Raw genomic sequence first — 57,671 nt, 5'->3', positions numbered from 1 at the left:
TCATGACATCCGGAGACTCGGGCACCAGATCCGTGCAGATTTGAGTGATCGCGAGTCGACAGTATTCAGGGCGCGACGTGATGGTGATGCCGTGATATCGCTGAAGTGCTCCGGCGTCCGCAAGGCTTTGTATTGCCGATTTCAGGGATGGAGATTCCGCCGGCTGACACGACGCCAGCACATCCAGTGCTTCATTTGCAAAACGAGTGCCCTGAGAGTCACACACAAACGCAGGTGTTCGCCCGGTGATTGCCAGGGACGACCGGCCGGCCGATCCACTGTGAGTTCGTGCGACGCACAGCGATGCTGTGACGGACACTGCCAGCTCGACTTCATCATCGGAAAAATCATCATGACTGCAAAGATCCAGCAGAATGAAGAGATCAGATTCACGATTCTGATGGAACTCCTGAATCATAAGCCGATTACGACGGGCAGTTGAACGCCAGTGAATGGATCTCGGATTATCGCCCGAACGAAATTCACGAATTCGGTGGAATTCATCATCAAAGGCGCCGCTGCGCAGCGACTGAATTTGACTTGCTTCGTTCTGATCGTCTTTAAAACTTGTCCACGCTGTCCTGAGTCGTCGTATTCGAGGCCGAATCAGAATCGTTTCGGTTTCGGGAATGATCTGACCGCGTTCACCGATACCAAGTGGAAATCGCGAGCTAACCCGGATGGGACCCAGCTGATAAAGACCGCGTTTCTGAAATGTAACGTGATACTGTCCGGTTCTCTGTTCTCCCGGTGGCAGTCGCAAAATCGTCACAAGACCCGCGCCCAATACCTGTGTGCCTGTCGGCGTAGGGACGGAAATTTCGTCACGAACATCAATCAAATGTGATGTCAGCCATGGCTTCCGGTTAGTGACCGAGATGTCGACTGTTACGGGCGTCCCTGCCATGATCCGATCATGGGAACGACGTTCGACTTGAATTCGACGCAGGCTCATATAAACAAACCAGCCGTTGAGAACCCACGGCCCGGCCATCAGGCCGAAGATGAACAGTAACATGTTTGAGTGGCCGATCAGCCCTCCCAGGGCCAGAAGAAGCATTATGCCCAGATGGCCGAGTCCCTCCCTGGGAATCACGACTCGCGAACGCAGTCCCATCCGGGTCATCATTTGCGAGATCACGCGACCGAATACCGCATTGACAACTGCTGTCACCGCAGAAACTGCACCGCAGACATAGAGCAGCAACTGTGTCACACCCTGGAAATCCGACAGGTAGTCCGGGAGAATAAATCCGCCCAGCAGACATCCCACAGCGATCAGTACCTGCGCGACAAGACCGGCACTCAGTGGAGTGCGGTGACTGGGATCCTGAGGTGTCAAAGGTTCATCCACGAATAAAATGCCAGGTTGCTGTTTTTATGATTCCCGCAGAATTGCCTGGCTGATAACACATTGCCGTCTGTTGCTTTGTCACGGTTTCAATGTGCTCCGGTCGGTTCTGTGGGCCAGTGGCGGATTGTGTTTCGAAATGAGTAGCAGTCTTTGATCATATCACCAGTTCATTTTCAGATGCGTTGTCTCTTTCAACTTCTCACAAAACACCTCTTTTCAGATGTAAAGTTAACCCCGTCGGCAGTGTCCGGGAGTCGGAACAATTCAGACGGATGCATTGAAATAAACGATCATTTTCAGGTTTCTTGTAGGTTGGTACTGTCAGGGTGGGTCCCCGGGTGACTTCTGTGATCAAAAGTCGAAATCACAACTGCGTTCATGTACCGATACGCCGCTTGGCTGAAACATGAAAATCACTGAGTACAGGAAAAACCATTACTGCCGGTATTACGTTGCATCGTGTACCCGTGTGTCGTTCCTGCGGAGTGTGAAACGTGAGTGTGCAAAGCATCGGCAATATCGGATGGCCACAAAGAATGCGATTTGTGCAATGTTCACGAAACCGGTGACCGAGTGAATTGTTGCAGCGGCATCCGGTTCCGCAGGTCATTGCTGATTGAGGCTGTTCAGTTGTCCGGGGCGAAACGGTAGACCAAATCCGTCCCGGCGCAAACAGGGGACGAGATGGCCCGGAGTGAAAGGCATGACGTCCGTCGATGAATCGTATTCATTCGGGACAGCCCCGATTCCGTCATGTGGCGACCGCATTGCTTAACGTCTGTAAATGCCGGGGAATTGCTTTAAATGGATCTTCGTTCTCTTCGTACTCCAGTGCAGCATAGCCGCGATAACCGGCGTTTCGAAGAATTCGGATAACTCTGTCAATGTCTGTCGGGACTTTTTGTCCGTTTGATGAAATCATGACCTTGATCTGTGCATTCACGGCATAAGGTGCAATCGCTTCAAGATCGGACCAGGGATCTTTCGTATGAAAATTGCCGCTGTCAAGATTCACTCCGAACCATGCAGAATTGTCAATACGCTCGATGATTTTCAGCATCTGCTGAGACGTTGCGGTAATCCCTCCGTGGTTCTCCAGGGCCAGAAACACACCACGATTTGCAGCATGGCGGAGCGACGCATTGATGCCGGACGCACAGCGGGCAATGGCTGCTTCTTCTGAGTCACCGGCAGGCACTTTTCCGGCAAAAATACGAATCACGGGGGCACCCATAATTGCCGCGTAGTCAATCCATTCACGGCACGCTTTGAGCTGAGCCTCTCTGGCGGACCCGTCCGGCAGACAAAAATCATTGCCGATTGCGGTTCCTGAAATTGAAAGCCCCAGTCGATGTGTCCGTTGTTTGAGACTGATCAGATATTCTTCGGTGACAATCTGCGGGAAGTAGTAACCGGTCAATTCCACCGCTCCCAATCCCTGAGACGCGGCGAAATCAATGAATGTTTCCAGAGTCATCTGCGCCTTTGCCAGCTGTTCGGGAGTTCCTCGCCGAACCATCAGCCGATCAAAACTATATGCGGCGAGACTCAGCTTTATTTGTGAATCGGTTATTCGCTTTGGTGGATCGGTTGCAAAAACGGCACTCGTAGCTGCTGCCAGACCCGCGGTTCCGCCTGTGCATGTTGTCAGGAATGTTCGTCGTGAGCAGTTCACTGGTCGATTCTCAATTCTGTCTCAGGCCAGTCGTAGCCAATGTCCAGTGCCGGTGCAGAATGCGTAAGGCACCCAATACTGATTCGGTCGACACCTGTTCCGGCGATACAGCCAATGTTCTGAAGAGTAACCCCGCCGGATGCCTCAAGCAGTGTCGGTGGTGACACTGCATCGCGAATTGAGACCGCCTGCTGCAATTCAGATGTTTTCATATTGTCGAGTAAAACGATGTCCGGACTGACCGTCAGCACATCGCGAAGCTGATCAAGTGAATCGACTTCTACCTCCACCGGGAGGTTCAGGTTTCCACAGGAAAGAAATTTGCGTGCTGCCGTGACAGTTTCACCGGGGCTGTGGTCACCTCGGGCGGCCAGATGGTTATCTTTAATAAGGATACCGTCGTAAAGCCCCATGCGGTGGTTTAATCCTCCGCCACAGCGCACAGCGTATTTTTGCAGGGATCGGTAACCGGGCAGTGTCTTTCGTGTGTCCAGGACGTCTGCAGAACTGCCTCGAACCAGTTCGACGAATTTCGCTGTCAAACTCGCGATGCCACTCAGGTGAGTCAGGAAATTTAGTACCGTTCTTTCACCGGCCAGCAACGCGTGAATCGGTCCGGTCACGCTTCCAATCACTGAATTCGGTTCGAGTTGATCTCCCTCTTCCATGAAAAGCTGAATATGACAGGAGGGTAACGTTATTCGTTCGGCCAGTGCCGTGTAGATTGGTCCGATGAGCACAGAGCCGCTGAGTGTGCCGAATTCGCGAGACACAACATTGACCGTTGCTGTGGACGATGCAGGAATAGTGGCCTCGCTGGTGAGGTCACCTGATTCCTGAAGATCTTCTGTCAGTGCCTGCGCAATCAACACTTCAGGGACTTGAAGTTTGTCGATATCAACAGCCATGTCATCCTCAGGTTGTCGTTGCGGTTTTGATTGGAAGGGTATCTTAAAAAGAGAAACCCGATACTCGGCCGGACGTCAGAATACAAACAAACATTTGAGTCAGCATCAGCGACCACCAGATGACTGGCCGGCCGCCGGTTCCGTCATTTTTTAATTCTGCCTGAAACAAATGAGCTGCGGGAATCAGCAGCCATGGAGTGAGAAAGCACCACAGGCGAGCCGCTTCACCACTGTTGCGTGCTGACAGCCAGAGTGCGCCGATCGTGATCACAACGGCTACAGATAGATCGATGGGCAGTGTGCGGGACTGCTGACGGACGTCCGTGTGGATACAGCCCATTCCAAATCCGGTCAGAGCAGCCAGTGTAAGTGGCAGTCCTGCAGCCATCCCCAGTTCAAACGGGTTGACGATCATCCATTTCCAGGCGGTGCGAGTATACTGGTCGTAGAAGCCGCTGTGATTTAGCAGATTTGTCTTCCATACCGTCAGCAGATTACAGTCCATGGCAACAGTGAATGCAGCTGTAGCCGCGACCGCGGTTCCGGCGAGGACTGTTATGGCCAGTGTGTTAACAGACAATTCCGTTTGGGGCTCTGGTTGTTTGTCGGCAAGTTGCCGGAGTGACCGGATAACGAACAACACACCAAGCAGGGCGGCAACCGGTAAATGAGCCAGACTGAGCATGAGTCCGAACCAGAGAATCAGTCCGCCGAGAACCGCAGACATAAGACGGTACGGTAACTTTGCATGCGATGACAGTGAAGTGACTCCCAGGCTCATGGCCGACAGGGCTGTCATCGCATACAGGACATCCGATTTTGGCAGGAACACCACCAGACACGGGAGCGTGGCCCAAAGACAGGCGGTACGCCAGGCGACCAGTGCGTCGAAACAGTGTCGAATGAGAAAATACAGGGGGATCACTGTCAACGCTGTCGCAAGCGTTGTCAGCTCGGAAGTTAAGAACAATGCCACAAATTCCGCGTTGTCGAGTATCCGGTTTTCCCGCGCCAGGTAGGTCGAGGTCTCAGTGCTGCGAAATACTTCGGCATCATCACGGCTGATCCATGGCCGGATTCGTTCTGCAATACCAGGTGAAACGCGGCAGAACTGGATGATCCATCGGTTCAGCAGGAAGAGTCCCGGGGGATGAGTTCCCATGTGCAGAACTTCGCCCTGAATGCGTTCGGTGTAGGACGCCAGGAATTCCGGTGTTGAACGGATCCTGAAATTCGCTTCGTAAAAATAACCGGATGAGGCCGGGTCATACAGCACCCACAGGGATTTCAGGTTGCGGTGGGGGGCCGGGGCACAACGTTCCACGGTTTTGAGCCAGACCCATGTACCGAACACCAGCGCGAACAACAGGAGTCCTGTGACTGAACAGGACGGACCGTGTTGCTGAAAATTTCTGTCACTGCGGGACTGCGTCTGGTACCCAAACAGGTGACGATTACCGAGGAAAGCCACGAACAGCAGAACCGAGATCCCCAATACTGCCGGGGAAAACTGCGAGACTGCAGAAACCAGCTGTTCCGGAAGTTCATGCCGACGCCAGACCCATTCGCCGGGGATTCCGAGTGGAATTGCCGGACTGACGACGATAATTGTCTGAATCGTGGCAGCGATGATCAGCCCGGAAATGACGAGTGGTTGTGTTCGCAAAGTTTTTCGAAAATTCTGTGTGTGTGTACGCGGAAAAAGGCGGGACAGATATTCACCTTAACAATCATGCTGCAGTTGATGCCGGAAATGCAAACCTCATTGCTCAATACTTGATAGTAAGTGCAGTGTACCGATGTCGGCAACTTCCGGAGACGGAGAGGACTCAATGATGCCGGGTTTTACCGGGTTGGTTTCTGAACAGCAGAACGCTTACACGACCGACATCTTTCCGGCAATCGTCCAGTGTCGATCAGATGATTGACGTACCCAGTTCGGGTCAAGTCCGGTTTGCAGCAGGATTGTGCGGACTTCCGGAACGGTCAGTGCAGCATGCAGCGAGTCCCTGAACATCTGCTGCTGGTGTTGTGTGGCTGCTCCGGCGTAATCGTTCACCAGTCGATCAGCCTCTGCTGCTGTGCCCGGTCGCAGCAGGTCCCGAAAGAAAACAACGGCACCCGGAGCAGCAACCCGACGGAGTTCTGAAAAAACATCAGCGGGTTGCGGAATGTGGTGGATAATGCTGTTGGAAATTAACTGTTGACAGGAGTCATCAGGAACGGGCAATCGTCTGGCATTACACAACATCGGAATCACTGCGTGAAAACACCCCGCTTTATCTATGTTTCGTCGGGCGATTTCCAGCATTCGCGGTGACAGGTCGCAGGCCATCACCGTGTGACGAATTGTAAGCCGATTGCTGAGATGGATCGGGATCTGCGCCGTGCCTGTTCCCAGATCCAGAATCATGAGCCCGGCATTTTTTCCGGATTGATCAACGTCGGGGCAGGCATAGGCCAGGTAGTCATTTACGAACCGCTGATTCACATCAGTGTGGTCCATGCTGTCATATTCCTGGGCTTCCTGCCTGGAGTCCATCACTTCCGGTTCTTGCGTCCGGGGAAGAACCATATATCCGTACCTGACTATGCCTGGTGATATTCGCGGTACCATTCAACAAACCGCCGTACGCCCGTTTCAATCGCGGTTGAAGGACGGAACCCAACGGCTTCCTGCAGGCTATCCACATCAGCGAATGTCGCTGTCACATCCCCGGGCTGCATGGGTAGCATGATTTTTTCGGCCTCAATCCCCAGGCAGTCTTCTACACAGCTGATCAGCCGCATCAATTCGACGGGCTGATTGTTTCCGATGTTGTAAACACGATAGGGGGCTGACGAGTCGCTGTCTGAATCCGGTTCCGGAACCTGATCACTGATTCGCACCACTCCTTCAACAATGTCATCCACAAAGGTGAAATCACGCTTCATTTTACCATGATTGAACACGTTGATCGGACGGCCGTTAGTGATCGCCTCAGTAAACAGCCAAAGTGCCATGTCCGGACGGCCCCATGGGCCATAGACCGTGAAGAACCGCAGACCGGTCGCCGGCAGGCCAAACAGGTGACTGTAGCAGTGGGCCATGAGTTCGTTGGATTTTTTTGTGGCAGCGTACAAACTCAGCGGATGATCTACTCGATCGCTTACCCGAAATGGAATACCGGGGTTGGCTCCGTAGACGGAACTGGAAGATGCATAGACCAGATGACCGGTGTTGTGCCGACGGCATTCTTCAAGGATATTCACAAAACCAACCAGATTAGAATCCACATAAGCATGCGGATTCTCCAGCGAGTAACGCACACCCGCCTGGGCAGCCAGATGGATCACCGTGTCGAACTGATGTTCTGCAAAGATGCGACTCATCGCATCCCGGTCTTCCACAGCAGCTTCAGTGAATATGAAATTCGGGTTCGGTGACAACAGTTCCAGCCGATCCTTCTTGAGCTGTACTGAGTAATAATCGTTAAGGTTGTCGAGTCCAACAACGGTATCGCCCCGTTCGAGCAATACACGGGACGTGTGCATTCCAATGAATCCTGCGGCTCCGGTGACCAGAATCTTCGACATTTTTTGAGGGGCTCCAATGAAACGATTCAACAGCGATCAACTGGTGTTCCATGGGTATACGCACAGATTAGGGCGAACTGTATACGGAAATACGGAAACTGGTCGGTTCAGGGAGATTTGATCAGGTTTTTGTGCCAGCCAATTGTCCGCTCAAGACCGTCGCTGAGTGACACACCAGGTTGCCAGTCCAGCCATCTTTGAGCTCGACCAATGTCTGGACAACGTTGTTGTGGGTCGTCTTCGGGAAGTGGATGGTGCGTGATCTTTGACGAACTGCCGGTAGCAGCAATGACGGCCTGTGCCAGTTCGAGCATTGTGTTTTCGATCGGGTTACCAATGTTAACCGGGCCGATATGCTGATCCTGATCCATCATACGCAGCATGCCTTCAATCAGATCATCACAATAACAGAATGAACGGGTCTGCTTCCCATCTCCGTAAATGGTGACATCATCCCCGACTAACGCCTGCCGGATGAAATTGGAAATGACGCGTCCGTCATTCGGATCCATGCGGGGGCCGTAAGTATTGAAGATCCGAACGATGCGGATTTCTGTGCCGTGTGACTGGTGATAATTCATCAGCAGAGACTCCGCAATTCGTTTCCCTTCGTCATAACAGCTGCGGGGTCCGATCGGATTCACGTGTCCCCAGTACTCTTCCGTTTGAGGGTGGATCTGAGGATCACCATAAACCTCCGATGTCGAAGCATGCAGCACACGGGCCTGACATCGTTTGGCCAGTCCCATGATATTGACCATTCCGACCGTGGACGTTTTGATCGTCTTAATTGGGTTGAATTGATAGGCCTCCGGAGACGCGGGACATGCCAGATTGAAAATACGGTCCACTTCCAGGAAAACCGGGTGCACAATATCGTGTCGGATGACCTCAAAATCGGGGTGACCGATGAGGTGCCGAATGTTTCGCCGTTTGCCCGTAAAGAAATTGTCCAGGCAGATGACTTCATCGCCACGTTCGATGAGGCGATCGCAGAGGTGACTTCCCAGAAAACCGGCACCACCAGTGACCAGCACTGTCGACATGTTTTTGACCCCGGTCGTTAAAAAAAATCACAGTGCGAATGATAGCACGTTGCTGTCGGAGAGAAATTCGGGTTGATGATCCTGACGAACCATCACTCAGAACGCATTGCTTCTGCGATTCCAATCGCCCGGTCAATTCGATGCAGACAGGCTGCCTGACCCAGTAGTTCCAGTGTTCCAAACAGATCTGCGCCCTGCCCTTTTCCGGTAACACACAGACGCAGCGGCGCTGCGATGGCACCAAAACCGATTTCCTGTGTCTTTACGAATTCCTGGACCAGATCGTGGAGGGATGCCCTGAGGAAAGGTGTACCGGCAGAGAACTCGTTACGCAGCTTTCTGAGCAGGTCAGTCGTCTGTTCCCGGGCCACAACGCGTTTTTGGAAGTTCCTCTCGTCGAATTTCAGTTGGTCGTCTTCAACAAAGAATTCATCGAGTGAAAGGATATCTCCAAAAACGCGTATGCGATCGCCTGCCAACTCCATCACACGTCTGACGCGTTCCCGCGTATTTTCGTCAGCATCCGGCTGAATCAATTCCGCCTTTTCCAGAAATCTCAGACACCCCCGCAGACGTTCCTCCTCTGACAGTGCTGACATCCAGTGTGTCTGGTAACTCATCAGCTTGTCCGGGTCCAGGCCGGCCGAACCTCTGACGACTCTGTGCAGGCTGAAGTGATTCTGCATCTCAGCGGTCGAGAAGATTTCAGTTTCGTCGTCGAGAGACCAGCCCAGCCGCACTAAAGCATTCAGCAGGCCGGATGCCAGAAAACCAACTTCTCGGTAAAAGGCGACCATCACCGGGGACAATCCGTCTTCACCTGCGTCGCGGTCAATGCGTGTCAGGACCTGATCTCCGAGTTCGAAAAGCCTGCGAAATTCCTTTTGCTGACGGTACTTTCCGACATCACGCTTACTCAGTTTCTTTTTCGATGCCGGTGCTGCAACAAATGGAATGTGAGCAAAAACCGGTGTGGTGTTGCCGAACGCCTCGTGGATCAGAACCTGGAATGGGGTATTGGACAGATGTTCTTCAGCACGAATGACATGGCTGATGTTCATGGCTGCGTCGTCGACAACGGTGGCAAAATTGTATAGCGGACTGCCGTCATTTCTGGCAATCACAGGATCAACCATTAGTGAGCAGTCCCATTCCACTTCACCACGAACAAGATCCTTGATACTTACCGTTCTGTTTCTGGGCACCAGAAATCGCACAACATGTGGATCTCCGGCAGTTTGGCGTGCCTGGATTTCTTCGGCTGAGAGATTCAGTGAAGCCCGACTGCTGACATACTGCCTTTTCTCGCGTTCAGCAGTCTCACGCTGCTGTCGGGTTGCGTCCGGTGATTCAAAATCCAGATATGCATTTTGAGTTGCCAGCAGCTTGTTTTTAGCCGCGTCATACTGTTCACGTCGTTGAGACTGAAAGTACGGCCCACAGTCACCGCCCGTTTCCGGACCCTCATCCCAGTCCAGCCCCAGCCAGCGAAAAGCTTCCAGAATCGGTCCCAGTGCTTCTTCAACGTTTCGTTGCTGATCTGTGTCGTCGATCCGCAGGATGAACTGACCATTATTGCGGCGTGCCCAGAGCCAGTTGAACAGAGCGGTTCTCATGCCGCCGATGTGCATGTAACCTGTAGGACTTGGGGCGAAACGAGTTCTTACGGTCATTGGTTGGTGTCCCCGAACACACGTTGTGCTGATATTTTCAGTCTGCTTTCCTTCGATCCTGGATGTCGAATCGTAGTGGTCTCAAATCAGGCTGCAATCTGTGGCAGGCAGGAATTGTGAAGGGATTTCGGCGATGCTGTTCGGAAACAACAGCCAGGTGGGTTTCGGCAGGGATCCCCGTACCGGGAAAAGGTCGGTATTAGCCGGCATATCGATCGGGTTCAGTGATTCACAGGTGATTTTTCAACCGTGTGACGGGTCTGCACGGGTCTCGACATCCGTCATCCGGCTCGGCGGTATGGGGCGATAGATCGACACCGTGGGGTTTGTTCTTCAAAAGGCGGTTTGTTGAGAGTCTGCTGCTGGAGTTATGAATAATGAGCTATGTCGTTCCCTTGTTGCTGTGTAGTTTTATGACTGTGCCTGTTTCGGGATCGGTCAGTGCAACGCCACCAAATATCGTGTTGATCATCAGCGATGACCAGGCATGGACGGACTATGGATTTATGGGGCACCCCACGATCCGTACTCCGCATCTGGATCGGTTGGCATCACGCAGTGCGTTGTTTCGACGAGGCTATGTTCCCACTGCATTGTGCAGGCCTTCTCTGGCAACACTGGCGACGGGACTGTATGCCCATCGCCACGGGATTACCGGTAACGACCCGGTCCGCCTGCAGTCCGCGACTCCGAAGGAGTTCAATCAGTTACGAGCGGACCTGATTTCCAAAATCGATCGCGTTCCAACATTACCCCGATTGCTCAGAGAATCCGGATATCGCAGTCATCAAAGCGGGAAATGGTGGGAAGGCAACTTTCGTCGGGGCGGTTTTACTCACGGAATGACGCGTGGATTTCCCCGGCCCGGCGGGCGGCATGGTGATGATGGACTGGAAATCGGGCGGCAGGGACTCTCGCCGGTACTGGATTTTATTGATGAATCGGTGGCAGAACAAACTCCGTTTTTTGTCTGGTATGCACCGTTTCTTCCCCATGAACCACACAATCCACCCGAGCGATTTCTGGAAAAATATCGTGCTTCGAATCGTCCGATCGAGCTGTCCAGGTATTTCGCCATGTGCGAATGGTTTGATGAAACCTGTGGCGAACTGGTTGATCATATTCAGCTTCAGGGAATCACAGAACGCACATTGATCATTTACGTCACCGACAACGGCTGGATTCAGCGAACTCCACATACACACGTTCCGGATGGATGGAAAACCCACTTTGCACCCAGGTCGAAACAGTCACCGAATGAGGGCGGAATCCGTACACCGGTGATGCTGTGCTGGCCTGGCATGATCGAACCTGCTGAACGTCCTGAATTGGTGAGCAGTCTCGACCTGGTCCCGACTATGCTGGCCGCTGCCGGTATGGAAACCCTTCCGTCAATGTCAGGAATCAGTCTGTTGCCTCTCGTTACCGAATCACAACTACTGAAGCGTGATAAGATCTTTGGAGAGGGATTTGCTCACGATATTGTCGATCCGGGTAACCTGCAGGAGACCCTCCTCTATCGCTGGGTCATTCAGAACAGGTGGAAATTGATCCTCAGGTACGACGGGAAAGTGACTCGCTACCGGGCGGTTCATGAACAGACTGCCCGCGGTCCGGAACTGTTCGATCTTCATGCTGATCCGCATGAAGAAAACAACGTCGCTGCTGATCATCCACAACTCGTAGCCGGACTGGCCGAAAAAATTGCAAACTGGTGGAAGGTAGACGAGGGAAGTGTTCGAACCACGCCCTGACTCCCGTCACGGTTACCAGATTTGGTGCACATTGGTTGTGTTGATTTTCGTCTGACCAGCAGGAGAGCTGTGACTGATTTCGTTAAAACGAATCAGCAGCCGGAATACACAATCGGAGTTTACCCATTTAGAACGGGCATCTGCCGGTCGGAGTTTTCTGATCCTGACTTAGGTGGCAAGCTCCGATCAACGACCGATCACAGGCTGCGTCTGAGCTCTTCGAGCACGCATTTGTGCGCGACGACGATTACGGCGGGCCTCATCACTGGGCTTTTCGAAGAATTCGCGCTTGCGCATTTCCTTCTTGATTCCGGCGTGTTCAACCAGCTTCCGAAACCGCTTAACAGCATCATTTACATTTTCATTGTCGCGCAAACGCAGCTTAACCACCCAAAAGCCTCCAGTGTTTGAAAGTAAACAGCGCAGTATTAATAATACGCCGGACTCAGAAAAACAGCACACCAGTGTAACCTGCTGTCAGCAAGTCGCCAACCCGTATACTGCAATGTCCTGTCGAAAGACGAAATTCTGCGGTCTGGCTCGGCGGTTTGAATCGCATTGGTCGCTCATTTGACAATCATCATGATTTTTACACTTCGTTGCGGGGGCCGACGGCAGATGATTCCATTCGGGCCCGAACGACAGACCATCAGTATTCTGCGCCACCACCGCAGCTGTGAAACGTTTCGTGGACCGTCATGTTTTTGAGCGTCGGGCTGTTTTGTCGGCACAGGTATGCACGTGCAGGGATCGGCTGAATACAGCAAGCGGAGCTTTGCCGGGGCAATTCATGTTTCAGATACCCAATGTCAGAGAAAACAGTGCCGGTCTGGGTCATTACATTAGGACTCCGAAAGTCATTGACGTTCAACCTCCGTTTACGGATCACGGTTGGGGACCGCGTTACCGGAGATGTCGCTGTGCCAGCTCCGAAAACGAGCATTGCAGCTGTCTCGCTGTGAAGTTCGTTTGGTTTTCAGTAGGGTCGCGCGAGCTGAAAATCTGTTCTTCAACTTTCGGGAACTGGCAGATTTGCGGGTAACTTCAATACCAGTCATCTCAAACATCAGCCGGATACGCGTACTCATCAAACCACGTCTGCTCCGGTGCGTCAGCGAACACAGCGTCATATTGCCGCAGGCCAATTCCGCCTTCTCTTTCAGCCAGTTGGCGAAGTGCTTTGCGACGATAGTCCCATCCGTTCGAACGGGCAACCTGTTCGAGCCAGTCACACAGATGCAGTGTGCACAGCAGGTTGAAATCTTCATCCGTGACGTCGATCAGCTGATCGGAGAATCGATCAAGAATCTGATAAGGTCCTGCCGATTTTAGCACCTCCTGGTCAAAATGGGGGCGGTCCATCGCGCAGTTCAGATAAGACACAAATTCTGCCTGCTCACCGATCAGTTCGCGGATTTCGTCGCGTTTTTCCACGGGAAGCGCAAATCCCTGAAATAACTGAGTCCCGTAAATGGAATGAAACAGTCCGGTATTTGCCAGCTCTTCATTCCAGCCCCATTTCTTAAGATCGTTGTAGACACCGATGGCATGGGCAAGATACCCCTTGGAAGTATGTGCAACGTCGTTTGCGCCGATGTCCTGAAAATACGTACAAAGTTCTTTGAAGGTTTTCATTAGTCTGTCCAGCCGATAGGGAAGTCGTTGGCTCTTTGATCTGTCCATCCTAACCGGAAAGCGTGTTGCGCCAAACGTGTGTCGGGGCTGCCGCGGGGCGCGGAAACGAAAGCTAAGCAGCGGGTGGGCCCGAAGCACTGTCGTCTGGGCGGAATTCTCGTCTGGTCTGACTGCAGCTGCACGGTCGTTCAAAAGTCATACCGCTCGATTGTCCCGAGGTGCATCACCTGCCCCTGTTGAGCGGCGGGCGATGCAGAAAACGAGTATTGGTCTGACCGGATGAACCACTGCCGAACAGTTGCAACGTGCTCTGGCAATCCGGAAGGTCGAAGTGTGTCCCGATCGATTCGGTATCAAAAGTGCCGGCCGGATACGGAGTTCGTGATCTCAATGGATCGTCAATTTAAACGATCCATCGCCGCTTTGATTTCGACATCGATGGCAGCGAGGGGATGCAGGGGCTGCATTGGATCGGAGACCGCGGTGACTGTGTTTGTGTTCGGATCCCAGTTAACAGGGCCGTAGCGGGCAGGCCGGGAATTGCCGGTCAGGATATGGGCAGCGGCATCTCCTTTGTTGTAGTGCCAGTATTCAAACGGGTAGTGCATGAATCCGCGGGATTCCATGATTGCAGTAATTGTTAGACGAGTTTTTAGTTCCGAATCGGTGACAAACGGCGAACGCATGGGGGTGAGTTCGCTCATCTCCGGATAGGGGCCTCCTCGCCACACCTCACGACCGTTATCTCTTTCAAAGACTGAAATATCGATGGCCGAACCCGATAAGTGGGTTCCGGTTTTGGGAATGTTGGCCGTCAGCACCATTGCCCGACGAAATACGAATTCGACGGACGGAATCTCACCGCGGCACTCCCAGATACACTTTTGCAGAATGGCATCGAAAACCTGAGGGACGCGGCCCAGCACGGTCTGCATTTCCAGGGTCCGATAACCATCTTCTATTTTCAGGACCCAACCTCGACGATTCATTTCCTGACCAATGGCAATCACATCCTCCACCAAAGATTTCCGGATTGAAAAGACGCGACCCAGATTTCTTCCGATCTGAGATTCAGCAAACCACATTTCGACGTCGGCTGATTGGGCGGCGGCACGGAGACAGCCGAATCCTTCCCCGCATTCAATGACAGGAAACGAGATCAGCTGCTGAACCAGCTCATACCCGGCCTCCAGTTGCTCAGTCCAGTACCTGCGGCGTGGTTCGTCATCGCTGGATGGTGTGGTCATAAAAGTTTTGGTTGTTGACTGAGGGAGTGGGGCGGTGCCTGAATCAGTCAATCGAATAAATTGACAGTGCACATTCCGCAGCGGCTTTCACAGCCGTATCAGTAGCATTAATCTGCCAAGATGCAAAATACGATTCAGAAAAAGACCGCGTGTCCCCGTGACTGTCCGGATGCGTGCGGACTGATCGTGACCGTTGATGATGGAAGGGTCGTTCGTCTGCAGGGAGATCCGGATCACCCGGTGACTCAGGGGTATATCTGCGGGCGTACGACTCGCTACACCGATCAACAAAACTCTCCCCAACGTCTGAAGCGGCCTCTGCTGCGCCGTTCCAAAAGTGCAGATCCCGAAGAGATTTCCTGGGATGTCGCTTTTGACATGATTGCCGAACGAATGCTGCGTTACCGCCAGGAGTCCGGAGCTGAGTCAATTCTCCAGTATCGCTGTGGTGGTTCTCTGGGGATCATGAAACACGTGGGTGACTACTTCTTTGAGAGGTTCGGTCCGGTCACAATAAAGAGCGGTGACGTTTGCGCGGGCGCCGGAGATGCTGCTCAACGGACGGACTTTGGGAAATGCGACAGCAGTGACGTTCTCGACTTTCACAGGTCGAAGACCATATTTTTGTGGGGTAAGAACGTCTTTGTGAGCAGTATTCATTTGATTCCGGAACTGAAAGCTGCCCGTGCGAATGGGGCCAAAATTGTTTTGATCGACCCGGTTTGTCATCAAACGACATCCATTGCGGACTATTACGTTCAGCCGGCACCTGGTTCTGACGCGGCCATTGCCATGGGGATCGCCCGCTGGCTGTTTGAACACAATGCTATTGATACGTCTATCAGTGACTATTGCGATAATGTCCATGAATTTCGGACACTCACACACAAAAAGTCACTCGAAGAGTGGGCCGCCGTTGCCGACCTGAGTTTGAAAGAACTTGAGACGCTGGCCCGGGCGTATGCCGCCGGCCCCACATGCAGTATGATCGGATGGGGGCTGCAGAGACGCAGACACGGTGCTGCCACTGTTCGAGCAATTGATGCTTTGGCCGCTGTTTCAGGAAATATCGGAATTGCCGGCGGCGGATCATCGTTCTACTTCGTCCGCAGAGATGCGTTTGATCTGAGTTTTTCAAATCCGCATGCTGCGCCTCGTACTATTCCGGAACCGATGTTGGGCAGTGGGATTCTTTCGGCCAGTGAGCCGGCCGTTCGAATGGCCTGGATCTGGGCCGCGAATCCGGTCGCCATGTTGCCGGATTCGGCGATGGTGGCCGAAGCGCTGCGGACGCGTGAATTCACGGTTGTGGTGGATCCGTTTCTGACCGACACCGCCCGCTGCGCCGATCTGGTGCTGCCAACGACCACCTTTCTGGAGGAAGACGATCTGATTGGATCGTACGGTCATCATTATCTTGCCGAAGTGAATCCGGTTGTGGAACCACCCGAAGGCGTCCTGAGTGATCACGAAATCTTTCGGGAGCTTTCACGTCGCATGGGAATTTCGGACGATTTCGATGTGGATGCCGGGGTCTGGAAACGGCGACTGTTCACGAAACTCAGCGGAGCCGGAGTCGCCATGGACGACTTTGGAAAGGGCGCTGTCAGAAATCCGTTCACAAGTGACGTACTGTTTGATGATCGAAAATTCAATACTTCGACGGGAAACATCAACCTGATCCATGAACTGCATTCGGACATGACAAACCGTCCAATGGAGTCCCGACCGAAGCTGACAGCATTGTCGACTGGAAAATCTCAGGCGTCACAATGGCCGGCCGAGACGCAAATCGGACCGGCAATTGCGGTTGTTCATCCATCGACGGCTCCCGATTTTGCAGACGGCGACCAGGTGACACTGACAACGAAACGTGGCCGAATGCAGGTGCGGTTGCATTTTGATGATCGTCAGCGACGGGATGTCATTCTGATGGAAAAGGGCGGCTGGTATTCTTCCGGCCGCAGTGCTAATGCACTGATTGCGGCCGAAGCAACTGATGACGGGCAGTGCGCTGTCTATTATGACACACCGGTTACAATTTCGCGGTCGGTGCCGCCGTCAAGCCTTAACGACAGGTGATTGAACCTGTTGTGTGTCCGGCGCTGAACGCGGGGCACCGACCATTTTGACCTGAGCACCGTTTGACACCAGACTATGGTCTCGACAGTTGACTACAACATTCAGTACCGAAGGACAGAATAATGAAAACAATTCGCGTGGGAATTGTGGGGCTTGGGGCCAACACTCGTTTGCGACATGTTCCTGGGTTACGTGCGTGCGACAGTGTCGAGATTGTCAGCGTTTGTAACCGTCGGCCGGAATCGACTCAACAGGCTGCCGGGGAGTACGGGATACCCCGAACGTTCGACACGTGGCAGGAACTCGTCAACGACGACGATATCGATGCTGTCGTCATTGGCACCTGGCCTTATCTGCACTGTGAGATCACCATTGCGGCACTACAGGCCGGAAAACATGTCCTCGTGGAAGCACGAATGGCTCGTGATGCCAATGAAGCTCGACGCATGTTTGAGGCCAGTCAAAAGAATACTGAGCTGGTCACTCAAATTGTACCCAGTCCGTTTGGTCTTGAGGTTCATCGGGTTGTTCAGGAATTGATTCAGGACGGTTATGTAGGTGAGTTGCGGGAAGTTGTTGTTCTGGGGTGCAACAACAGTCTCATGGATCCGACGACTCCCCTGCACTGGCGTCAGTCGAAAGAACTCAGCGGTCTCAATATGCTTGCCATGGGGATTCTGCATGAAACACTGGTTCGCTGGGTTCCTGATCCGGTCCGGGTCCTCGCGCAGACGCAGATCTACACGTCAAAGCGGACTGATGCTTCCACTGGTGACTCCGTTGACGTGAGCACTCCGGACAGTGTGCATGTCCTGACGGAACTGCCTGGAGGTGCCCGGGGAATCTATCATCTCAGCGGCGCAATGCATCACGCACCACCCATGCAGATTCGGATCTTTGGCAGTGAGGGAACGCTGCATTGTGTCTGCAACCCGGATGATCAGTTGCTGGGTGCGCGCGCAGGTGACAGTGAGCTTCGGGAAATTTCTGTTCCTGCAGAAAAACAGGGGAGCTGGCGGGTTGAAGAAGAGTTTATCGACGCGATTCGTGGCAATGGGGTAATCGAATTTACTGACTTTGCTACAGGTGTACGATACATGGAATTCACCGAAGCCGTTGCACGCAGTGCTGAGGTGGGACAGGCCGTTCAGTTACCGACAGGACCATGAATCCGAAGCAGCGGGGCCGTGGGTTGTCACGGCAGTGACCGCGATTCCGGCTGTGTTGCCGTTGCTGCGGTGTTTTAGTCCGGCAGCTCACCGCGCGTCCGCAGACACGAATGCGGTTCACTATTCGAAACAGCAAACCGTTAAAAACACAAATATTCGGTGACGTTTGTTGGAGCCCGTGTTTCCGGAAGGTGCCCTGCAGTGGAACCCGGAAGAGCCGGAGTCGATGCGACGTTTTTGACATGTCGTCGGTCTTTGAGGCATGCCGTCATGTCGCAGGGACGAGTTTGTGCAGTGAATACACTTAGTGAGCGACAGGTCGGTCTGCGGGACTCTTCGTACCTTGCCCGCAGGCCCTGAGTTACCTCATTGTTTGTCCGAAGATCAGCCAGATAATATCCTAGCCGGGGAGTACGCGGACATGGACCTTCTATCGCGCAGGACTTAAACATGGCCCGCGCGTCGTTGTCGATCAGTCATTCGACTTCGCAAACATAGTCGCTCGTGTTTCTGCCTTTAGGGGGAGTCATGATGTGTGCCGTATGTGGCAGGATTCCCGCGAACACGGAGCCAATTGTCCCGTCAGCCACGGTGACCTGCCAAAGCCGTTGTTCTCGAGTACCACTTTGTCGGCAGGCGTGGTTCTGATCTGGTTGGTTCAACGCCGGGGTGCGGGTAAGGACACTGAGGACTGGTTCGGAAATGATTGGGACGGAGTGTTTTGCGCGTCGAGGTTCCCCCGGGGCCGGTTAAACACAAGCCAACACAAACAGGAGCAGCCGTTATGATGACACGACAATACATTGCTTGTCTTTCGGTCCTGCTACTTCTCATCAGCTGTGATACCGAAAGGCAACAATTAGCTGACAAAACTCAAATTACGGAAACACTTCCTGACGAGGGGATAGCCGATGTCGAGACCAAAGATCCAGCCGGTGTTGAGATCGAGATTGTTGGAGTGTATCGCAAACCAGATCGAGAGTTCATAGAAGAGGCCTTGAAGTCGCTGCTCCTCAAGATGAATTCCGCTGAATGGGTCTTCAGCGGAAGCGGAAACTCCGTGACGTTCACCTCTTCAGCACTCGGTGAACCACACGAGGTGGCCAAACAGCTTTCGTTCGGAAAGATCTCTCGTATCGAAAATCGCACGATTCGAGTGATTTACCTGGAAAAAGATCACAAGCCTTTCCTGCCACGGCACAAATCCGAGCCTGGTTCCTTCGATGCTCCTTCACCCGACCAACTTGGACCGGCGCTCGAGGAAAACAACGGCGACTGGAAATCGGCTCTGGAGAAAATCGGGGCGAAATTCCAATTGAACGATCAGGAACAGATCGTTCAATTGGACATGCCCTCGTTTTCGACTTCCGACGAATCTCTCAGGCACGTGGCGGGGCTGACCTCACTTCGAAAACTGGATCTCAGTTTATGTGACGATGTCAGCGACGATGGTGCACGCCATTTAAAGAATCTCACGGAGCTTGAAGAGGTCAACTTGTTCGGCACCAACATCGGCAATTCAGGACAATCACATCTGGCTGCACTTACCAGACTGAAAAAACTTGGTCTTTCTGGTCATGGAACACAAGAGGGGTTGCGGCATCTGGATGCACTTACCGGGATGGAAGATTTGAAAATCGGATACGGTTTCGGCTATCCGGTGTCCTCCGACGGACTTAAATACCTTCAGAGCATGAGTCAGCTCAAACGTTTGCGACTGGACGGGTGTGAGGTGTCGAATGACGGGCTCGAGATTATCAGGCGATTCGGAAATCTGATCTCTCTCCAGCTGGATTCGGGCCGGATGACCGATGCCGGGCTGGAACACCTGTCGAAACTGGAACGTCTGCGGACACTGTCACTTAAGGACTGTGAGCAGATAACCGACGACGGTGTGGCCCATTTGCGTTCACTGACAAGTTTGACGTATCTGAATCTGGATGGAACACCGCTGTCCGACGCTGGTGTTGCATACCTCACCTCTCTGACGAGCATCTCCAGTTTATCGCTGGCGAAAACTCGAATAACTGGTCAGGGTATTAAGTCTCTGATCCCACTATCACAACTGCAGCAACTGGTTCTCGATAATACGGCGGTCACGGACAGGGCTGTTGACCACCTGACTTTATTTCCAAAGCTCAACAGTGTCTGGCTCTCAAACACCGGAATTACCGACGCTGCTCTAAAGCGTCTTGGAACGATTTCTCAACTCAGCACGCTGTATCTAAACGGCACACAGATCACCGATGCAGGGATGGCCCAACTGTCAGGACTGACCAAACTTCGATCACTGGGGATCGGAAAGACGGCAGTCACGGAACAAGGATTGCAGCATCTGAATAACTGCCAGCGGCTCAACGATATTCGCGCAGACGAATCCGGAGTGACATCTGATGCGATCAGACGGTTTCGAAATCGCTGATCCTGTTACAAAGTTTGTTCTCCGACCCGATTCGTATCAGGTGTGATTCCACGACGTCGTTTGCCTGTTGCCCGGGGGCGTAATTCGGGGCCGTCAGATGACGATTGCCGGACATGTGGCGATCGTTGGTCACCGGTCCAAACTTCGCTGCCCACCTGAGAGTCGTATCGATATGACGATCAGGGTAACAACGAAAATAACGCCCTGTCGGCTCGTTTCGTTCCGACAGCGGAATGATGTGTGAGCTGCCATGACGTGGAATCACTCGCGGTGAATCCGCGGGATGGATTCAGGCACTTCGAACCGGCACGCCGGGTGGCCCATGACCGGCAGTTCGAAAGCCTTCAATGCTGCGTCGAGTTGACGTTCTGCAGTGAGGAACGCCACTGGCGTTGACGAACATCGATGCGCAGTGGCTACGACTCGGGAGTCACAAACAGTGATGCGAGTATTCCGCAATACGTGTTTTGGTGGATGCAGGATCCTGCATCCACCAGATAATGAGAGGACTTCAGCCGGCAGTGTGAATTCCCGGTTTGACTTCCCGCCCATAATCACAGAACCCCGGTTCCCATTTGCCGGCACACGTTGATCCACCAGTTGCGTTACACGAACCATCCAGGCGTCGATTCACTCAAAAATAAACGTGCCAAATCGTTTGTAATCATGAAAGCTGGGGCCTACACGAGCCCAGTCCCACTGCGTCATCTTTTTGTTGTCGTAATCGATGCGGTACACGTTGCCCCGCCACGTCGTTCCGGATTTTGGCGGGACATTTTTTAAAGGATTCAGTAACGAATAGGGAATGAATACTTCTGCGGTCCATCTCTCAATCTGTGAGCCGGACTGCGCCGGACCTCCGGTGATACTGATCTTTGTTCGGGTTTTGCGATCCCCTTCGTAGCGCCACGGTCGCCACCCCATGAAATGTCCGCCGAAATTGGGAATCAGAATCGGCAACTCTTTGTTTAAAGGTGATATTTCATATTCGAAGTAGACGGGATACGACTCGTCGGTCCACAGAAAGACTTCAAATACATCTTCCAGATACAGGTCTGCGAAATCGTCTTCCATTGTGGCAGTAAGGAGCGAATCTGTTCCGTCAAAAAGGAAGTAGATTCCAGTCTCGGAATACAGCGTTTTGAATCGTGTGGAATAGTTGTGTCCGGCGCCGGGTCGCTTGTTCAGGTCAATCCACTTGGCCCTGGTCCAGGCATCAGCGTTCCCGTCACCGGTGAGTTCGAAATCACTCGTAAACCTGACGGTCAACTGTGTCGTGTTGACAGTCCGAACGGAGAATTCGTCCTTTTCCGGTTGTCCGCAGAACGAGGTCGAATGGCTAAAAATACAGCCGATCACAACGGCAGTGATTCTTAATCGTATTTGGAATTGCATTTTGTGCAGCCCTGTCAGTGGTCTGTCTGCTCAGCAGACGATGGTTGGAAGGTCCCGGTCACCCGGAAAGGTCATCAGTCGCCGGAACCGGGTTAATCAGCGTTTCTGCCCGATTCGTGTTTGTTGTGAAGACTGCCGCATCTGTTATCGTTGGAGTTGGTTCCGGTTTTGATTCTGTTACAGATTTCACACAAGTCAATGACAACACCAGTTCGTTTAGCTGCTGAAAGACAGAGTCATGACGGTGACGTATCAAGATGAATGGAGTTCTCTTTCGTGGATGTCCATTCCTCTGTGGCTGGTGCTGTGTGTCGCAGGGTGTGATTCGCCGACGTCAACACCCGTGGTCCGGCAGGACAACGCAGATACATCGGCCGCACCGTTCCGGGAAAAAATGGAAATCACGACGACAGATCCGGTTCCGCAGGACGTATCACCTGAATCGGATTCTCTTGAAATTGTGTCTGAAGTCGATCGCCAGCCACTGGTGTCCCAGACACGCCGTCTGATCGAAGCTCTGGACTTTGCCGGCAGCCCCCTTTCTGAAACCGACGTTCGCGCCCTGCGTGCAGCCATGGAGTTGTCCGATGATGTGCAAACTATCGGGCAGATTCAGCGAATTCTCAATGCTTACACACTGGTTGACGTGCACATAAATCCGGAGGCCCGTGTCAAAGTCGGGCCCGGTGAATGCCACTCCCGACTGCAGCAGCAGGGGTGGCGTATCTTTCTTGTTCGTGTGCGTAATGAGGCCCGAGTGACGGCAAGACTGGAAGTGACCAGCAGGAACAACCAGCCGACAATGGACTTCGCACAGGAAGGAACCATCACTCCTGTCGAAGTGCAGGAACGCTGGATGAAAGTTGAGATGCTGGATAAGAGACCTCTCAACTCCCGTCTGAGCGGACTGCCTGTTGAATATCGAATTGTAACCGTGTTCAGTCGCGATGCCGGTGAACGCGAAGGGCATCTCGCGTTCGATGTGGGACATGGATCGCAGGACATTGGATTCCGCAACGATTTGCACGTGCTTTTTCACTGTGATTCTGCTGTCAAAGTGATCTTCAATATCCGGGATCACGATGGCCAACCCACAACCGGGTCACTGGTGATTCAGGATGAAAAGGGCCAGCTTTATCCACTGCCCGCACGGCGCACAGCACCCGATTTTTTCTTTCAGGAACAGATTTACCGGACAAGCGGTGAGTATGTGATGCTGCCGGCGGGGCGTTATCAGATCGATTATGGTCGTGGACCCGAATATCTCCGGGAAAGAAAAAGTGTGGATGTGCCGGAGGTAGAAGTTCACCCGATTGAACTACAGTTGACCCGCTGGGTTAATCCGCAGGCCCGGGGCTGGATCTCGGGTGACCATCACATTCACGCCTCCGGATGTATGCACTATCAAAGTCCGGCAATTGGTGTCGAAGCTCCGGTCATGCTGCATCATATTGAGGGGGAAGGTCTGAACGTCGGAAACGTGCTGACGTGGGGGCCTGGCTGGGAACATCAAAAAAATAATTTCTGCGGCGCAGCTGATGAAGTCTCCACGAAGACGAACGTGATTCGTTACGACGTAGAGGTCTCGCAATTTCCAAGTGATCACACCGGTCACCTGTGCCTGCTGGGTTTGACTGAAGACGACTATCCGGGCACCACGGCCAAGAGCGAATGGCCGAGTTGGGGGCTGCCCATAGTTAAGTGGGCAAAACTGCAGGGGGCTGTGACAGGTGCAGCGCATTCCGGATGGGGTCTGGATGTCTTTCCCGAGGCCCGACTGCCCAACTACGTGGTGCCGCCGATGGACGGGATCGGTGCCCAGGAGTCGCTGGTGCATGCCGCACATGATGCCGTGGATTTTCTTTCTACTGTTGATACTCCCTACGTCTGGGAACTCAATGTCTGGTATCACATGATGAATTGTGGTTTCGACATTAAGGCCAGTGGAGAGACCGATTTTCCCTGTATCTATGGTGAACGAGTGGGGCTGGGACGCAGCTATGTCAGGATTGAGGATTCTTCCCGCGTCAGCTATCCCGCCTGGGTGCGCGGTGTGCAGGCCGGTCGTTCGTACGTGTCTGACGGTTCCAGTCATCTGATGGACTTTGCTGTGAACGGTATTGTGTCCGGTGACGCAGAACGAAGTGCGGTTGAGCTCAATGGACCGGAAACTGTTCGTGTCACTGCAAATGTGGCGGCTCTGCTGGATGACGAACCTCGCACCGTGTTCAGAGGAGCGGGGAACTGGGACACATTTCTGAAGGATGAAATGTTGCGGAACGGTCGCGAGCAGATTCCGATCCGGGATCTGCCGTATACCTCCAAACCCTACTGGCATCTGGAGCGTGCCCGTATCGGAGACTCACGCAATGTGACTCTTGAACTCATTGTCAATGGCCAGGTAGCAGACCAGCAGGAGATCCTTGCTGACGGTTCAGAGATCCCTGTTTCTTTTGATGTCCCGATCGAACGCAGCAGCTGGGTGGCTCTGCGGATTCTTGCCGCTTCACATACGAATCCCGTGACTGTCCGGGTGAGTGATCAGCCTGTTCGTGCCTCAAAACTGAGCGCCGAGTGGTGTCTGGACAGCATCGATCAGCTCTGGCTTCAAAAGGCCATGAACATACGTTCCCAGGAACGAGCTGCGGCTCACGAAGCCTACGGACTGGCGCGCACTGTTTATCAGAAAATCGCTCAGGAAGCGTATGACGACACTGCACTCCTGACTGGGGCTGACGCGAAACGGCGGCAGTGGCAGCACCTGACTATTCAGGACAATATGCAGTTGATTGAGTTTGCCATGTCGCATAACGATGGTGAATACGGCAACGTGACGTTTGACCGCGTCGTGCGGGGATTCACCGGTGAGATTGATCTGAAATTGTCTGTGGAGCCCCAGGTGGCCCAAATCCATTACACTCTGGACGGATCACGTGTCACAGTTGATTCACCGATTTATGTCGGTCCGCTTAAACTGAACGAAACTGTGACGGTGTCGGCACGCGGGTTCATCGATGGCAGGATCTGCACGGAAATGGCAACCGCCACGTATACTCGGTTTACTCCGGAAGATTTTGGCACAGACGTCAGGCCAGGCAGGACCCGACCGGGCCTAAACTACCGTTACTTCCACGGCGATTATGCTGAACTTAACAATGTTGCAGAATCGCACCTCGTTTCGGAATTCATTGCGCCCAATTTCACGCTCGACGTCCGAGAGCGGGATCTGTACTTTGCCATTCATTTCAGTGGCTTAATCGACATTCCGCGGGACGGCATCTACACTTTTAGTACCTCCTCGAACGACGGGAGCTGTCTGTACATTGGCGAAACGCTTGTTGTTTCCAATGATGGACTGCATGGACTGGGACCGGTTTCAGACATCATTCCCCTGAAAGCCGGTCTGCACCCGATTCGCCTTGATTATTTCAATGCGGGCGGCACCTGGGGGCTTGAGGTAAAATGGAAGGGGCCGGGATTTGAGGAGCAACCGGTTCCGGATGAGGTGCTGCACTGCAAACCACTGGCTACAATTAAATAACAGGTAACATCTTGACTATTTTGAACTGTTGAGTTCACTGGTTGCCAACCATTGAGAAAAGTAACTGAGCTGCAGGAGAAAACCCGTTGATTGATTTCGAGTACACTGCCCCCACTCAACTGGACGATGCCATCAGTCAGCTCTCCAAAGCCGGTGATCGCGCACGGATTCTGGCGGGCGGTACTGATATTATTGTCCAGTTGCGAGAGGGGCTTCAAAGTGCCGACCTTGTGGTCGATGTAAAAAAGATTCCGGAACTGACTCAGTTTGAGTTTACTGCCGGGCAGGATCTGCAACTGGGTGCGAGTGTGCCGTGTTGGCAGATCTATGGAAATTCCGATATTTCCAATGCTTATTCGGCGCTGACGGATGCGGTGCATATCATCGGGGGCTGGCAGATTCAGAGTCGTGCCAGTGTTGGCGGGAATCTTTGTAACTCGTCGCCCGCCGCTGATTCGATACCAGCATTGATTGCCCTTGACGCAGTGGCCAATATCGCGGGTCCGTCGGGGCGCCGCACGGTTCCCGCGAGCGAATTCTGTATGGCACCCGGTCGTAATGTTCTCGAGACTGGAGAATTGCTGGTCAGTTTGACGTTGCCGGCGCCGGGACCTCACAGTGGATCGGCATACCAAAGATTCATTCCTCGCAACGAAATGGATATCGCGGTTGTGGGAACTGGCTCATACGTGCGACTTGACCCCGATGGTCAGAAGATTGAACAGGCGAGAATCGCACTTTCCGCTGTCGCAGCTACTCCGGTATTCGCAGAGGAAGCTTCCAGTTGGCTGGCTGGTCAACCGATCAATGAAGACGTGTTTGCAGAAGCGGGGGAGCTTGCAAAAAAGGTTGCTTCGCCAATCGATGATATGAGAGGTCCTGCGGAATACCGAACTCATTTGGTCGGCGTCCTCACCAGACGTACGCTGGCGACCGCGTGTGAACGTGCCCGCCAATAGAGTTTTGCCCCCATGACAAATGCCATTCCGGCAGAGTCGGTGTCCAGAAACCCGGACCGTGAAACAGAGGAAACAGATGAAGACACACGTATCTACAACGATCAATGGAGAGGCCGTGGAGTTTCTCTGTCAGCCACGGCAGAGTCTGCTGGAAGTCCTGAGAGATGTGCTGTCTCTCACCGGCTGTAAAGAAGGCTGTAACAACGGCAACTGCGGTGCCTGCACCGTGGTGCTCAATGGACTACCTGTCGACAGTTGCCTGGTCTTGGCTGTGGAAGTTGAAGGGGCGAACATCGAAACCGTCGAAGGGGTTGCCCAGCAAAGAAAACTGCACCCCGTACAACAGTGTTTCCTTGAAGGGGCCGCACTGCAATGTGGTATCTGTACCCCAGGATTTATTATGACCTCAAAGGCTCTGCTGGAAAAAAATCCTGATGCTGATGAAGAAGAGATTCGTTTCAGCCTTGCCGGCAATCTGTGCCGCTGCACCGGCTATGACAAAATTGTCCACGCTGTACAGGCGGTACAGGCCGCTGAGGAATCGGCTCCTACTTCCCGGTAGAATCACAGGAACACCAACGGCCTCTGATTAACGCTTACTGATGAAAGTTTCAGTTCAACCGTCGAAGACGGAGAAGATATCAACATGAGTACAGAATTCGCTACGGAGCGGGCAACCGAATACAAAGTCATCGGAACGCGACCGGTACGCCATGACGGTTCTGACAAGGTGACCGGAAAGGCTGTGTACACCGACGACCTGCACCTGCCGAACATGGCTTTTGGTGCTTTTGTTCGCAGCCCGCACGCACACGCACGAATTATATCGATCGATACCAGTCAGGCTGAAAACATGCCGGGTGTGCTGGCAACGTGCACTTCTGCTGACCTGCCTGATCCGTGGGACAAAGTTGATGACCTCGGTGAAGGCTGTGTCAATTATGCTCATTTGTCTGGGAACGTGCTGGCACGAGGCAAGGCGTTATATAAAGGTCATGCGGTAGCGGCTGTTGTCGCAACTGATTCGCATCTGGCCGAAGAAGCCGCCAGCCGAATCCGGGTTGAGTACGAACCGCTGCCAGCATCGACCTGGGTCCTCGATGCAATGAAGGACGACGCTCCGCTTCTGCATGACGATCTGATCACACACACACTTGATGATGCACCGGCAAAACCGAGCAATATTGAAAGCCATATCCGATTTGAAAAAGGAAATATCGAGGAGGGGTTTGCAGCAGCCGACGTCATTGTCGAGCGTGAATTTAAAACAGCTACCGTTCATCAGGGCTATATCGAACCTCACGTTTCTGTGGCATTGTGGAACGAAGACGGTCGGCTCAAAATCTGGACAGCCACTCAGGGATCGTTCGCGGTGCGCCAACAGATGGCAGCACTGCTGAAGATGCCCATTTCTCAAATCACAATTGTCCCGTGTGAAATTGGGGGCGGGTTCGGAGGAAAGATTTCTGTCTATGAGCAGCCCGTGGCTGCTGTGCTCAGTCGAAAATGCGGTCGGCCGGTAAAAATCATGATGCGCCGGGATGAAGTGTTCGAGTCCACGGGCCCCACGCCCGGATCCTTTATGCGTGTGAAAATCGGCGCCACCAAAGATGGAAAACTGACGGCCGGTGAAGCCTGGCTGGCTTTTGACGCAGGGGCTTTTCCTGGTGGTGTTATCGGTCCCGGATGCATGTGCGTCTTCAGTTGCTATGACCTGCCGAACGCTGCTGTCGACGGGTTTGACGTGGTCCTGAACAAACCAAAAACTCAGGCGTATCGGGCACCTGGTTCGACTCATGTGGCTTTCGCTGCGGAATCGGTCATTGACGAACTCGCTGTTCAACTGGATATCGATCCCATCGAATTCCGCCTGAAAAACGCAGCCGTAGAAGGAACACGTCGTGTCGACGGCCCCGTCTATCCGCGTGTCGGGCTGGTCGAGTGTCTGGAGGCGATCAGAAACAGTGATCACTGGCAGTCCAGTCTTTCCGGGCCGAATCGTGGAAGGGGTGTCGCCTGTGGTTTCTGGTTCAATGCCGGACTCAAGTCGAGTGTGACGGCCAACGTCAACCCGGACGGTACGGTTACACTCGTTGAAGGCTCCACGGATATCGGTGGTACACGTACATCGATTGCAATGCAGCTTGCGGAAACACTGGGGATCTCGGCTACGGACGTCATTCCCCAGGTCGCCGATACCGACAGCATCGGCTTCACGGACGTCACCGGCGGCAGTCGCACGACTTTCGCAACCGGGCTGGCTGCGCATGAAGCAGCACTGGATATTCAGCGACAGATGGTTGAGCGAGCGTCACAAATCTGGGAGTGTGATGCCGGCGACGTCGAAGTCAGCCAGGGTGTGTACCGCAGCAATGGAAAGTCTCTTTCATTCGCGGAACTGGCCCTGAAAGCAGATACCGTTGGCGAAGCGATTATCGGCCGTGGCGCAGTCGACCCACAGGTCTCGACCAATGCATTTGCCGTTCACCTGGTCGATGTCGAAGTGGATCCGGAAACCGGAAAGGTAACCATTTTGCGTTACACGGCCACACAGGACGCCGGTACCGCGATTCACCCGAGTTATGTGGAGGGGCAGATCCAGGGCGGTTCGGTACAGGGTATCGGCTGGGCACTCAACGAAGAGTACTTTTATGACGACGATGGCCACGTGCGGAATGCCAGTTTCCTCGATTATCGGATGCCAACCTGTTACGACATACCAATGATTGAAACGATCATTGTGGAAGTCCCCAATCCCGATCACCCCTATGGAGTTCGAGGAGTCGGCGAAGTTTCGATCGTACCGCCGCCACCGGCGATCGCCAGTGCGATTCAGCGAGCAACAGGTATTCGACTCACTGATCTGCCGATGTCCCCACCTAAACTCTGGCGAGCAATCAACAACGGCAAATGATCTTCGGCTTCCCTGAGCTAAGAGCGTGGAATCGTCCATGGCCATCGTATTCATCCCGCCACAGATTCAGAAACTAACCGGAGTGTCTCAGGTTGAAGTTCCGGGCAGCAACGTCCGCGAAGTGGTCGAGCAGATGGAACAACGGTTTCCGGGCATTGCCCGGCGACTGTGTGACGACGGTCAGTTGTGTCCTGGATTGCAGTTGTCTGTGGATCAGGTGATGACGCGCATGCTCTCTACCAAAGTCGAACCAACAACTGAAGTACATTTTCTGCCGGCCATCGGTGGTGGTTGAGTGTCGAAGTGTTGAACGGTTCTGTTTTATGTCGAATCGGCTGGTGTATCAGGTTGCTGTTTCTGTCATCCTCTGCCGGTTTTGGTACTCAGCGGACAGGCAGGGTCTCACCCGGTTCTCGACATGTCATATCTGCACAGGTACTATGAACCGTATCAGTTCCGCTTTAGCTGTGGATCGAAACCACCCGTCTAATAACAACCGCTATATCTGAATTCAGGACACGAGGTCCGGGACGAACACCCTATGAGGTCTACTCCTTGCGCAGCAGCCAAACGGTCGATGCCCTGGCCGGCAACAGGACTGAGGCGGACCTTTTGTGTGATCGTCGGTGCGTTATCTCTTCAGGCAGGCCTGCGGGCCGATGATCTCCCCCCGGACTTTCGAACTCAGATTGCTCCGATTTTTCAGAAACACTGCGTACGTTGTCATTCGCCTGGTAATACCAAAGGCGACATTTCACTGGCAACGATCGATGATCTTGTCGCGTACGAACATGTGATTTCCGGTGATCCGAACGCCAGTCATCTGATCGAACTGCTGAGCGGAGTCGACGGTGAACGTCCTGCCATGCCAAAGGGGGCCGATCCACTTTCCGGGGAACAGATTGCTGCTTTGCGACACTGGATCGAAACAGGAGCAGACTGGCCCGATGATGTCATTATCACGGATACGTCAAAAGCAGATGCAGACTGGTGGTCCTTGCAGCCACTGAACCCTTACATAGGCACTTCTAAAAAGAAGGTGTCTTCTGCAACGGTGTCGGATGATTCCGCCAGCCAAATGATTGACGATTTCGTGGCAGTGAAACTGGCGGAACACAATCTGTCACTGAGTCCTCCCGCCGACCGCCGGACGTTGATTCGTCGTGCAACTTATGACCTGACCGGACTGCCACCGACACCGGAAGAAGTCGCTGCATTTGTCAGCGACCCCGATCCATCGGCTTACGCGCGGCTCATCGATCGACTGCTGCAGTCTCCGCATTATGGTGAACGGTGGGGACGTCACTGGCTGGATGTTGTGCGTTTCGGAGAAAGTGTCGGCTACGAAACAAATATAATCATCAACAATCTGTGGCCGTTTCGCGATTACGTGATCCGGTCTCTCAACGAGGACAGGCCGTTCGACCGATTCATTCGTGAGCATATCGCGGGTGATGTTTTCGGCCAGAATGATCCTTCGGTTGCGATAGGATCTGCTTTTCTTGTGGCGGGTCCATACGACCGTGTTGGCAATCAGGATCCCGTACAGGCGGCTCAGATTCGTGCGAACACGCTTGATGAAATCATTCGTGCGACGGGTGAAGCTTTTTTGGGAATGACTCTCGGTTGTGCACGATGCCATGATCACAAGTTCGATCCGATAACTCAGCAGGACTATTACGGACTGTACGCTACGTTTTCCGGTGTCCGCCACGGATCTGCTGAACTGGCGACTTCGGAAGCGCGTGCCGTACGTGCGGCGGCACTCAATCCGCTCAACTCTGCCAGGTCAAAGCTGCAGCAGGAACTGTCAGATCTGAGATCAGCCATCCTGATACGAGCAAAAGAACATCTGGCCGACCATGCCACAGGCTGGATTCGTCCTCCGGTTGACCGCACCGGAACGGAGGATCGTTTTGAACCCGTGCAGGCTAAATTTGTGCGACTGGTTTGTGAATCTCAGGACCTTGCCCCGGGGAATACGACCGCTTTTCGTATCGACGAATTTGAAGTCTGGTCGAGTCCGGGGATGCAAAATCAAACACATGAGCCTCGAAACGTGGCACTGGCTGCCAGCGGTGGAAAGGCCACCGGCAGGGCTCGTCAAATTGAGGACTTTCCGAACGCCTACGGGGCGCACCACACGATTGACGGAAAGACAGGCGCTCGCTTCATATCAGCCGGCAGTGACCTGACCATCGAGCTGGCTCAGCCGACGCTGATTGATCGCGTGCAGTTTTCCAGTGCCAAAGGTGAACTGACTCCTGACCAGACACTGTTTGTTTTTGTCGCTGAGTACCGGATCGAGGTCTCAGAGGACGGAAAGAACTGGCGTGAAGTTGCCAGCGGAAGGGACCGTCGACCGGTTCAGGGACAGGACCATCTGGATCATCGACTGCTTCAACTGGAAACCGGCACTGGGGAGCAGGCCGAACTGTTGCGACTGGAGAAAGAACTCTCCGCGGTGAATCAGCAGATTTCAAAAATACCGGCATTGCCTTCAGTGTGGATCGGAAATCGTAACTCGGCGGACGCACAGGGACCGTTTCATGTATTTCGGGGGGGCAGCCCGCAGCAGCCAGGTGAGGTGGCTGTTCCTGCGAGCCTGGGCGTCCTGGGAAACAGGACACCTGGCCAGCAACCGGTGAACTCTGCCGTCGTTCGTCAGAGTCAATCTCAGGACCAGTCTTCTCAGGGCAGTTCTGCACTGAGTGAGTCACAAGGATTTGCCTACCGTCTGAATGCTGACGCCCCTGAAGCCGAACGCCGACAGGCACTGGCTGACTGGATTGTGCATCCAGAAAACCCGCTCACACTGCGAGTCCTGGCCAATCGAGTGTGGCATTACCACTTTGGCACGGGAATCGTGAATACTCCCAGTGACTTTGGATTTATGGGAGGAAGCCCCACTCATCCGGAGCTGCTGGATTTTCTGGCTCTTGAACTTAAGAAGAACAACTGGCGACTTAAAAAACTGCATCGTATGATCATGATGTCACGAACCTGGAGGCAGTCATCGCTGTCCCGTGCCGGTCCGACACGGATCGATGGTGACTCTCGACTGCTGTGGCGTTTTCCCCCTCGGCGACTTTCCGCCGAAGAAATGCGTGACACGATCCTTTTTGTTGCCGGAAAAATTGAGTGCAGTCACACGCCTCAGGGTGGTCGGGGAACTAAAGAAAATTCGCAATCGGTCCATGCTGTAGACTGCAATGTTCCCGACGGTGGTCCTGGGTTTCGGCTGTATCGGTATCTGAGGGACAATGTTTCCACGTACGTTCCGCTCGATAAGCATGGGCCGGACACGTATCGAAGAGCTGTTTACCATCAGAACGCACGCGCGTCAGTTGTCGACCTGATGACCGACTTCGACCAGCCTGACTGCACGTTTTCTGCTCCCACACGAGTCACGACCACAACACCGCTTCAGGCTTTGACGGTGCTTAACCACAGCTTCACGCTCGATATGGCTCGTGCTCTGGCGGATCGTCTGCATCGAGATGCCGGTGACGATCATCGAGCACAGGTTCGTCGTGCGTATGAACTTTGTTACGCAAGACAACCGACCGATGATGAAATCAGAGCATGTCTGGAACTGGCAGATGAATATGGATTCCCCGCATTGTGTCGCGTGTTGCTGAATACCAGTGAATTGATCTATGTGCAGTAACCGTACTGGACCGGGGCTCCCGGACAATGGCTGAAGAAAAAACAATATTTTGCGCGGCCGAATCTGTGGAAGTTGTTGAGTCAGACGTCTCACGACATCAGCGACCCCAGGTGAGGAATCTTAAACGTTATGAACCACTACAGCCTCACTGATCACACACGGCGTTGTTTACTGGGCAACGTTTCCACCGGACTGGGCGGAGTTGGTCTGATCCAGTTGCTGGCTCGCGACGCGAGAGGCGACCAAACGACGGATCAGTCGCAGCCACGCAGAACGCAGCACGCAGCCAAAGCGAAACGGGTCCTGCAAATTTTCTGCCCCGGTGCGGCGTCGCCTATGGATTTGTGGGAGTACAAACCGTCGCTGGAAAAATATCACGGTCAGCCACTGCCGGGCGAAGAGGAATTTTTCTCTTTTCAGGGTAAAAACGGCAACCTGATGCAAAGTCCGTGGCCGTTCTTACGGTCAGGTGAATGCGGCAAGCACATCACATCCATGCTGCCACATATGTCACGGCATGTGGATGACATTGCTTTTCTGCATGCCATGCACAGTGAGACCAATACACACGGGCCGGGATGTGTTTTCATGAATACCGGTCATCCGACTGAAGGTTTTCCCAGTGCCGGTGCCTGGCTCAGTTATGGACTGGGCAGCGAAAACGAAAATCTGCCGACATACGTGGCGATTTCCGATATTCGGGGTGAACCACCAAACGGTAAGGCGAACTGGTCAAACGGTTTTCTTCCGGCCCGGCACCAGGCGACGATGATGAGTGACCAAAAACCGATTCGGAACCTGGCCCGCCCGCAAGGAGTGTCGGAAGCTGAGGAAGCCACGTCACGCCGTCTGCTTGCTCGTTTGAACCAGGACTTCGCTGCAGCTAATCCGGCGGAGAGTGATCTGCAGGCTCGTGTTTCGGCCTACGAACTGGCGGCAAGAATGCAAGTTTCCACTCCGGAAGTCTCGGACCTGACCCGTGAATCCGAATTGGTTCACAGTACGTACGGCACCGCGGATGAAAATCCACTCAAAGCCGCTTATGCCCGGAACTGTCTGCTGGCCCGAAGGCTCCTGGAACGTGGGGTTCGGTGCGTGAATCTTTATTGCTCCTCCCGGGCTTCCGGTGTTGACGGGCTGCTGAACTGGGATGCTCACAAGACACTCAGGGCCGACTACGAACGGCACTGTCCAATATTTGATCAGCCCACTGCGGCCCTACTGACCGATTTGAAGGAATCCGGCCTGCTGGACGATACGCTGGTTCTGTGGGCAACCGAATTTGGACGGATGCCGACGCACCAGGCCGGCACGACTGGACGCGATCACAATCCCGACGGGTTCACCTGCTGGATGATGGGAGCAGGCGTCAGGGGAGGGATGAGTTACGGGGCAACGGATGAGTTCGGACGCCGCGCACAGGTCAATCCGACAACGGTATGGGATTATTACGCGACGGTACTGCACCTGTGCGGCTTCGACCATGAACAACTCACCTGGTATTACAACGGACTCGATCGGCGTCTTACCGATGTTCACGGCAATGTGATTAACGAGATTTTGTCGTAAATTCGGGGACACATGTTTCCGACAGGATCAGCGACGCACTGTTCGGGAACCGGTCATGTTGCTGCGTTCTCTCTGTTTGACGTTTGTCGCCTGTTCCCTTGCTTCGCTGCTTTGGTCTGCAGAGTAACGTCCTGTTGTGTGCCGGCTTTCGACTGGTTTTGCGGAATTTAATCGGTGACCGGCAAACTACCTGCCGGATTTACAGGTCTCTTTTCCGGCGGGATGCAGAAAGTCCTCGTTTCAGGTGCGGTGAATGTTTGCCGAAGCATCGAAACACTTTGCGCAGCTGGTGTTTATGCTTCCGGTGTGATTCCCTGAGAACCTGGAAACACGCCGCATTTCCGATCAGGTATGCTCTGAAGTTCGGGAGGTTTACCAGACGCTGTCGCTCGTTGTTTGAGTCGGTCATTCTGTCCATAATCTCATTCCGACGCCCGGACTTGTATGAGTGTTTGGACATGACTGACGTATGCAGCCTGTACCATAACCGGTTTAAGTTAGCGCGTCGGTTTCCTCAGAGAATTCCAAAACACTGCTGCATTGACCGCGTATCAGACCTGGGATCACTATTTCTGCAACACCGGTGCCGACACTGTTTGCGAGCTGTATTCTTTAATTTGGTGTCTGGCAATGAGAATAACAGCAATTCTTCTACTTCAGACCTTGCCTGAACCACATGGCAATCCGAATATGGCACAGCTAAAAGGTAAGACGAAACCGACCGGAAATATGGCCGGTACCCGAGTGTGAAAGATCTTCTGTCTTTCCTGTTTGGACAATTGTTATTTACTGAGCCCGATCCTGGTTCATCTGTTTGTTATGCGTTTTCTGAGACTCACTGCGCTTTATTCTCAAATGATCGTTTTCGTCATTATTCTGACGGGACGAAGTTCGTTGTATGCAGACCGGCTTCGTGTAGACGGCGAAACAATGGGGACAGGATTTTTCGTCACCATCGATACGCCGCAGGACGGCGAGACCAGGTCAGGTGTACTGGCAGAAATCACGGCGAAGCTCAGCGAGATCAACCTGCAAATGTCGACATGGGATTCGGAGTCCGAAATTTCCGAATTTAACCGTTTCCAATCAATCGACTGGTTTCCGGTTTCATCTGAATTTGCTTCGGTCGTTTACGAAGCAAAGCGGATTCACGAACTGACCGGAGGGGCATTTGACCCGACGGTGTCACCGTTGATTGACTTGTGGGGATTCGGCACACCGGACCGTTCCGGTGTGCCCGACCAGGCTGAGATCGATGACGCGCTGCGGACCGTTGGCATGCAGCATATAGAAGTACGTTTGCAGCCTGCTGCTTTGCGAAAACTCAGGACCGATGTCCAGCTGAACCTTTCAGCCATTGCCAAGGGATACGCGGTTGACGCGATCGCCGAAATGCTGTCGCGATCCGGCCGACCCTCTTTCATTGTAGACATTGGAGGGGAAACCCGGGCAGGAACGGTTAAGGCGTCGGGAGAAGCGTGGCGGATTGGTGTGGAATCTCCCGGCTCGGGATTCAGCAGAAACGTAAGTCCGACGCGAATCGTTCCGGTGACGATGACCTCTATTGCAACCTCCGGCGATTATCGAAATTTCTTCGATGTGAACGGCACCAGATATTCGCATACGATTAATCCGATGACCGGTTGTCCTGTGGTGGATCCTCCGGCGTCGGTGTCTGTGATTCACGATTCCTGTATGACGGCTGACGCACTGGCAACCGCCATGATGGTGCTTGGAGTTCAGCGAGGGATTGCGCTGGCCAACAAAGAGGGCTATTCCGTATTGTTCCAGACAGTCGGATCCCACGGCAGCGTCATTCAGCAGGGAACCGGCATCTTAGCCACGACTAACACAGATTCAGTCCTTTCGGCAGACGAAGAGAATGCATCGGATTTGTGGGTAGTATTTGTGGCCGCCGGTGTACTGTTTTGCGTTGCGGTGGGTGGGATGGGGATTGGTGTGTTGATCAGCAATCGACAGATACGTGGCAGCTGTGGAGGTCTGTCATCAATTCCTGGCAACGATGGCGTGTCAAACTGCGAATTATGTTCCATTCCACGTGATCAGTGCGCCAACGAACAGCTTCGTCAGCAGCAACAGGCGTTCGGGCAAAGTGAGCCGCCGGCTGTCTGAATGATCTGCGGAATCATGCAGTCGGAGTCAATAACTCCGCCGACTTTGAATCGCCTGGTCGGGAACGGGTGGGGTTTCCATATCAGGAACCACGTCTGACAGTTATAAACCGCAGCCATTCGAATGTTCAGAGCTTTTTATACGGTTTGAGATCTCAAATGAAACAAATCCTCACATTCACGTTTGTTGTGCTCGCACTGTTGTCATCTGCGGCGGTTGCCGAAGACAGTAATCGTATCATTCTTGACCCGGACAGGGTCACTCCGGACTATCACATTCAGGGGGAGTATTCCGGTGAACTGGACGGCGTGAAGCACGGGATGCAGGTGATCGCCCAGGGCGATAATCAGTTCAAATCCGTTCTTTATCCTGGTGGTCTGCCAGGAGACGGATACATAGGGTCCGGTCGTGTGTTTGCCGAAGGTGCAGCAGAAGGCGGTGTGACGAAGTTTTCGTCTGATGCCGGATACGTTCTGATTCATGACGGTGCTGCAAAAATTTTCGTGAACGACAGTCCGCAGGGTGAACTGAAACGGGTTGAGCGTATGAGTCGGTCACTTGGACAGCAGCCGCTGGAGGGCGCCATCGTGTTGTTCGATGGATCCTCTGCCGGAAATTTCGTCAATGGCACGATCATGCTGGAGGATCTGTTGCTGGCTGAGTGCGAATCAAAACAAAAGTTTGGCGATCACCGCCTGCACCTGGAATTCCGCATTCCGTACCAGCCGTACGATCGTGGTCAGTCGCGGGGCAATAGTGGTGTTTATATGCAGGGACGCTACGAACTGCAGGTGCTGGATTCTTTTGGGTTGGAAGGCGAGAACAACGAATGTGGTGGTGTTTATTCGATCGCAAAACCCAAGGTGAATGCCTGCTTTCCTCCACTTACCTGGCAGACTTACGATATCGACTTTAATGCTGCCCGCTGGGATAACGGTGTGAAGGTCGAAAACGCGCGAGTCACAATTCGTCACAATGGAATTCTGATTCATGATGACCTTGAGCTGAAGACAGGGACACCTGGTAAATATCCGGAAGAGGAGGGCCCCGGCAGTCTCTACCTTCAGGGACACGGCAATCAGGTCATGTATCGCAACATATGGGTGGTTGAGAAGTAAATCCTGACCGGGGCTGTCTCTGTGTTCGACCGGTCAGTGCTTCAGACTGCTGCTTTCGGTCCATACCTGCGACAGATCCGCTGTCTGAGCCAACGATGGTCTCGCCATCAGACATTAGGTTCCTCGTCGGATTCCTGCGTCGATTCAATCCATTCAACCGCGTTTGCACGTGTCGGCATTTGTCTCCACAAAAAACCCGTTTTTGGATTTTCAAGCAGCATGAGTTGTTTGAGGATATGGCGAACGTTGTCACTCATGTGGCACAGCACAGTGGAACCTCCGTTGTCACCCGATCTTTTTGCAAGTCGCAACATCATTCCAACGAAGGTGGATCCGAAGTGATCCAGATGAGACAGATCAAAGATGATGTTTCGCAGCGAGCCGCTCATGAGTTGCCGGTACGCTTCATTATAGGCATCGCGAAGTTCGTGGTCACGAAAAGACGTGACGTCGCGTTTCGGAGTGACAATGAGAATGTCTCCGATCGTTTCGTAGTCAAAAACTGTAGCTTTGCCTGCCATTATGACCCTTTCCGCTCGATTTCGGCGGTGAATGATATAGTGAAAATTAGTGTTCTGCCGGGCATGCCACAAGCAATGTTTAGAGTGACCGGAGCAACGGGACCCGAAACACAGATGGCTTCTGCAGATTCATTGAACTTCCGATAACAAACGAAGTGGTCGTCCTGGCTGGTAAAGAACCGATTCATTACGATCTGTGGCTGGTAACTTTTGTAATGATTTTCGGGTAATCAGGTCATGAATGCGATTTCCGGTGAACGGATTTCCTCTGAAATTTTTTCCAGAGCGTCGCTGATTTCGGTGCATGTTGCAGAAGTGATCAGGGAGCTGATCCTTGAGCGTGCTGCTGAGGACCGTACGTGTGTTCTCGGACTTGCCACCGGTTCCACTCCCACGGGGGTGTACGCTGAACTTGTCCGCATGCATCGCGAAGAGGGACTGTCCTTTGCGAATGTGATCACGTTCAACCTGGATGAATATTATCCTATGCAGCCTGAGGAGCTGCAGAGCTACGTTCGCTTCATGAACGAACATTTGTTCGACCACATTGATATTCCGGATGCGAATGTCCACATACCGGATGGCGCGACACCTGTTGCGGACATCTCCCGATATTGCCGCGACTACGAGCGGAAAATTGTTGAGGCTGGCGGGATCGACCTGCAGCTTCTGGGAATTGGGCGAACCGGTCACATCGGATTCAACGAGCCGGGATCGGACCACCATTCACGGACACGTCTGATCACGCTGGACAGTGTGACACGTACAGACGCCGCCAGCGATTTCTTTGGTGCGGAAAATGTGCCCCGAAGAGCCATTACAATGGGCGTGGGAACCATTCTGTCTGCACGCAGAATCTTCATTCTGGCATTTGGAGAAAATAAAGCTGAAATCGTACATCGAACGATTGAAGGCGATCCCAGTCCGACGGTTCCTGCCACTTATCTGCAGAGGCACACTGATGCAGAGTTCCTGCTTGATCAGGCGGCGGCCGATGGTCTGACCCGGGTTCAGTATCCCTGGCGTGTTGGCGCTGTTGACTGGGATGAGCTAACGATTCGCCGCGCCGTGATCTGGCTGTCCCGACGAATGGGCAAAGCCATTCTCAAGCTCACCGATTCTGACTACAACGAAGAAGGTCTGCAGGATCTGCTGGCTATTTACGGGTCAGCATATGAAATCAATCTGAATGTCTTCCGACATCTCCAGGGAACTCTCATTGGGTGGCCCGGCGGGAAACCGGATCATGCCAAACTTCCCGGCGATCGGCCGGGCAATCGTGATCACATCTTTCCCAAACGAATCCTTTGCTTTTCACCTCACCCGGACGACGACGTTATTTCGATGGGAGGGACGCTTAGTCGTCTGGTGGATCAGGGCCACGAAGTTCACGTCGCCTACCAGACTTCGGGTAATATCGCTGTCTTCGACGAGGACGCTATTCGATTTGCTGAATTTGCTGCCGAATTGTGTTCGGAATTCCACATTAGTACCACCGAGGTGACTGACCTGGAATCACAAGTCGAGTTGTTTCTTCGCCAAAAAAAACCCAGCCAGGTGGATATTCCCGAGATTCAAAATCTCAAGACGATCATTCGCCGCGGCGAAGCCCGCTCAGCTGCGCGGATGTGCGGCCTGTCAAATGACAGCCTGCATTTTCTGGATTTGCCGTTTTACGAAACCGGTCGGGTACGCAAAAAGCCGCTGACGGAGGCTGACGTTAATATCATCACGGAACTTCTTCGCAGAATTCGACCGCACCAGATCTATGCTGCCGGTGACCTGTCGGATCCTCACGGTACTCACCGCACCTGTCTGAAAGCCATTATTCTGGCCTGTGATAAATGTCGTGACGACGACTGGTATTCAACGAGTGACGTATGGTTGTATCGCGGGGCATGGCAGGAATGGGCAATACATCAGATAGAAATGGCCGTCCCTCTGAGTCCCAGGGAAGTCGAGCGCAAACGTCAGGCTATTTTTAAGCACGAGTCTCAAAAAGACCGTGCGTTGTTTCCCGGATTTGACAAGCGGGAATTCTGGCAGCGGGCTGAATCCCGTAATGCCCGGACAGCTGAAGATTACGACGCCCTGGGACTGGCGGAGTACGAAGCGATTGAGGGCTTCGTGCGCTGGGACGGGGAGTGGGGGCTGGACAACTGATTGAGAGAACTCAGTGGTTTCTGCAGGGCAGAACCTGTCACGGAACATCCCGAAGTGGATTCTGACGACCCCTGTGGCAGGTTTGATCAAGCCGCAATTCAATTCGTGTGTTGTCTCATGCTGTTTGCAATCACGAATGGTTTTGCAGTGGCTGATTATTCTATAAAATTTGATTGTCGCCAGGCACTGTTTCAGGCGTTTGGAGTGATGTATCAGGTGATCTGATTAAGGAGTGAAACTTGGCTCGCAGGAAGTCATCGAGCAAGCAGATCGGCGAATCAGGACTGTTCGCCAACGATTTGTCGGATGTGGGCGACGTGCAGTTCGTTCCGATCAGCGGAGAGACTCGCCGTCGGTATCTCAACTATGCCCTGTCCGTAATTACATCGCGTGCGCTGCCGGATGTTCGAGATGGTATGAAACCGGTTCAGCGACGGATTTTGTACGTGATGTACCACGGGCTGCGCCTGCTTGCCAACGGGAAAACTCGTAAGTGTGCCAAGATCTGCGGGGACACCACCGGTTCGTATCATCCTCACAGTGGTGATGCGGTGTACGACGCTCTGGTGAGAATGGGGCAGGACTTCACCCTGAGGTACCCGCTTGTGTCGGGCCAGGGAAATTTTGGTTCCGTTGTCGGTCTGAGGCAGGCTGCCGACCGTTATACGGAGGCAAAGTTGTCTGCTTTGTCCGAGCAACTGATGAACGAGTTGCGTTTTAACACGGTTGATATGCGTCCGACCTATGACGCGGCCACAGAAGAACCGTCGGTGCTGCCGGCTCGGTTTCCGGCGTTACTTGTGAACGGAACACAGGGTATTGCTGTTGGGATGGCTACCAGCATGCCGCCTCACAATCTGCACGAAGTTACGAAGGCCTGCGTGCACCTGATCAATCATCCGAATGCCACGGTAGCCCGGTTAATGAAGTACATTAAGGGGCCCGATTTCCCGCTTGGCGGACGTATCATCACCGAGCGAGCCGAGCTTCGAAAGGCCTATGAAACCGGCCGTGGATCAATCAGGCTGCGCGGCGAATGGCGATTCGATAAACAGGGCCGTCGCCAGCTGTCTGACCGCCTTGTGATTTATTCAATGCCCTTCGGAGTCACCAGTGGCGGATTACTGTCGGAAATCGGGGAACTTATTCAGTCACGCAGGATTCCTCAGCTGCTTGAAGCGAACGATGAAACCAACGAAGAGAATGGTCTGCGGATTGTGCTGGAACTCAAATCACGAGCCGATCCGGAAGCCGTGATGGCCTATCTGTATCGTCATACGGCGCTCGAACAGAACTTCAGTTACAACGCAACCGCACTTGTTCCTGATGCCCACGGGGCCACCATTCCCCGCGTCCTGAGTCTCAAAGACTTATTACAGCATTTTCTTGATTTCCGGATGGTCACTGTTCGCCGGCGTCTGGAGTATCAGCTCGAACAGCTGCGACGTCGCATTCATATACTGGAAGGTTTCGAGATCATCTTCGATGCCCTGGACGCCGTCTTGAAGATGATTCGGGCCAGCAGGGGCAAAAAGGACGCTGCTGAAAAGCTGGTGCAGAGATTTCCGCTGGATGCGGTTCAGACGGATGCCATTCTGGAACTGGCCCTGTACAAGATCTCTCAGCTGGAAATTGATCTGATTTTGGAGGAACTTCAGCAGAAACGTACCGAAGCGCGTCGAATCGAACGGCTGCTTAAGTCTTCACAGCGGATGTGGAAACTGATTGAAACAGAACTTCAGGACGTGGCCAGTCAGTTTGGAGATCGTCGCAAAAGTAATTTTGGATCTTCAGATGAGATCACCCGGTTCGACCCTCAGGCATACATCGTGCGTGAGAATACGAACGTGGTTGTTACGCGAGAAGGCTGGATTAAGCGAGTCAACCAGTTGGCCAGTATTGAACGGACACGAGTGCGTGAAGGGGATTCGGTACTGGCGGTTGTGCCGGGCAGCACGCTGGATAACGTTGTGATGTTCAGTTCGGACGGTGTCGCATTTACGCTGCCAATCGACCAGATTCCGGTGTCATCGGGTTACGGGGAACCGGTAGCAAAACATGTGAAACTGAACGATGGATCGTCAATCATTGCGGCTTTGACGACAGACTCCCGATTTGTAGAGGCCGTCGAAGATGACTCAGAGGAATGGGGGCCGCTGCTGCTGGTGGCAACGAGGCAGGGACAGGTTCTGAGTATTCCGTTGCACGGCTTTCGTACACCGTCCACCAGAGCCGGACGGAAATTCTGTCGACTGCGCCAGCGAGACGAAGTTGTCGACTGTCAACTGATTACGGATGCGGAAACATGCATGATGGCCAGCGCATCTGCCAGAGTCGTGCATTTTTCACTTGACGATATCCCTTTACTCACGAATGCAGGAAAAGGAGTGCGCGGGATCAGGGTGGATGACAGGGATCACGTGCTGGGGATTGTCCAGCTGGCACGTCCCAGCGATTGTTTGCGGGTAAAGAATTCCAGTGGACGGGTCGTGTCGTTTGGACAGCAGAAATATCAGGTTGCATCTCGCGGAGGTCGAGGCGTTCAGACAAGTAAACGTATTGGGTTTGTTGAAGTGCTGCGTCCGGAAATTGAACTGGTTGACTGGTCGTTTATAGAAGAGCAGGAAGAATAGCCGCTGTGGGGCTTAAAATAACGATCATCACTGGGCTGAAAACGTGATCATGATGTTTCTTCAACGTCTTCGTGAGGCACCGGGATCCGGTTGCAACCAAATTGGCAGGAGGCGATCGCAGAGGTCGTGGGATGTTGGTGATGTCGTGATCATGGACATCGGGTGACTTTTACCACCCGTGCGAACCATTGTTCTGTTACAGGTTGTTCGCTGTGAGCTGTGGATGGGAACCCTCTGAACAGGAAACCTGTCAGGTTAAGCGACGACCATCCGGGGCAGTGCATGTGCTTTGATTCTGAACGGTCAGGGCGACATCTGATCGGAACCCATCCGGAGCAGGGTCAGTACAGACACGATCAGGAAGCACAGGGCGCCCAGGGCAATGGTGATCAAAGCAAGTCTGGTTACGGACTCTGAAACCTGCCACGGAAGGTCAACGGAACAGAGGGCGGAGATCATGAAGGCGATGCATCCAAGCAGATTGATCCAGGCACCACAGCTGTCGAGATCAGAAATCGCAAAGCGAAACGTTGTTTCCTGCAGGAGATAGCAGGCCGAAACCAGGAAAAGAACGGAACCAATAACATTTGGCGTCCAGATATACAGATCACCCTCAATCCACGAGAAGTCCGTCAGTGTTGCGTCGAAAGTGTTGATGTTAAAAAAGAGTGCGCCAATCCATTGGGTCAGAGCTGCCGGATAGCCGACATTTTGGGGACGCCAGGCAAAGAACCGCGAAATCTGTCCCTTTTGGTTTGTGGCGTGTCGAAGCTGCAGATAGCCGGCAACGGTAAAGATGATGGATCCGGTGAAGAACACCCAATTCAGACGGACGTGATTTGCCGAGGGAAGCAGAAACGCGGCGGCAGCTCCGCCAAAACAGACGGACCCGATGATGAAGAGCACCGACATCCAGGAGACAATATTCCTGGATGTTTTATGGTGAAATGACATTTGCAATCAGGCACCGACACTTCCTGTTCAATGATTCAGCAGACCCGGACACAGGTCTTGTTTGATTTGCCCGGTTGTTTCACAAAACAAAAAAAGGATAGACGCAATTCCGTAAAATCACCAATCTCCGCCCGGTGCACGTCTGTGAAGCCGGTTGGTCCGGAAACAAAAGACGAAAACAGGTTCCGGTTGCTTTCCAGGTGTCCCTTCAGGAGATCTTCGCGACTTGCTTTTTTTGCAGATACTTATGGCAGTCTGACGCTTTCGTTTACGTGGACCAGGAACCTTTGGCTCTGATTTGAGTGCCGCACCATCGTCGCGACTGACGGTCGGAATGACGTGTCCCGGGTTTTGGCCCTGTGAGCTGACTGACTGCAGGAAAAGTCGCTGTAACCGGCGCAGACTGCACAGACGGGATTTGTGCAGATAGAGTACCCGAAATGTCCTGCAACGAATCACACGGAATGGGAGTCGCCGTGCGGATGTCAGGCTTGTCTGGACTTGCATTTCAGCACCTATCTGGAACAGCCGGTACAACCGGGAAAATCATGATCGTCGATTTTACCCGGTGAACCGTTGTATTTCTGACGCGTAACCGGAGTCTGTGGATAAACCGGAGCAGTCGGAACATTCCTGCAAACGGTGGCAACTGGATTCGCCGATCTGACACGCAGGACCTTGTTCTCTGTTCTTCTGAGATCTTTCCTCATCATTGTTTCAGCCGACGAGTGTCGGGCGCTGAATCACCGGGCCATGCAATGTCGAATCGATACTGCCAATTTTCGATTGCGATGACGCTGCTGTCCGGGCTGGCTGGTTGTCAGAGTTCGGACAGTACGAGTGGTGTCAGAAGTCTGTCACGATTCCAACCGGTCATGTCGGTGCGGCAGGGAAAAGATGTGGACGGTGGACTGACCGCGAGTGAACGCATTCGAACCGATTGGCACGCTCAAAATTTTGCCTCTCTGCGGCACGCAGCTGCAAAACCCAGCGAGACGACATCGGACACCGATACCTCGCCTGCAGAAATGCAGATCTCCGGCGAAACTAAATCTGCAGCAGCAGAACACACCGCAGATCGTCTCGACCAGAGATCGATTCACTCTGAACAGTCATCGGAAGCAGTCGCCGAAAACCGGACTGAGCATGTTCACAGGGCGACTGTTAACTCGGAGCATGGAAACACGGGTATCAGCGGAACCGATATGCTCCCCGGCTTTCCGTACGCCACGGACCGAGATGAGAAACACAAGGCGTTATCTGTTTTGCCGGTGTCAACTGAATCGGTATCTGTCGATTCTGATGAACCGGCAGTCGAAGAAGCCCTGGTCTCCAGATCGGATGCCTTTCCTGTTGATCTGCCCACTGTTTTACGACTGGCCGGGGGACACAACTGGGCTGTTCAGCTGGCCTGGGAACGGATTAATCAGGCCGAAGCCAATGTAGATGCCGCTGACGTGTTGTGGGTTCCGTCTTTGAATCTGGGGATTGGGGCGACCCGACATGAAGGACGGATTCAGGCCATAAACGGGCAAATTGTTGATGTCAGTCGGAACTCATTATTTGTGGGCGGAGGAGCCAAAGTTGCTAATGCTCCGATGGCCGGCGGAGCCGGTGGTCCGGCTCGACTTTTCGTTGATCTGCCGATTGCAGATGTGTTATTTCAGCCACTGGTGGCCCGACAACTGTCCCGTGCTGCCAGACACCGTCATACTGTGGAATTCAACAACGCTCAACTGGACGCGGCCATCGCTTATTTTGACCTCGTTGCAGCTCAGGGTGAAGTTGCGGCGACGGACCTGAATCTTCACGAGGCTGAGAATCTGCTATCGATCACAGAGGCTTTTGTAACGGCGGGCAGAGCTTCAGCCGCCGAAGTCTCACGTGTGAAAGTCATCGTGGCAAACCGTCAGCAGTCCCAGGTGAATGCAAAACTGAAACTGAAGATTGCTTCCAGCGAACTGATTCGCATCGTCCGACTGGATCCGGCACTCCTCTCTGCAGATGCGTTGCTTTACAGTGCTGATGACCATCTGCTGGCAATCGATCTGATTTCAGAATCCTGTGACCTGGAATCATTAATTGCGCAGGGACAGCGGTGTCGTCCGGAAGTTGCGGAACACTATGCTCTGGCTCAGGCTGAAGGTGCCGGTGCGAAGTCTCAGAAGTTGCGACCGTTTATTCCACATGTCAATCTGGGTATGTCAGCCGGTGGCTTTGACGGAGGACCTGGCAGCAACCGCAGCGGGCTGGGCGTTCGCTCTGACTTTGATGCGATTCTGGTTTGGCAGGTTCGTAACTTTGGGTTTGGCGAGCGGGCAGCACGACGTGAAAGCGACAGTCGCTACCGTCAGTCAGTGCTCAGAGCACACCAGGTCCAGGACCAGATCGCAGCAGACGTGCGGAATGCCTGGCATCGGGTTGATGCCGGTCGACAGAGAACTGACCTGGCACGGCGCAACGTGGAGGACGCATCCCGGGTCCTGCAGATGAATCTGGACCGAATCCGAGGTCTTGAAGGGTTACCTCTGGAAGCCATTCAGGCACTCAACGGAGTTAGCAGCACGCGACTGAATTTGCTGCGCGCCATTGTGGACTACAACAAAGCACAGACGTCTCTACTGCGTGCTATTGGCCGACCGGTGTCGCAGAGTCTATAGGCCGAAAGCCACAGGCTGACAGAAAACCAGACACAAGCGGATGATGTGTCTGAGTTAAGGTGGCGACAACATACTGTGCGCAGTTTCCGGCCTTGTGTGATCGGCCGATGAAGATTCAGATATGCAAACGCTATCGTTTGGCGACTGATTTCATGACCCGGTCACCAATGCTCAGGCCACTGCTGATACCCACAGTGACGGCGTCATTGAAGGCAATTTTGACATTCCGCCGGATCGGAGTGCCGTCTTTCATCAGGGTTACGTAATTATTGCCGTCAGGATCTCTGGCGACAGCAGATGCCGGAACCACCGGCAGCAGAGAATCGCCTGTCCAGTCTCTGCGGATAATGGTGAGTGAACCGTAAAGTCCGGGTTTGAGTTCCACGGTTTTGCCGCTTAGGTCATCGACTGCCGGATTGTCGAGGTGAACTTCGATCGGCATGGTCCTGGTTTTCGCATCCAGCGCGCCGGCCACACGAGTGACCTGACCGCGAAACGCTGTTCCCTGAAGGCCACCGATGGAATCGAACAGCACGGTTTGACCAAGTTCGATGAGTTCAATTTTATTGTTGGGAACAGCAACAACGATGCGGACTCTGCTGACCTGCGTCAGCTGAAACACAAGCATGGCGGCGGAATTGTTTTCGGCAGGTTTCACGTAACTTCCCAGATCGATCATTCGCCTGGTAATCACGCCGTCATAAGGCGCTGTGATGACCGTGTAGTTCATCATCGTCTTCAGACGATTCACTGACGATTCACTGACAGCCACTCTTGCATCAGCGCTTTTCCGGTCCGCCTGCGTTTTTCGAACGGTTGCCTGAACCGCCTGAGTTTTAGCATTCGCAGCCCGAATGTCTGCTTTGACACTGTTTAGCCGGGCCTTCGCAACTGCAACTTCAAACGTTGCTTCGTCGATAGCGTCCTGGTCGATCGCACCGCTGCTGGCCAGGCCGATCAGACGGTTCAGTTTCTTTTCGTTGAGTTTCAGCATGGCCGTTTTTTCAGCAGTCTGTGAACGCACCTGCTCCAGTTGCGCCCTGCTCTGAATGACGGCAGCTTCAGCTTCCAGGATTGCTGCATCGGCCTGGGCTACCTCGCTTTTTGCCTGAGTGACCATCGCTTTTTTTTCTACGAGCAGATTTTTCATTTCAGGGATATCCAGAACGGCCAGAATTTCACCTTGTTTTACACGAGACCCAATATCCACGTCCTGTCCGTTGAGGCTGCCAATTGACTTCACGAACCCGCCAAGTTTGGCTCTGATATCTGTGACCTGAAATCCATGGACCGTTGCCCCCTGAAGTTTCACGGTTTCGCGGTATTCTTGCCCTTCCACGGTCACCAGATGTGGCTGAGCAAACGCCTGGTGGGCCGCTGTAGTGAAAGTCACGAATAAAGCGGCGAGGACAATGTCCTGGAGCCGTCCAGTGGTCAGTGAGTGCTTACGTCGGAAATTCATTAGATGTTCCAGTACGCGCTGCCGTGGTGGTTCAACCGGGGCAACTGTAAAATGATCCAGGTATGGCAGCATGTTTGTCGGTTTCGTGTGTCACGAAACAGTTGAGTCAGACCAGTCGTATAGGATCGTTCCTCGCCTTCCATGTGTTTTCAGGCCCATGCCTTGACGTCATCTTCATTGAGTCGGGGTTGTCGTTTTAAAATCACATACAGACACGGTACCACAAATTTTGGCAGCAGAGTGGCTGCAATGACAGCACCCACAATAGTGCGTGCCAGAGGTTCATCGGCTTCACCTCCGGCAAATCCAATTGCCATGGGTAACAGTGCCAGAATGGTGGTGACTGATGTCATCAGGATCGGCCGAAAACGTACCACAGCCGCATCAACGATCGCCTGGTGAACCGTTGCTCCGCTCGTGAGCCGATGGTTGGCAAAGTCCAGCAGCACAATCGTATATTCCACCACGATTCCAATCATCATGATGATGCCCATAAACGACTGGATGTTCAGTCGGGTTTGCCAGAACGTCAGAACGAATGCGACGCCTACAAATCCCAGTGGAACGGTAACCATCACGATGAGAGGATCAAGAAAAGACCGGAACTGGGCCACCATGACCAGGTAAACCAGCAGAGCTGCCAGAATCAGTCCCAGTGCAAAGTCGACAAATGAATCCCTCATCGACCGAATCTCACCCTGAAGCTCGACTGTGAATCCCGTAAAACCGTCTCCGCCGACTTTATACCGAGTCGGGGTGTTCAAACCCGCGGCCGTGAGTACGTTCTGGAACCAGATTGGATACTGAGCCGCTGCTGCTCTTGAGTCAGCGGTCGCCTGAAGCTGCAATGGATGATCGGGACTGGTCACCTTCTCTTCAATGTTTCGGACGACCGTTCCCAGGTCGAAACCGGGTAACACGTTGGCGTAAACGTCAGTCACTCGCGTGATATTACGATGATTGATGACGGATGGCCCCGTGACATTTGTGATGATTTCCGCAACTTCCTCCAGGAACACGATTGGAGTGTCAGCACCACCACCTTTGACCGGAATCCTGCGCAGTGTGTCCAGGGAATTGATCTGTTCCTCATAATACTGAGTACCCAGAAAATAGTGATTGCCGTTTCTGGGGTCGATCCAGAAAGCCGGATCGAAATTGATGGAGCTGTTCGTGGAACTCACCAGGCACTTCATGACTTCTTCCGGTGAGACACCTCGATCGAGCGCTTTAACGCGATCAATTTCGACACGAATCATCGGATAATCGATACGTTGGGCGACACGGACGTCAATGGCGCCTGGTACGGCAGTAATGGTTTCGATCAGGTGGTCCGCGATCTGATGAGCTGTCTCCAGCGTGTAACCGGTGACCTGAAAATGGATCGGAGACGGTTCTCCCATATTCAGAGCGGCTGTCAGAATTCCACCGGTGTCAAAGGCGAACTCGACATCGGGAAACAGATCGTTCAGTTTTGTTCTGAGGCGACTGACATTCCGGAAGACGTCGGGGCCTCCCCTGTCCAGCTGAACAAGAATGAAGGAATCCATCGCGCCGGTATTGGGTGTGTAAGCAGCCGGCCAGTCCAGCAGCACTCCGATATTTGCAATCAGCATACTGCAGTGTGAGTCGGCTTTTGCGGCCTGAACTTCTTCGTCTGTCAGAATACGATCTTCACCAGCGGCGTATTTATTCTTTGTAGACGGATAGACTGCATCCGGGGTCGGGTTATCCGGAGCCGGATCACCGAGTTCGTCAACGATGACGTTTTCGATCTGTTTGACAAGATCTCGTGATCGTTCCAGTTTGGTGCCCGAAGGTGCCCGCACATAGACTGTAAACTGCCCTGAATCGACCGGGGGAAACAGTTCGCGACCGGTGTTCCGTACCAGTATGAGGGAAAGTGCGAACAGCAGTGCAGCGACGCCCAGGACCAGCCACGGGACTTTGAGCGACCGCAGCAGCAGCACTCGGTATCCCTGAACCAGCCAGCCTCTGGCCTGATCGGCTGATTCCACAATGTCGGGTTTTGTGTGGCTGCCCGTTCGCATGAGCCTGGCGGCGGCGACCGGGACGAAGAAAACAGCAATGAGGAACGATGCCACCACGGCAAACAGGACAGCAATCGCCAGGGGGGTGAACAGGAAACGGGCCAGACCGGACAAAAAGATCACAGGAAAAAAGACGACCATGAAAGTCACCGTCGAAACAAACAGCGGCACGATGACTTCCTGAGTGCCGTCAAGTGCCGCACGCAGGTGCCCTTTGTCCATTTTCATGTGGCGTTCGACATTGTCCAGGACAACAATCGCCTGATCGATCAGGATCCCGACAGCCAGTGCCAGACCACCCAGAGTCATGGCATTGATCGTATTACCGGTGAAGTACAGACCAATCAGTGATGTCAGAATCGAGACCGGGATCGCCAGCACAATCACCAAAGTAGCGCGGAAATTACGCAAAAACAGGAATACGATTCCGCCGGCAAACAAAGCACCCAGTAACGCAGCGATCCACAGGGCATCGACGCTCTCCCGCACTTTAACCGACTGATCCATCACAACTTCCAGATTCAGATTCACCATCTTGGGATCATCGGAACCATCCGGACGCTGACGTTCCTCCTTCAGACGAAGTGTGATTTCTTCAAGCTTGTCGTGAATGCGGTCCACAATTTCGATCGTATTGGATCCAGGTTGCCGATAGACCGGAACATAGACCAGTGGCCGTCCGTTGACACGTACGATATTCGACTGAATCTGCCTGGTGTCCCTCACTTCACCGATGTCTTTGAAGAGGACCGGCTGACCTCCAGGACCAATCCTGACGGGTGCTTCATTGAGCTTTGCGACCTTGTCGGGAATTGCGTTTGTGTAGATATAGAATTCGCTGTCGCCGATTTTGGCGCTTCCGGCCGGGATCAGTACATTCTGGCGTCGCAGGGCAGCGTGGACTTCCATGATCGACAGATTGTGAGCCACCAGCTTATCGGGATCGACATAGGCGAGAATGCGCCTCAAGGTACCTCCGTTCACAGCCGGTGCGATAACACCGGAAATAGACTGCAGATTGTTGCGCAGGTTTTTGTAAGCCACGTCGTACAGTTCGGCGTCGGTCATGTCCGGATTGGAGACTGACACCAGACAAAGCGGCACACTGGCCGTGGGATCGAACGGCATCACCATAGGAGGAATCGTGCCCGGAGGCAGATAAAACATGTCGCTCATAGCGTACATGCTGACCTGGCTGAGCGCTTCGGCCTGACTGACTTCCGGATGGAAGAAGTCTTTGACCACGCACACGCCCTGCATGGCTTTCGCCTCCTGGTGTTCGATTCCAGAAGACTGTCCGGTCCACCTCTGCAGGCGGCTCATGATGTCCTGCTCCATGACTTCCGGCGGCATGCCCGGGTAGAAGCAGACGATCTGTGCGGCTGAGGTTTTGAAGGTTGGTAAAAGGTCAGCCGGGATCTTCAGCACACTGATCCCGCCAATGACAGCAACCATCAACACGATAACGATGACGAGGTAGGGATTCTTGAGCGCCGCGCGGATCATAGATCGGGGTTTTTCAGCTGGGCAAATGCCACGAGTCAAAAAAGTACGGACCCGGCAAAAGTACGTCTGTAGTTTCGCACAATGGTCCGTTGCGGACAATGCCGGCACGATCAGACAGGACGGGACGAAATGGCCGCGTTAATGTATGTCAGTGTGCCATGGTTGCAGCTCCGGCAACGGTAAATACCGCTAGGATGGCGATCCATGCGATACCAAGTCCGTGCCAGAACCAGCTGCAGAATGTGACTCCCAGCGAGTACTCGTGGTCATAGCGATCTGTCACGGCCTGCAGTGCGATATACACCAGAAAGAGAAGTGCGATGACAACATGAATGGCGTGCAGCAGGATAAAGGCAAACGCGGCATGTCTGACCGCGGTGGCGAAATCGTCAGTATGCAGGGCAATCAGAGAATGCAGTCCGTACGTCTGGACACTCACAAATGCGGTTCCGATGGCCAGTGCCCAGGCCAGACACTGACGAAATTCGGGTTGTCGTTCCCTTTTGACGAACCCCGTTGCCCGGATCAGCTGGATACTACCGCCCGCTAACAGTGCGGTGCTGCCGACAAACGATACAACCAATGCAAACCGATTCCAGGCCGGATCCGGTTCGGCAATCAGCGTTGCCAGCCAGGCAGAGCCGGCGGCGGCGGTGAGAACAGCAAACGCAAGCAGGAAGAAAGCAACAGCGAACGTTCCTGGCTTTTGTAGGTGTCGGATAACGTCCGGTTGCATTTCACTGGCATTCAAATGACAGAACTCTCTTCAGCTGCCGGGTAACACTTATCCTTCCCACCGGCTTTTCATGAACTCCAGTCCGTTTCTTGCAACGTCAAGTTCTGTTTCGAACATTCGACGCCAGATACAGGTTGCGGCTGCCAGTTCCGGCAGGGCCTGACCGAAGGCTTCAATCGTCAAATAACCATCGTCATAGCCGACCTGTTTGAGTGCCGCAAACGATTCGTCCCAGTTGACACCACCTTCCCCCGGGGTTGAACGGTCATTCTCCGAGATGTGGACGTGGGCCAGGTACTCGGAGCAGGCTTTGACAGCTTCTGTGATGGATTTTTCTTCGATGTTGGCGTGAAACGTGTCATACATCGTTCGCACGTTCGGATGGTTCACTTCGCGGCAGAATTGGGCCGCATCTGCGGCGGTATTGAGAAAATAACATTCGAACCGATTGAGATATTCGACGACCAGTGTCACGTCGCCGGTGCGGGCATAGTCGGCAACCTCCGACAGGACGTCTTTGCAGCGGTTCCATTCGTCTTGTGTTCGGCCCATACCGGAAAATTTTCCCAAGGTCGAATGAATCGGACCGCACAGGTGTGTGGCCCCGCTGGCGACACACATGTCCACTGTTTGTTTCAGATTGGCGACAGCTGCCCTGCGGACGGCTGCATCAGGAGAAATCGGGTTGGCGTCTTCTGCGCACACCGTGACTGCTGTGGCCTGTAGTTCGTTTTTCTGCAGCTCCTGTCCGATGCGGGAGTATTTTGCTTCATCGACGTCAAAAATCGGCAGCTCAACGGCGTCATAGCCGATGTCTTTGAGCTGTCCGAACAGTGGGAACAACTCTTCTGTGACATCAGAAGTCCACAGCAGCAAATTCATACCGTACTTGATCATTCAGTACTCTCCCGAGTATGTGTTTAAGACAAAATATCCGGAGTCGCCGGTTGATTCCTGATGTTCTGACTGCAAAACCTGTGAGTTTTGAATCCGGCTACTGCATCCCGGAAGGCAGCAGATCCGACTGTCAGGTGTTTTTGTGGTTTTCGAGGCCACGATGATCTTCGGGCCACAGGATGAGTTCCGTATCGCAATTCTGCAAGTGACCGTGTTGAAAGTGTCAAATCTCACAGTCTGAACTGTTTTTACATGAATTATCTCGCGCACGGATATCGTTTTCTGGATGACCCGCTATTCGTTGCCGGAACGGCTGTACCGGACTGGCTGCGGGTGGCAGCCCCCCGGATTCGTGCCCGATCTCGTGTGGTCGGTGCGATGATCGAAGAGGGCCGTGATCAGGCATTTCTGCGGCTGTGTCGGGGCATCATGCAGCATCATGCTGATGATGAGCTGTTTCACCGAAGCATTATATTTCAGGAGGTGTGCGAAGATCTGGTTCGCCGGTTTCACCGACTGATGCCCGATCCGTATGATCACCGACCTGGCCTGCTGGGGCATGTCGTGACGGAATTGCTTCTGGACAATGAACTGGCCCGCCGCGACCCCGAACTGCTTCCGCGATACTACACCGCCCTGCAGTCGGTTGATGCGGACTGGGTTCAGGAATCGGTGAATCTGGTAGTGTCCAGGCCGGTTGACGGTCTGGCCCGATTCATTGGTGCGTTTTGTCGGATCAGGTTTCTGCATGACTACGCAGACAACGACCGTCTGATGATGCGGATCAATCAGGTGCTTAGACGGATTCCACTGGCCGCTCTGGGTCCGGATTCCTACCCTGTCTTTGATCATGGCCGTCGACTCATTAAGCATCGGGCTGATGCTATGTTAACCGGGAACGGTCGATAAGATTTAGCCTGGCGGACAGAGGACGGGAGGCTTCTGTTTTTGAACCCGGTTGTGTGGGTCGACAGCCGACTTTGTCCGTAACTCAATCGTGTTCCATTGGGAACGCAGCGCCGGCGTTAATACAAAAATGTTATGTCTCCCGCCTGACGACACGATGAAAGTGCAGTTCGACTTCTTCGTTGATAACTCTGCGCAGCCCCTCCACCAGACAGTTGGGTTCATGATCGGATTCGCCCTGGCGTTTGATGTTACTGAGTGACGTGCCAGGTAAAACCGTAAACGAACTTTGATGGATGATCTGGTTTCCTGCATCCAGTTCGGGAACGATAAAATGCACTGTCGCTCCATAACACAGCATGTGGTGCTGGTGGGCGTCTTCGTACGGACGAAATCCGGGAAACGATGGAAGCAGTCCGTGGTGCAGATTGATGATTCTCCCGCCTGCAAACTTCCAGCAGAGTTCCGCCGGCAAAACCCTCATGAACCGTGCCAGCACGATGTAGTCAATCTTGTATTCATCGACGAGTGATTCCAGACGGCCGTAATCCGGGTTGCCGTCCGGATCACCGATGTTGTGCCACGGGACACCAAACTGTTCTGCTACACTGCGGCAGGAATCGCGGTTGCCGATCATGACCGCCGGTTCCGCCGAAAGCTGTCCGTCACGGACGGCTCGCAGGATTGCCAGTGGATGCTCGGTACGGTACGTCGTGCAAATTGCAATTTTCGGCGTTGTCTGGTGCTCGCCGCGGGTCCAGACTCGGATCTGTAATCCACGAAGTTTCCCAATCTGGCTCAGGTGATCTCTCAGGACGTCGATACTGTCATCGTTTTTCGTCCAGTTGATTCGCAGCAGCATCGCAAACAGGTGTTCACTGTCCCGGTCGTACATCTGAATTTCATAAATGTTGGCTCCGGCTCCCGTCACGTAGTGGACGATCGGGTCGGCCAGTCCTCGATTATCCGGTCCGACCGCTGTAATGATAATCTGCACAGAAATTCTCCGTTTTGCTGCTTCGTGTCACAGAATCCGACACCTGTCCGGTGCTGTCTGACGTTTTCGGCATGACACAGGTCCAGTGTCCGGGACCCAGAACGGCGGGCTGACACCGGATTTGATTTAACCAGAGCCAAATCCGCTGATTGAACCGTCTGCTCTGATCCTTGGGACTTCATCGGGGCTGATCTTGAGACGGATCGGGCTTTGAGGTTAGAAAACAGGTTAAGTTAATGGTGGTTGGAGCAGTTTTCAGAAGATATCAGAATTCGACTGTCGGCAGATATCCGGAGTGGGTCAACCTGGAATAAATGATCAGGCAGGACTTTCTTTGTCGAGCTGAGAGCCGGTTTTCAACGACTAGCAATGAATCCGTGGAGGCTGTGGCATGGAAGCCCGGGACCGATTTGAGACGGTGAACAGATTCACTGAGCCTGTGCTGACAGCGGCACTGGCCGCTTTCCTGCTGCTAACGCTGCTGTGCCAGTGGGTGTCGATCTGTGGCACGTCGCCTCTGTCGAACACAGCGTTGTGTGTGGCTGTCGCTGCGGGTGTAGCCGGTTCGCGTTTTCTGCGGAGGCGGATTCGTGCTCAGAATCTGCAGACAATCATTGCCGGCGTGACGGGTGTGCTGACGGTCGTGACTGCGCCCGTATGCTTTGAGTTTTGTCTGAGACTGGGGGCCGGCTTCGGATTGTCTCCGTTTGCGGTCTGGATGGTTGCGGCACTGCCTGCTGCCGGTGCCCTCGCGTGTTGTCTGCTCTTTGATTTCGGTTCCACGGAAATGACTCGGCGTCGTGTAATCGGCTGCGTCGCAGGAGTCACGTTTTTTGCCGTTCATGCCTGGTTGTTCCGGTCGTTTACATTTTCGGTGATACTGCTGGGCGGCTGTGTGGTTGGAATCGCTGTACGGCGACCAGGCGACACAGCTGATTTTCGGCCGAATGGAATCAGGACCTTCAGAAGTGACTTCGGGATCCTGCAGATGCTGATGAATGTTGCGGCGGGTACGGGGGTTGTTGCAGGAATCCTGGTTTTACATCGCGTCTTTTCGGTTTCCCTGATCGCGATTTGTGCGGGAATCGTCTGCACGGGCGGCCTGCTGCTGGTAGCCATGATACCACAGCTGCAGCTCAAATATCGTCCACGGGTTGTCTGGGCGGGGAGCTTGGTCGTCATTGCCATTCTGCCGTGGTTTTTTACGGGTGTCGTAAACTGGAATCTGCATCTCCGCGCGACGATATCCACCGGTATGGAAATGGTTTTTTGGCAGGGTTTTCAGCTTGCCGTCTGGTCAGTGCCGCTTCTGATGGCTGCGATGTCCGGTTGCCGTTTTCTTGAAAGTGGGCAGTGCCGGACATCAAATGTTCATCCTGTATCCTTTTGTCTGGGGAGTGCGATTCCCGGGCTGGTTTCTCATATGGGGATTTCGCCGGTGTGGCCGGCATTGACTGCTGTCGGCGTCATTGCTGTCGTGCCTGTCATGTTGCTGTGGCGAGTTGCTAATAACAGTGATCGTTTTGGTTTGATCCGGCTAACTGGTGTGCTGTCCGCTTCTGCAGCCGTGATTGGCATTTTTACTTTGTTACCGGAGATGACCGGTCCGTCGCGTCTGTTGTTCTCTATGAGACCGATTGCGGCCATTCATCACGGTGTGCCCGCGGATATGATTTCAGAAAGCGATGCTGTCCGACTGGCTGACAGTTATGAATCAGCGGAAGGAACGGTGACGACGTGGAAACAGAGTGCGGATGCGCTGGAAATAAGAGTTAACGGTCACAGTGTGGGTGAAATTTCCACAAACACCTCAACGACGCCGCAGCCTGTTGCAGAAGTTTTGACGTGTGTCCTGCCGCTGGTAATGCATCAACGTCCTGGCAGCGTGCTGCTGATGAGCGACTATTCGGGTGTTGCTTTGAGGACCTGCCGGCAGTTTCCCCTGCATCGAGTGACTGTGGTCAGGCCGCCGGCTGCACACAGTCAGTTGACGGCAGTTGAGTCTTTGGAAGACGGCGAAATAGAGATTGTGTTCAAGGATCCGGAGATTGTGATCCGTGATGCATCGGTGGCTCCGGTTGACGTGTTGATTTCTGTTCTGGCAGATCCTTTGAGAAGTGCATCATTGTCACGTCTGTCAACGTGCTGGTTTCGGGCTGTCTCTGAAAGACTGACGGCAGATGGTGTGTTTTGTCAGCGCATTCGACAGCAGCATATCGGTCGCGAGAGCGTCCTGCAGATCCTGGCCAGAGTCTCCGAGGTTTTCGAAAATGTCGCGATGGTGCGGATGGGACCAGGAGAAATCGCGCTGCTGGGCAGCAACTCCTCAGTTCCTCTGCTGGACA

General features: G+C 53.5%; 37 protein-coding genes (2 of these 37 running past the window's edge). 18 read left to right on the top strand and 19 right to left on the bottom strand.

The features are described from left to right. The 8 genes from MK110_11645 to gltX all read right to left on the bottom strand — a co-directional run. Positions 1-1,354 carry the 5' portion of a DUF58 domain-containing protein gene (locus tag MK110_11645; GenBank protein MCH2211948.1) on the bottom strand. Its footprint begins 98 nt before the window's first position, so 1,354 of the gene's 1,452 nt are visible here — the first part of the coding sequence; the start codon lies at positions 1,352-1,354; the stop codon falls past the left edge of the window. 751 nt (positions 1,355-2,105) lie between these two features. Further along, the gene (locus MK110_11640) at positions 2,106-3,029 is read right to left on the bottom strand and encodes a sugar phosphate isomerase/epimerase (protein ID MCH2211947.1); all 924 of its coding nucleotides are present in this window, start codon (positions 3,027-3,029) and stop codon (positions 2,106-2,108) included. After that, complete coding sequence (nadC, locus tag MK110_11635) at positions 3,026-3,937, bottom strand: carboxylating nicotinate-nucleotide diphosphorylase (protein ID MCH2211946.1); 912 nt, start codon at positions 3,935-3,937, stop codon at positions 3,026-3,028. The genes MK110_11640 and nadC overlap by 4 nt, the downstream gene beginning before the upstream one ends. A 43-nt stretch (positions 3,938-3,980) precedes the next feature. Beyond that, positions 3,981-5,603, bottom strand: a complete 1,623-nt coding sequence (locus MK110_11630; protein ID MCH2211945.1) for a hypothetical protein — start codon at positions 5,601-5,603, stop codon at positions 3,981-3,983. Between the two features lie 210 nt (positions 5,604-5,813). Continuing rightward, the gene (locus MK110_11625; protein ID MCH2211944.1) at positions 5,814-6,479 is read right to left on the bottom strand and encodes a class I SAM-dependent methyltransferase; all 666 of its coding nucleotides are present in this window, start codon (positions 6,477-6,479) and stop codon (positions 5,814-5,816) included. A 47-nt stretch (positions 6,480-6,526) separates the two neighbouring features. Beyond that, entirely contained in the window at positions 6,527-7,513 is a 987-nt protein-coding gene (locus MK110_11620; protein MCH2211943.1) for an NAD-dependent epimerase, read from the bottom strand. Positions 7,514-7,620: 107 nt separating this feature from the next. After that, complete coding sequence (locus tag MK110_11615; protein MCH2211942.1) at positions 7,621-8,559, bottom strand: SDR family oxidoreductase; 939 nt, start codon at positions 8,557-8,559, stop codon at positions 7,621-7,623. A 92-nt stretch (positions 8,560-8,651) separates the two neighbouring features. Further along, entirely contained in the window at positions 8,652-10,232 is a 1,581-nt protein-coding gene (gene gltX, locus MK110_11610; GenBank protein ID MCH2211941.1) for a glutamate--tRNA ligase, read from the bottom strand. A gap of 377 nt (positions 10,233-10,609) precedes the next feature. Here gltX and MK110_11605 point away from each other — a divergent pair, with 377 nt between their 5' ends. Beyond that, positions 10,610-11,986: a sulfatase gene (locus MK110_11605; GenBank protein MCH2211940.1), complete on the top strand. Its 1,377-nt coding sequence runs from the start codon at positions 10,610-10,612 to the stop codon at positions 11,984-11,986. A 186-nt stretch (positions 11,987-12,172) separates the two neighbouring features. Here MK110_11605 and rpsU read toward each other — a convergent pair whose 3' ends face one another. From rpsU to MK110_11590, 3 genes are all read right to left on the bottom strand, one after another. Continuing rightward, positions 12,173-12,376, bottom strand: a complete 204-nt coding sequence (gene rpsU / locus MK110_11600) for a 30S ribosomal protein S21 (GenBank protein MCH2211939.1) — start codon at positions 12,374-12,376, stop codon at positions 12,173-12,175. A gap of 669 nt (positions 12,377-13,045) precedes the next feature. Continuing rightward, positions 13,046-13,621 (bottom strand): hypothetical protein, encoded by a 576-nt coding sequence (locus MK110_11595; protein ID MCH2211938.1) that lies wholly within the window; start codon positions 13,619-13,621, stop codon positions 13,046-13,048. 398 nt (positions 13,622-14,019) lie between these two features. Beyond that, positions 14,020-14,868, bottom strand: a complete 849-nt coding sequence (locus tag MK110_11590) for a hypothetical protein (GenBank protein ID MCH2211937.1) — start codon at positions 14,866-14,868, stop codon at positions 14,020-14,022. A gap of 120 nt (positions 14,869-14,988) precedes the next feature. Here MK110_11590 and MK110_11585 point away from each other — a divergent pair, with 120 nt between their 5' ends. From MK110_11585 to MK110_11575, 3 genes are all read left to right on the top strand, one after another. After that, a complete protein-coding gene (locus MK110_11585; protein MCH2211936.1) occupies positions 14,989-16,950 on the top strand; it encodes a molybdopterin-dependent oxidoreductase in 1,962 nt (653 codons plus the stop codon). A 122-nt stretch (positions 16,951-17,072) separates the two neighbouring features. After that, positions 17,073-18,119, top strand: coding sequence for a Gfo/Idh/MocA family oxidoreductase (locus MK110_11580; GenBank protein ID MCH2211935.1), 1,047 nt, complete (start codon positions 17,073-17,075; stop codon positions 18,117-18,119). Positions 18,120-18,903: 784 nt separating this feature from the next. Beyond that, complete coding sequence (locus MK110_11575) at positions 18,904-20,541, top strand: hypothetical protein (protein ID MCH2211934.1); 1,638 nt, start codon at positions 18,904-18,906, stop codon at positions 20,539-20,541. A gap of 630 nt (positions 20,542-21,171) precedes the next feature. Here MK110_11575 and MK110_11570 read toward each other — a convergent pair. After that, complete coding sequence (locus tag MK110_11570; protein ID MCH2211933.1) at positions 21,172-21,936, bottom strand: carbohydrate-binding family 9-like protein; 765 nt, start codon at positions 21,934-21,936, stop codon at positions 21,172-21,174. A gap of 244 nt (positions 21,937-22,180) precedes the next feature. On the opposite strand from MK110_11570, the gene MK110_11565 reads away from it, so the two are divergent. From MK110_11565 to MK110_11525, 9 genes are all read left to right on the top strand, one after another. After that, positions 22,181-25,477, top strand: a complete 3,297-nt coding sequence (locus MK110_11565; GenBank protein ID MCH2211932.1) for a CehA/McbA family metallohydrolase — start codon at positions 22,181-22,183, stop codon at positions 25,475-25,477. A gap of 86 nt (positions 25,478-25,563) precedes the next feature. Next, entirely contained in the window at positions 25,564-26,436 is an 873-nt protein-coding gene (locus tag MK110_11560; protein ID MCH2211931.1) for a xanthine dehydrogenase family protein subunit M, read from the top strand. Between the two features lie 76 nt (positions 26,437-26,512). Next, complete coding sequence (locus MK110_11555) at positions 26,513-26,998, top strand: (2Fe-2S)-binding protein (protein ID MCH2211930.1); 486 nt, start codon at positions 26,513-26,515, stop codon at positions 26,996-26,998. Between the two features lie 84 nt (positions 26,999-27,082). Continuing rightward, positions 27,083-29,350, top strand: coding sequence for a xanthine dehydrogenase family protein molybdopterin-binding subunit (locus MK110_11550; protein MCH2211929.1), 2,268 nt, complete (start codon positions 27,083-27,085; stop codon positions 29,348-29,350). A 37-nt stretch (positions 29,351-29,387) separates the two neighbouring features. Beyond that, on the top strand, positions 29,388-29,645 hold the full coding sequence (locus MK110_11545) for a MoaD/ThiS family protein (GenBank protein MCH2211928.1): 258 nt from the start codon (positions 29,388-29,390) through the stop codon (positions 29,643-29,645). Between the two features lie 246 nt (positions 29,646-29,891). Further along, on the top strand, positions 29,892-33,020 hold the full coding sequence (locus MK110_11540; GenBank protein ID MCH2211927.1) for a DUF1553 domain-containing protein: 3,129 nt from the start codon (positions 29,892-29,894) through the stop codon (positions 33,018-33,020). Positions 33,021-33,149: 129 nt separating this feature from the next. Next, positions 33,150-34,589, top strand: coding sequence for a DUF1501 domain-containing protein (locus tag MK110_11535; protein ID MCH2211926.1), 1,440 nt, complete (start codon positions 33,150-33,152; stop codon positions 34,587-34,589). Between the two features lie 819 nt (positions 34,590-35,408). Further along, complete coding sequence (locus MK110_11530; protein ID MCH2211925.1) at positions 35,409-36,722, top strand: FAD:protein FMN transferase; 1,314 nt, start codon at positions 35,409-35,411, stop codon at positions 36,720-36,722. A gap of 158 nt (positions 36,723-36,880) precedes the next feature. Then, positions 36,881-37,840, top strand: a complete 960-nt coding sequence (locus MK110_11525) for a DUF1080 domain-containing protein (protein ID MCH2211924.1) — start codon at positions 36,881-36,883, stop codon at positions 37,838-37,840. Between the two features lie 107 nt (positions 37,841-37,947). On the opposite strand, the gene MK110_11520 is transcribed toward MK110_11525, so the two are convergent. Then, positions 37,948-38,361, bottom strand: a complete 414-nt coding sequence (locus MK110_11520; GenBank protein MCH2211923.1) for an STAS domain-containing protein — start codon at positions 38,359-38,361, stop codon at positions 37,948-37,950. Between the two features lie 237 nt (positions 38,362-38,598). Here MK110_11520 and nagB point away from each other — a divergent pair, with 237 nt between their 5' ends. Beyond that, positions 38,599-40,524 carry a glucosamine-6-phosphate deaminase gene (gene nagB / locus MK110_11515; protein ID MCH2211922.1) on the top strand — a complete coding sequence of 642 codons (1,926 nt, stop codon included), beginning with the start codon at positions 38,599-38,601 and terminating at the stop codon, positions 40,522-40,524. A gap of 239 nt (positions 40,525-40,763) precedes the next feature. Continuing rightward, the gene (locus tag MK110_11510) at positions 40,764-43,157 is read left to right on the top strand and encodes a DNA topoisomerase 4 subunit A (GenBank protein MCH2211921.1); all 2,394 of its coding nucleotides are present in this window, start codon (positions 40,764-40,766) and stop codon (positions 43,155-43,157) included. Between the two features lie 303 nt (positions 43,158-43,460). Here MK110_11510 and MK110_11505 read toward each other — a convergent pair whose 3' ends face one another. Then, a complete protein-coding gene (locus tag MK110_11505; GenBank protein ID MCH2211920.1) occupies positions 43,461-44,111 on the bottom strand; it encodes a YrhK family protein in 651 nt (216 codons plus the stop codon). Positions 44,112-44,869: 758 nt separating this feature from the next. On the opposite strand from MK110_11505, the gene MK110_11500 reads away from it, so the two are divergent. After that, positions 44,870-46,771: a TolC family protein gene (locus tag MK110_11500; protein ID MCH2211919.1), complete on the top strand. Its 1,902-nt coding sequence runs from the start codon at positions 44,870-44,872 to the stop codon at positions 46,769-46,771. A gap of 130 nt (positions 46,772-46,901) precedes the next feature. Here the strand turns inward: MK110_11500 and MK110_11495 are convergent, their stop codons facing one another. From MK110_11495 to MK110_11480, 4 genes are all read right to left on the bottom strand, one after another. Next, the gene (locus tag MK110_11495) at positions 46,902-48,233 is read right to left on the bottom strand and encodes an efflux RND transporter periplasmic adaptor subunit (GenBank protein MCH2211918.1); all 1,332 of its coding nucleotides are present in this window, start codon (positions 48,231-48,233) and stop codon (positions 46,902-46,904) included. A gap of 149 nt (positions 48,234-48,382) precedes the next feature. Beyond that, positions 48,383-51,790, bottom strand: coding sequence for an efflux RND transporter permease subunit (locus tag MK110_11490; protein ID MCH2211917.1), 3,408 nt, complete (start codon positions 51,788-51,790; stop codon positions 48,383-48,385). A gap of 148 nt (positions 51,791-51,938) precedes the next feature. Continuing rightward, on the bottom strand, positions 51,939-52,526 hold the full coding sequence (locus MK110_11485; protein MCH2211916.1) for a hypothetical protein: 588 nt from the start codon (positions 52,524-52,526) through the stop codon (positions 51,939-51,941). 48 nt (positions 52,527-52,574) lie between these two features. Beyond that, positions 52,575-53,423 carry a sugar phosphate isomerase/epimerase gene (locus tag MK110_11480; protein ID MCH2211915.1) on the bottom strand — a complete coding sequence of 283 codons (849 nt, stop codon included), beginning with the start codon at positions 53,421-53,423 and terminating at the stop codon, positions 52,575-52,577. Between the two features lie 252 nt (positions 53,424-53,675). On the opposite strand from MK110_11480, the gene MK110_11475 reads away from it, so the two are divergent. After that, a complete protein-coding gene (locus MK110_11475; protein MCH2211914.1) occupies positions 53,676-54,332 on the top strand; it encodes a hypothetical protein in 657 nt (218 codons plus the stop codon). 130 nt (positions 54,333-54,462) lie between these two features. On the opposite strand, the gene MK110_11470 is transcribed toward MK110_11475, so the two are convergent. After that, entirely contained in the window at positions 54,463-55,326 is an 864-nt protein-coding gene (locus MK110_11470) for a formyltetrahydrofolate deformylase (protein ID MCH2211913.1), read from the bottom strand. 418 nt (positions 55,327-55,744) lie between these two features. Between MK110_11470 and MK110_11465 the strand changes: the two genes are divergently transcribed. Beyond that, positions 55,745-57,671, top strand: the 5' portion of a protein-coding gene (locus MK110_11465; GenBank protein MCH2211912.1) for a hypothetical protein. It continues 1,142 nt past the right edge of the window; the window shows 1,927 of its 3,069 coding nt (coding positions 1-1,927); it begins with the start codon at positions 55,745-55,747; the stop codon falls past the right edge of the window.

The organism is Fuerstiella sp. (genome assembly GCA_022447225.1).
Lineage (GTDB): Bacteria > Planctomycetota > Planctomycetia > Planctomycetales > Planctomycetaceae > S139-18.
Note: the sequence above shows the minus strand (reverse complement) of the source record. Positions and strands in the feature narration are given on the sequence as shown.

Coding starts and splice junctions, on each gene's coding strand:
- MK110_11535 (MCH2211926.1), top strand. CDS start 33,150: ATGAACCACTACAGCCTCACTGATCACACACGGCGTTGTTTACTGGGC.
- MK110_11495 (MCH2211918.1), bottom strand. CDS start 48,233: ATGAATTTCCGACGTAAGCACTCACTGACCACTGGACGGCTCCAGGAC.
- MK110_11605 (MCH2211940.1), top strand. CDS start 10,610: ATGAGCTATGTCGTTCCCTTGTTGCTGTGTAGTTTTATGACTGTGCCT.
- MK110_11525 (MCH2211924.1), top strand. CDS start 36,881: ATGAAACAAATCCTCACATTCACGTTTGTTGTGCTCGCACTGTTGTCA.
- MK110_11575 (MCH2211934.1), top strand. CDS start 18,904: ATGATGACACGACAATACATTGCTTGTCTTTCGGTCCTGCTACTTCTC.
- MK110_11530 (MCH2211925.1), top strand. CDS start 35,409: ATGCGTTTTCTGAGACTCACTGCGCTTTATTCTCAAATGATCGTTTTC.
- MK110_11540 (MCH2211927.1), top strand. CDS start 29,892: ATGAGGTCTACTCCTTGCGCAGCAGCCAAACGGTCGATGCCCTGGCCG.
- MK110_11480 (MCH2211915.1), bottom strand. CDS start 53,423: ATGATCAAGTACGGTATGAATTTGCTGCTGTGGACTTCTGATGTCACA.
- MK110_11520 (MCH2211923.1), bottom strand. CDS start 38,361: ATGGCAGGCAAAGCTACAGTTTTTGACTACGAAACGATCGGAGACATT.
- MK110_11580 (MCH2211935.1), top strand. CDS start 17,073: ATGAAAACAATTCGCGTGGGAATTGTGGGGCTTGGGGCCAACACTCGT.
- MK110_11620 (MCH2211943.1), bottom strand. CDS start 7,513: ATGTCGAAGATTCTGGTCACCGGAGCCGCAGGATTCATTGGAATGCAC.
- MK110_11490 (MCH2211917.1), bottom strand. CDS start 51,790: ATGATCCGCGCGGCGCTCAAGAATCCCTACCTCGTCATCGTTATCGTG.
- gltX (MCH2211941.1), bottom strand. CDS start 10,232: ATGACCGTAAGAACTCGTTTCGCCCCAAGTCCTACAGGTTACATGCAC.
- MK110_11590 (MCH2211937.1), bottom strand. CDS start 14,868: ATGACCACACCATCCAGCGATGACGAACCACGCCGCAGGTACTGGACT.
- MK110_11475 (MCH2211914.1), top strand. CDS start 53,676: ATGAATTATCTCGCGCACGGATATCGTTTTCTGGATGACCCGCTATTC.
- nagB (MCH2211922.1), top strand. CDS start 38,599: ATGAATGCGATTTCCGGTGAACGGATTTCCTCTGAAATTTTTTCCAGA.
- MK110_11550 (MCH2211929.1), top strand. CDS start 27,083: ATGAGTACAGAATTCGCTACGGAGCGGGCAACCGAATACAAAGTCATC.
- MK110_11595 (MCH2211938.1), bottom strand. CDS start 13,621: ATGAAAACCTTCAAAGAACTTTGTACGTATTTTCAGGACATCGGCGCA.
- MK110_11615 (MCH2211942.1), bottom strand. CDS start 8,559: ATGTCGACAGTGCTGGTCACTGGTGGTGCCGGTTTTCTGGGAAGTCAC.
- MK110_11625 (MCH2211944.1), bottom strand. CDS start 6,479: ATGGACTCCAGGCAGGAAGCCCAGGAATATGACAGCATGGACCACACT.
- nadC (MCH2211946.1), bottom strand. CDS start 3,937: ATGGCTGTTGATATCGACAAACTTCAAGTCCCTGAAGTGTTGATTGCG.
- MK110_11585 (MCH2211936.1), top strand. CDS start 14,989: ATGCAAAATACGATTCAGAAAAAGACCGCGTGTCCCCGTGACTGTCCG.
- MK110_11555 (MCH2211930.1), top strand. CDS start 26,513: ATGAAGACACACGTATCTACAACGATCAATGGAGAGGCCGTGGAGTTT.
- MK110_11545 (MCH2211928.1), top strand. CDS start 29,388: ATGGCCATCGTATTCATCCCGCCACAGATTCAGAAACTAACCGGAGTG.
- MK110_11570 (MCH2211933.1), bottom strand. CDS start 21,936: ATGCAATTCCAAATACGATTAAGAATCACTGCCGTTGTGATCGGCTGT.
- MK110_11505 (MCH2211920.1), bottom strand. CDS start 44,111: ATGTCATTTCACCATAAAACATCCAGGAATATTGTCTCCTGGATGTCG.
- MK110_11485 (MCH2211916.1), bottom strand. CDS start 52,526: ATGCAACCGGACGTTATCCGACACCTACAAAAGCCAGGAACGTTCGCT.
- MK110_11500 (MCH2211919.1), top strand. CDS start 44,870: ATGTCGAATCGATACTGCCAATTTTCGATTGCGATGACGCTGCTGTCC.